Genomic DNA, 56,088 nt, shown 5'->3' with positions numbered 1-56,088 from the left:
ATCTTTACCAGCAACAAAAGTATTGATTAATGATCCAAGATCAATAGCGGATTCAGTATTTTCCAAAGCAATAATACTACCTTGATGGAGGTATAAATTTTGTGGCTTGACGGTTTTGTTACTTAATCCTGCTATGCTCATTATATCCTCTTTTGGAGGGCTAAGAGCAATATAGTTATCACCTAGGATACCCGACATTGCAATTGATGCTGAGTAGTTTACAGGGATCTTTTGGTTGCTGTTAATCGACATATCTACTACCGCCATAAAACCATTATATGTTTTATTTAAGGAAATATTTGTCACTCTACCAATTTCTACACCAGATATTTTTACAGCAGCGTTTGTACGTAAAGATCCAACATTTTTGAATTGTGCTTTGATATTGTATTCTTGGGCATTAAAAGATTTTAGAGAAGTTCCACTAACTTTGAATATTAAAAATATTAAGCATAAAACGCCTATAATTATAAATATACCAACCGAGGTTTCAAAATATTTGTTCCTCACTAAACTCCTCCAAACATGATTGATGTTAAAATAAGATCTGCACCTAAAACACTCATGCAACAATAAACTACAGTTTTTGTTGTGGCTTTGGCTATACCATTTGAGTCTGGAGTGCAGTAGTATCCTTGGTATAGTGCAATCCATGCAGTTACAAAAGCAAATACAATACTTTTGATAATACCATTTGAGATATCTGAGAGCATAACAGAAGATTGTATATTACTCCAGAATTCTCCATAACTAATTCCTAAAGCTGCTTCAGCTAATATAAAGCCAGCCAATATAGCAACGGTACAAAAAATAAGGGCTAAAATAGGACCGCTTATTATACATGCCCAAAACCTAGTTGATAGTATAAAGCTTATTGGATTTACATTCATGACTTTTAGGCTATTAATCTGATCTGTGGCTTTCATTAAGCCTATTTCAGAGGTTATAGAACTACAAGCCCGTCCAGCAAATAGCATTGCTGTTACAACTGGACCAAGTTCTCTAAGCACACCAAGAGCTACCATTACTCCAAGTAATGAATGAGCTCCAAATTTTGCTAAGGTATAGTATCCTTGAAGGCTTAGAACAAGGCCTATGAAAACTCCAGAAGTAACTATTATTACAATTGAATTGACACCGACAGATTTTATTTGGATTATACAGTCTTTTATATTTGGTTTGCTTATGACTATATTGAAAATTAATACTATAGCTTTCAAAAAGCTATAAATTATAGATATGCTTGTTTCGTATGTTCTAATAAATATAATCATTATAAATTAGCCCTTTAAAATTTCTTTTTTGAAAAAAATTATATTATCAGTAGCATTATCATCTAAATTAGCAGTTTCGATATGCTCACCAGCTAAAAATTTTTTGATATTTTTATCTGAACTTTTTTTGATATTATCAGGAGAATCATTGGCAATAATTCTTTTATCACCAACTATGATGATATGATCAGATATACTAAGGGATTCTTGGACATCGTGAGAAACAATTATAGATGTCATATCTAGAGAATTATTTAGTGTGTGGATGAGTTCTAGAAGCTTATTAAAAGATGCTGGGTCTTGTCCAGTAAAAGGCTCATCATACATCATTATATCTGGGTCCATTGCTATTGACCTTGCTAATGCAACTCTTCGAGCCATCCCACCTGAAAGCTCACTAGGCATCATATCAATAGTATGAGATAATCTAACCGCCTGTAGTTTCAAAAGGACAATATTTCTTATCAGGATTTCGTTTAAATCAGTATTTTTTCTTAGAGGGAATGCAATATTATCATATACGCTAAGATGGGTGAATAATGCCCCAGATTGGAAAAGAAAACCCATTTTGCAGCGTAGTTTTTCTAACTCTTTTTCTTTGGTATTTTTACTAATTGAAATTTTATTTATATAAATTTTTCCAGAAGTTGGTTTTATCAGTCCTGCAATCAACTGAAGAATGGTAGTTTTACCTGCGCCGGAAGGCCCAAGAATTGTAGTTATCTTGTTCGCAGGTATTGAGAAAGTAATATTATCATATATGCAGCGAGAATCTCTATAAAAAGAGACGTTTTGAAAGTTAATGTTGCTCATCACTAATATTAGTTAAAAGGTATATTAACTTCTATTGTGGAGTTTTTACTACTATCTTCAACTTTTAAATCTATATCTCTAATATTCTCTTCTGATAGAGCGACATATTTTTTTACAACTTCGATAATTTCATCTTTAAGTTCTGCAAGTAGATGGCTACTAATTCTTGATGATTTTGGATGTAATTCATTTCTTTGGTGAGCAACTATAATTTGTAGCCTTTCTTTTGCTAACGAAGCGCTTTGCTGTTTTCTACCTAATCTAAAAAGTTTAGCTAACATAATTATTATTTACCTATTAATTTTTTAAAGAAACTAGTTTTTTGCTCAGTGTATCTCATTGGTATGTCTTTACCAAGTATTCTATCAACAGCATCATAGTAAGCTTTAGATGCAATAGTATCGCTTAAATGTGTTACAGGATTACCACTGTTAGAGGCTTCTAAGATATCTCTAGACTCAGGGATTATGCCAACAATAGGGGTGTAAAGAATTTCACTGACATCTTCGGCTTTTAGCATAGCTCCAGCTCTTGCTCTGGATGCATCATATCTATTAAGAAGGAGATGCACTTCTTTAAATTCACCTTCTTTTTGGGCTTTGATGGTTTTACTAGAGAGCATGCCTAATATTCTATCAGAATCTCTTACAGATGAAACCTCTGGGTTTGTGACTATAATTGCTGCATCAGCACATCTCATTGCCATTAAAGAACCTTTTTCTATACCAGCAGGAGAGTCGCAAAGTATTATATCAAAGCCACCTTTTAGCTCTTCTATTACTCTATCAACACCTTCTTCAGTAAGAGCATCTTTATCTCTAGTTTGTGAAGCAGGGATAATATATAAATTATCAACTCTTTTATCTTTTATTATAGCTTGGTTGATTGTTGCTTCTTCTTTGACAACATTTACAAGATCGTAAACAACTCTTCTTTCACACCCCATGATAAGGTCTAGATTCCTTAAGCCGACATCAAAATCTATGACAACAGTTTTAAGGCCTCTTTTAGCAAAAGCATACGCAATGGCAGCACTTGAAGTAGTTTTGCCAACTCCACCTTTACCCGATGTAACAACAAATACTTTACCTTGTTTCTTCTCACTCATTTCAACTTAAGCCTCTTATTTAAAATTAAAAAATCAAAAACCCTCTATATGTATCTTATCATCTTGTAAATACACAATATACCCATTAGTGTTTTTATCATCTACAGGTATACTTTCATTGTTTAGGGTTACATACTTACCTGCGATTGAAACTAATTCAGCTCTCAAATCTTTACAAATAATTTTTGCATCTTTGTTACCTGAGCTACCAGCAATTACTCTTCCACCAATCCTACCATAAACTACGATACTACCGTCAGCAATAATTTCAGCACCATTATTAACATTAGCTGTAACAATGACGTCACTATCGCGGGCATTTATGGATTGACCAGTACGAACTGGTGATGTAATAATTTTTGCTGATGTATCTAACTTATAATCATCAGGTTGAGTTTCTTTGATTTTTCCACTTTTAAGAATGTTGTAGCCTGCTTTTGCAAGTTGAGTTTTAAGCTCTTTGTTATTAACAACAAAACCCACAGGAATCATTCCATTATTTTTGAAAGATTCAATAACTTTTTCTAAAAAGTTTAGTGAGCACTTTTCATTTTGATCTATATCACGAATATCTATAGCAAAAGGTGTATTATGAAAAAAAGATTTTGATTGAGAAAGCTTGGAATTTAATAAGCTCTCAATCTGAGAATACTCAGTTACATTGATATTAATGGCACTGATAGTATAGTTACCACCTTTAAAATGAAAAGCTTGTTTCATATTAGTAAGGCCTTAAATTAAGAATGTTGACTATTACTTGATTTTAGCTTCTTTGTACATTACGTGTTTACGAACTACAGGGTCAAACTTTTTGATTTCCATCTTGTTTGGCATTTCTCTTTTGTTTTTAGTAGTAGTATAGAAATGTCCTGTTTTTGCAGAAGAAACTAATCTAATTTTTTCTCTCATTTTATTATTCCTTTTAAAACTTTATTAAATTTTATGACCTTGAGTTCTTAAATCACTTAGAACTGTATCGATGCCTTTTTTATCGATAATTCTCATGCCTTTAGAACTAACTTTTAGTTTTACATACTTATTTTCACTTTCAACCCAAAATCTATGAGTATGAAGATTAGGTAAAAATCTTCTTCTAGTTTTGTTCTGAGCATGAGAAACATTATTGCCTGTAGTAGGTCTTTTACCTGTAACTATACAAACTTTAGACATTTAGAAACCCTCCCTGGGCATTTAATTTATTATTATTTAAATACAATATCTCGATGATTTTATTACTTTTAGCATGAAAAGTAAACTTAAAATTTATATTAAATGTTGTGTTAACTAGTAGTTTTGTATATATAACCTATATTTTTATAAGGTTGGTGTTCCGCCTGCCTGTGATGAATCCAAGATATTTTTATCATAGCTGAAATTATCATCATCTATTAGCTGACTAGATGTTGGATTATTGTCTTTAGATGGAGAGGTTGGGTCATCATCTACTTTTATGGACGATTTTGCTTTTTGTAGTATTTTAGTTCCAGAGTCTGTTTGTTTTTCTTTAGGCATGTATAAAGCACCTGATTGTCCACATGCAGATAATCCAATAATTATACTTGATATAAATAGTAAAGATAATATTTTCTTCATTGTTTAGATATTGTTAATTTTATTAAATTGAATTTATCAATAAAGAACTATTTTAGCAATTGAATTATCTATTTTAAGCTCAAAATGATAAAATTTTAAATAGTCAATTTGTTAGTCTATGTTCTATGAAATTTATTGATTTTGTTGGTGTTGGAGAGGCAACTGTAAAAGCGCTGGCTAAATATGATTTAAACCATCCTACAGACCTGTTGAGAATATTTCCGAAAGAATATAAAGACACTCGTTATGTTACAGCTATAAATAAACTAAAATTAGGCGAAAAATTTTTAATTGAAGGTCGAGTCAGCAATATCTCATTCAGAAAAAATGGTAAGAAATTTTTACGTTTTATAGTGAGTGATAAGTCAGGCTCATGTTCAATAATTTTGTTTAAATTTTACCCTAATCAAATAGTTATGTTGGAAAGAGCTGAGTACGTAAGATGCTATGGCAAAGTAGACTCATTTTTACAACCACAGATGACACATCCGGAATGGGCAGTTGTGAAAAATAATCAGAGTTCTTTAGAACTTGGTTTGTCAGCAATTTATAGACTCAAAAAAATATCAAATAAAATTATTACTCTAATAATATCAAGTCTTTTGCAAGATAAGAAAATAAATAATATTTTGCCAGAAGAATATTTGTCACAGTTTGGGTTGATGAGCTTTATAGACGCTTTGTATTATGTTCATGCTTTGGCAGGCTCTATAGAACATAGATATTTATCAAAAGCAAAAAGATCAATTAAATTTGAAGAGATGTTAGCATATAAGTTAGCAGAAGAGAGTGCTAGGAAAAATATAGTTAAGGCTGTAGCCCACGCTATTGTATTAAGCTTCCAACAAAAAGAGGAGTTTTATGCTAAATTGCCATATCAATTGACAAACTCTCAGCGTCATGCAATTGAGGAGATATTGTTGGATCTTGAAAAAACTAGTGCTATGGTGAGGCTTTTGCAGGGAGATGTTGGAGCTGGTAAAACTATTGTTGCAACTATGGCTTTGTATGCATGTGCTAAATCAGGATATCAGGCGGCAATAATGGCGCCTACAGAAATATTGGCAGAACAACATTATAAATTCTTATCTGATTATTTAGGTGGCTTTGATATAGATGTAATTCCTTTGTTGGGAAAGTTATCAGCTAAGCAAACAAGAGAAAGCTTGAATAAAATTAAAACAAAAGATAGGTGTGTGGTTGTGGGAACACATGCAATTTTTCAAGAAAGAGTAGAATATAATAATCTAGGGTTAGTGATTGTTGATGAGCAGCATAGATTTGGTGTTGAGCAGCGGTTAGCTTTGATAAATAAATCATCTGTGAATGACATCAAACAAGCTCCTCATCAGTTGATAATATCAGCCACTCCAATTCCTAGGACTTTAGCTATGACTTTATATGGGAATCTTAAATTATCTATACTTGATGAACTGCCTCCTAATCGTAAGCCAATTGTTACGACAGTATTAAATAGGGCTAAAAAAGAAGCGTTAATTGTTAAACTTAAGGCTGCAATAAGTAAGGGAGAGCAAATATATTGGGTGTGCCCTTTGGTTGAAGAGTCAGAAAGTATGGATTCTTTGCAAGATGTTAAGAGTTTATATGTTGAACTAAAGAGTTATCTCGGTGAGCATGTCGGACTTGTTTATGGAGCTATGAAATCTAAAGATAAAATTCAGGAGATGGATGCTTTTAAAGCTAAAAAATATAGCCTACTTGTGGCGACTACTGTCATAGAGGTTGGAGTTGATGTTCCAAATGCAAGTATTATTGTAATTGATAATGCTGAGAGGCTTGGAATATCACAGCTTCATCAGTTAAGAGGGCGCGTTGGTAGAGGAGCAAAAAATAGTTATTGCGTACTATTGTATAGTGATAAAATAAGTAATATTGGTAAGAAGCGATTATCTCTTCTTCGAGAGTCTCAGGATGGCTTTTTTTTGGCAGAAAAAGATTTAGAGATTCGTGGAGCAGGAGATGTATTAGGTAAAGAGCAATCAGGTGTGTCAACGTTTAGAACATTTGATATAAATGAATATTATGATAATTATGAAAAAGTTGTTGAATTAGCTAATATTATTGAAAATGAATATCCTAATTTAGTTAAAAAGCTGGTAAAGAAGTGGTTTGATAAAAGGATTAATTACATAGAGGTTTGATAATGTGATTTTAATAAGTATTTTGTCTATAGTTATAGCGCTTTTGCTTACTGTTGTGGTAGCAGTTTTACTTTATAAGCTAAGTTTAAGGAATTCTAGGCTAGGGTTGGCTAAGGATTTACTTATTAATGCATTAGTTATAATTTTTGTGTTTTTTTGTATTAGTAGTTTTGTCTATGTGCTTTTGATAAATATTTTATAATACATATTGTCAAGGAGCTTTAAAGGTATTAATATTCTCAAGCTATGTTTTTTTGAGGAATTTAAGATGTATTTTTGGGTTGTGTTATTCATTATTTTTTTGTCTATTTCATGTTTATTGTACATGTTTTATAAGCTCATTGCTGGGCAAGATAGATACTCTATAAAAGATAGAAATCAGAAGGTTATTCTTGCTTGTGCTGGAATAGTAGCATTTATCTCAGATACTATAGGTGTAGGAAGTTTTGCTATTAATATAGCAATTGCAAAAACCTTTAAAATTGTAAAAGATAAAGAATTGCCTGGTTTTGTAAATGGGGCCCAAGTTGTACCTGGCGCTATAGAAGCAATCTTTTTTCTAGGAGTTTTTGATGTGGATGTGATAACTTTGCTAGTCTTGGTTTTTGGAACCACTCTTGGAGGTTTTGTTGGGGCCATTCTTGCTTCTAAAATCAAAACTTCGACTATCAGAGTAATAATGATCTTTGCTTTTATGTTGGTTATCTTTTTGTTGATTGGTAAATTATTAAATATTTTACCAATAGGTGGTACTTTAATGAAGCTTGAGGGTTTACGGCTTTGGGTTGGCTTTGTTGGGATGTTTGTTGCGGGATTTTTGGTGTCTTTTGGTGTTGGTTTATTTGCTTTGGTTCAGGCAGTATTGTTTTTGCTTGGAATGTCACCTATAGTTGCTTTTCCTATTATGACAACCGCAGGGGCTATACAACAACCTATAACAACGTTTACTTTTCTATTTAACAATACGGTTCCTATTAAAAAGGTTTTGATAGTTGGTTGTTTTGGTGTTGTTGGGGTTTTTATTGGGTTTAATATCGTTACTTTACTTTCTCTAGATCAATTACAGTGGCTTTTAGTTATAGTTATTGGCTATAACATAGCATCACTACTAAAATCTTTTTTTAAAGCTAAAAAACCGGCATTTTAAAAAAGCTAATTTTATTGAGCTAATCTAACTTAAAAAATACTTTATTATTGTTATAATAGCCTTTAGATTTTAATTTTTTTGAATAAAAGGATGTCTCGAGATGGCACTTATAAGGGCCCAAGATTTAATCGATAGTGTGGCAGATGCACTACAGTATATTTCATACTATCATCCCAAAGATTTTGTAGATGCTATGTATAATGCCTATGAGCGTGAAAAATCAAAACCAGCTAAGGATGCAATGGCACAAATTCTTATAAACTCAAGAATGGCAGCTACAGGAAAGCGCCCAATATGCCAAGATACTGGTATGGTTTGTGCATTTGTTAAAGTCGGCATGGATGCTAAGCTTGATAATACTGATAAAACTATTACGGAACTTGTAAATGAAGGGGTGAAGAAAGGCTATGCAGATGAGCATAATCCTTTGAGAGCATCTATGGTGTTTCCACCAAATGGAGCTAGAAAAAATACTAAAGATAATACTCCTGCCATAGTGCATATTGATTTAGTACATGGCGATAAGATTGAGATTGATATTGCTGCAAAAGGTGGTGGCTCAGAATTTAAATCTAAATTTAAAGTATTAAATCCTAGCGATAGTATAGCCGACTGGGTTGAAGAAATGCTGCCTACTATGGGTGCTGGCTGGTGTCCTCCTGGAATTATAGGTATAGGTATAGGTGGGACTGCTGAGAAATCGATGCTTTTAGCTAAAGAATCTTTAGGTGACAAAATTGATATGCAAGATATTATCAAAAATGGCCCACAAACTCCGACAGAAGAATTGAGGTTGGAGATATTTAATCGTGTGAATGCTTTAGGGATTGGTGCGCAAGGCCTTGGCGGTCTAACGACAGTGTTAGATGTGAAAATAAATGAATATCCAACTCATGCTGCTTGTAAGCCTGTAGCATTAATTCCAAATTGTGCAGCTACGCGCCATGTACATTTTGTGTTAGATGGGTCAGGAGCTATTGATTTACCGGCACCAAAACTTGAAGATTGGCCAGTAATTGAGCAAGATCAAAATTCAGATGTTAAAAGAGTAAACCTAGATACTATAACTAAAGATGAGATAGAAGTTTTGCGTTCAGGAGATAATATTTTAATTAGTGGTAAAATTTTGACAGGTCGTGATGCTGCACATAAACGTTTACAAAACATGTATGAGAAAGGACAAAATTTCCCAGTAAATTTGAGGAATAAATTCATATATTATGTAGGTCCCGTTGATCCTGTTGGTGATGAGATTGTCGGTCCTGCTGGTCCAACAACTGCAACCCGTATGGATAAATTTACACCATTTATGTTGGAGAATGTTGGTGTGGCTGGGATGATAGGTAAATCAGAGCGAGGTCAAGCAACAATTGATTCTATCAAGAAGAATAAAGCTGTATACTTAATGGGTGTTGGTGGAGCAGCTTATTTGATTTCAAAGTCAATCAAGCAGGCTAAGGTTGTTGCTTTTGAAGATCTAGGTATGGAAGCAATCTATGAGTTTGAGGTTGAAGATATGCCAGTAACTGTTGCTGTAGATTCTTTAGGTGTTTCTGCTCATCAGCAAGGCCCTAAGCATTGGAAACAAAAAATAGCTGAAATTAAGAAGGTGTAATTATGCAACATGCGGTTTTCTTTTTCATCCAAATTTTCTTTGTGGTTTTGGCGGTGTCAGTCATTGGAATTGTCGTTTTCACTATCATAAAAAATAAAAGACGCGATCGCTTAGACGCTCTTGATAGTATTAAAAAAAATAATAGTGATGAATAATTCTATTTATATCTTCTTTTGGAATTGGCTGTAAAAAAAATTAGTAAAGTCATGGGCAGTTTCTAATTAAATCAATAGGTAATAGTAGATAGTTATGAAGCAAGATAAGATTTTTGAATTTATAAAAAAAGTTCAAGCAGTCTCACATACGGGTGTCGTTTATTCAAAGTGTGAGTATGCACTAGATAATTATCATGAGCTCTTAGAGTTAAGTGCTAAAATGCTACATGAGTATATTAAGTCTGAAGTACAACCATATGATATATATTTAGGCACGCATTATCCAACCCCACAGCCTAGTGTTAGAGTAGTTATTTTTAAAGATAACAAGCTTCTGATGGCTCAAGATGCTGATACTCCTGGAGATTGGACTATCCCAGGTGGTTGGTGTGATGTAGATCTTTCACCAGTTATGACATGTATCAAAGAGGTTAAGGAAGAAACTGGGTATGATATAAAAGTAACTAGGTTATTGGCACTTTTTGATAGAAATAATTATACACAAAGTGAAGTTTATAATGTTTATAGTTTGGTGTTTTTAGCCGAGATAATTGGAGGAAAAAATAATCCTAATTTTGAGGTGGAAGAAGTTGATTTTTTTGAGCTTAATGATATGCCTAAATTATCGCATAAAGTTACTAGAGAAGAGTTGGAAATTATTTTAGATGCATATACGAATGATAAAGTATATTTTGAATAAGGCTATTCGTAAGTTATACGGACAGATAGTATATGCTTTAAAGGTGATATTAAAATGATTGTATTCGGAGTTAAGTTAGTTATTGCTTTTAAGTTCATTCTTAGTTTGTTAGCTATTATAAATCCATTTTCAATAGCGAGTATTTATCTTAATGTAATCGAAAAATCAGATCAAAAAGAAAAAAATGTTGTTGTATGGATAATGATGTCAGCTTTTTTTGTTATTTTGAGTTTAATGGTATGGCTGGGAGATGATATTTTAGAAGCTTTAGGAATTAATCAAGATGCTTTTAGAGCCGGTGGAGGAGTAATAGTTTTATTTTTTGGTCTGAGGGTTTTAGGCGTTATTTCTAAAGCTTCTAGAGATACAAAAATTAAAACGACATCAGTACGCGATTTAGCTATAGTGCCATTAGCAATACCTTTAGTAGCTGGTCCTGGTACGATAGCGACAGTTATTACAGAATCACATAAATATTTTATTGGTTTTGATGCAAAGATTATAGCAACAGTTTGTTTGTTTATTATTACGATAATGTTATGGTTATTTTTTAGATTTTTACCTAAAATATCAGCATTCCTTGGTGAGCATGCAATAGATGTAATTTCAAAAATTATGGGTTTAATGCTTGTTGCAATTTCTGTAGAAATGATTTTTGATGGAATTAAAGGTTTCTTTTTTTAAATAAATAGGAGATAAAAATGATAAAAGTTTTTGGTATAAATAACTGTACGAGCGTACGTAATGCCCTCAAGTTCTTTGAAGATAAAGGTAAGCAGGTGAACTATGTAAACCTAAGAAAAAAAAGGCCAAGTTGGCAAGAAATGAAGCAAATTAAGCAGTTGGGTAATTTTGAAATTATAGATTTATTTAATTCAAACGGTAAGCTTTTTAGTGAAATGGGCTTAAAAAATACGTTTGATAGTTTGTCTGAGCAAGAAGCATTAGAGCTTCTTGTTACGGACGCTCTTCTTTTTAAAAGGCCGCTGGTTGTGGATGGTGATTATGCTAGGACAGGTTGGAATAAAAAGCAATACCAAGAGAAATGGGGATAATTAAATAAATTAATTTTATAGTTTAGCTAGCCGCAGATTTAGCTTCTTCTATCTGGGAATTTAAGCTAGCTGCTTTAGAAAGTTCCTGGTTTGCTTCAGATTGTAGTAACTTAGCTTTATTTTTTTCATATTCTGATTTGGAGCTATCATCTTTAGCTTTTTTACTTAAATTATCAGAGTCTGTACCTGCGGTTTCTGACTGTAGTTGATCAGTTTTTGCTTGTTGTGAGTATGAGCTTTGTTCTTGTTCTAATTGAGCTAAAGTTCTTTCTTTTTTGTTTGGCCCACAAGATGCTAGTAAAATTACACAAGCTATAGTAATCAATGATATCTTTTTCATAAAGCACTCCCTTTATATGTTTTTATCAAATTTTAAGCACTTTTGATAGGTGCTCATTAAAATCTTAGCAGAAGGGTGGGTAATAATCTATGGGACAACTAATTTTATTATAAGGTTTAAATCAATTAAAAATACTTTTTTATTTGTTAGCAAATCACAGTGATAATTTTTTGAGATAAGAAGCAGCAAGTTAGATAAATTAAAATAGATTAACGGCATGTAAAAACATAATAATACAGAAAAATGTAATAATTGTTGCCATTAGGTTTAGCTCATTTTTATTGCAAAATAATGATATAAAAAACCAAACTATAATACCTGAGGCAATTCCTGTAGATATAGATGATGCTAGAGTCATCATGATAATAGTAAAGAAAGCGGGTGTTGCTTGTATAAAGTCAGACCAGTTTACCTTTGAAACTTGTTGCATCATCATGATCCCAATTAATACAAGTGCTGGAGAAATTACCTCTATTGGTATTGAGCTTATGAGAGGTGATAAGAATAAGAATGGTAAGAACATTAATCCAGCAAAGATAGCAGCTAGTCCAGTTCTTCCTCCTTGAGAAATACCAACACCTGACTCGACTACTACTGTAGATGGACTTGAGCCAATTATTCCTGAAATAGTGGCTGTGATTGAATCTGCTAAAAATGTTCTTTTAAGCATTTTGTCATTTAGATTATGGGGTTTTTTCATTTCAGCATAAAGGCTTGATATGGATCCGGTGCCATCAAATAAACTAAGAAAGCAGAATGTAAAAATAGTTGGTAAGATACTAAATTTAAGCCCGCCAAAAAAGTCTATCTGCCCAAGCAGTGAAAAGTCAGGCATTGAAATAATATTGCTTGGTAACTTAATTACCGTATCAACTGATAGTAAATTAAGTGGGAAAGAAATAACGTAGCCAAAAATTATTACTATGATTACAGGCGCTGGGATTTTTTTGATAAATAAAACAATTAAAGAAATTAAGCAGATTAAGAATAAAGTATTGTGAATGTTTAGATGAGCAAGGCTTAACATCTCGGTATTTGTGGTTATTAAGCCGCCATTGATTAGTCCTATATAGGCAACAAATAAACCAATACCTGCACCGAGAGATTGTTTTATGGATTTGGGCAAGCTAAGCATTATTTTTGTTCGGATATTTAAAATTACCAAGAGGCTGAAAATGATTCCTGACCAAAAAGTTGAGCCTAAAACAGTTTGCCATGGGAGATGATAAATTTTAACTGCAGTGTATGAAAAAAATATGTTCATTCCCATTCCTGGAGCTATTATAAAAGGATTGCGAGCAAATAGGCCCATCATTAGTGTTCCTATAGCAGATATTAAAACCGTACTGGTTACTAGTGCATTACTGGGCATTCCAGCAGCAGCTAGAATTTTGGGATTTACAATTATAATGTATGAAATTGCTAAAAAAGAGGCAAATCCGGCAAGGAACTCTTTTCTTATTGATGAACTGTTTGCTTTTAAGTCAAAAAAGGTTTCTATTTGATTAAACATTTAGTTATATAGAAGTCACTGAAAAGTTATATTCTAGTTATAAGAGATTAAAAAGTCCATTTTATTTATTTTATTTTTATGCTGATATTTTTTGCTATGAAGACTATGTTTAATTATTTTTTGGTAAAATTGACGCTTTAATAGAGTTGATTAGGTTGATTACTTATATATTTTGGTTTTGAGTGTTTATATACCCTCCTGGGACTGATTTAACTAAAGATTTAAGTTCTAGTTCAAATAAAATTTCTGCTACTTTTGGGTATGCTAATTTTGATTCAAATATGATTTTATCTAGCGTGGTTAGTTCTTTTTTAATTAAGTTTAGAATTAATTGTTCGTTCTTATTGAGAAATAATGGTTGTTTGGTCTGTATATTAGTGTTACTAGTTATGGTTTGTTGTGAAGTTTTAATGTCTATTTCTTCAAGTATATCATCGATTCCATTAACAAGTTTAGCCCCTTGTTTTATTAATTCGTTACACCCTTGGCTAGTTTTACTAAAAATACTGCCAGGGATTGCAAAAACTTCTTTATTTTGCTCTAAAGCTAATTGAGCAGTTATTAATGAACCACTTTTGTTGGCAGCTTCAATGATAATTACACCTTTAGATAAGCCACTTATTATACGATTCCGTTGTGGGAAATTGTGCCTAAGAGGCTTGGTTCCTAAAGCTAATTCAGAGACTATTAAGCAGTTATTTTGTAATATTTTATTACAAAGTTCTCTATTTGAATCAGGATATATTATATCTACCCCAGTCCCGACAACAGCTATTGTTTTGAGGTTGTTTTCCAGTGCAAATTTATGAGCTAAAGTATCAATACCATAGGCAAGTCCACTTGTTATAACTAGATCATAGTTTTTGAGTTCTTTACATAATTTTTCAGTTGTATTTTTGCCGTAGGTAGAGTGATTGCGAGCACCAATGATAGCTAATTGAGATTTTTTAAGTAAATTAATATTGCCTGAGCAATATAATACAAAAGGAGGGTTAGAAAGTTGTTTTAAACTGTTAGGATAATCATGATCATAAAAAGTTACTATGTGATTTGTTGTTTGCTCTAGCCAATTATCGACTTTTTCTAAATAATTTGTATACTTTTTTTGTTTAAGGAATTCTATAGTTTCTTTACGTAGTGCGAGCGTCTGAATATATTTTTCAGGTGAGTTTACGATATCATTCAAACAAATATTATATTTGATTACTTTCAAAAAACGGCTATTAGCAAAATAAGGTGTACAAGATAGTATTATCAAATTTTTAGTTCTATTAGTCATTTTATATAAGAGTCGTTGCCATGGAGTTAGAGGTGATTTCTTGGAGTGAGTTCAAAATAAGTAATATTGAGTAATGGTCTGATAAACGGTAAACAAAACCATAACCTATAAATTTGGGAGGCACAGGAAAACCATCAACTCTTGATTCAGGCTCATATAAAATCATTTCAGCCCCTACTTTGAGGCCATCTGTAGTTCCTTTGTTTAACAAAATATTATCGTAAGTCGATGAGAATGAGTTTGTATTCATTACATCTTCAAGTACGTTTGCAGTTATTTTGCTTTTCATTATAAAGGTTTGTTCAGGTAGTTTCTGCAAGGCTATATCATTAGGTATAACATAGTCACCAACAGCAGCTTCACGGGACAAATTTACAATAGTTAGAGCTGTAATATCCTTGTATGAATACTCATATCTTGCGCTACCTAGTTTGTATAGTTTTTTATCTTCATTAAAAGAAGATATTTGCTGTGGTTCTGAAATAATGATGAAATTACTTTTATTTTCTTTAGGGGTGTAAGCTTTATTAGCAAAAATTTTAAAGTTAGAGGCAAGCACTGGTCTTTTTTCATTTGAATCATATATTCTAGCAATATCTTGGAGCTGATTGCTATTGAGCAGATAAACATTTGAAAAGAATTTAGTATAGTTGTTTGGGTTAACAGTTGATAACTCTTGCTTTATAGTATCAATTTGTTCTAATATCCTACTTTTTAGTGTTATTTCGACTCTTTGATTTAGGGCTCTATTAGTACTTGAATTATTTGGAGCAATTGGGTCCTGGTATCCTAAAGCTTGAATTGTAATGTTATCAGGTTCTATTCCTTTCTTTATCAAGTATTCTCTAACACTGATAGCCCTGTTTTTAGATAATCTAAGATCACTGTCGGTTAGTAGCGATTTATCTGAAATAAGCTTTGAATCTATTTTTCCAGCATAGCCTTTGATAGTGAAATCATTAGTATTACTTAATTTTAAATATGAATAAAGCTTATATAGTACTGCTTTTGCTTGATTGTTTAAAGTGAAGCTACCTGATTCGAATTTGATATTTGCTTCTATCAAATCTGGGCCCTCGTGTTCTTGTATGCAAATAAATGATTTGTCATTTTGGAGCAAGTTTGTAGAGCAAGGAGGTAGAGTAGGAAAAGATAATGGCTTTTCTCCTTTGTTATCTGAAGGATTAGAGTTTAATGTATCACATCCTGATATTAGTATTACTAGTGGCACTAGTAGAATAGATTGTAAAATTTTTTTCATAGTTATTTAGTGGGTTTGATACCTTAATCAAGATTTTACTACAAAGTTTTTATTGTGAATAGTGTTTGCATTGGCTAATCTTGATTTAGCATAAATAGCACAGCTCATTTTCATAAACAACAGATGATTAAAATCCTTAAATATGGTATCTTGGAAAACAAAATAGATACGAAGATAAAACATGAAAATTACATCAGATAGTTTTGTAAAAATGCACTTTAAGTTTAGACTTAAGGATGGCACTATTGCGGAAGATACAGAAAATTATAATAGGGCATTTATATTTCAAATGGGGCAGGGATGTTTTACAGATAAGGTTGAAGATGAGCTTATAGGTTCATCTGTCGGTGATAGCAAGAGGGTGGTTTTAATGCCAGAAGAAGCTTTTGGAGAAAAACATCCTGCAAGTATTTATTCTGTACCTAAATATAGATTTCCAAAAGATATGGAATTAGAAGAGGGCCTTATAGTTTCATTTAGTCAAAAAGACGGCTCTAAGCTTCCTGGACTTATCACTGAGATTAATGAGAAAGATGTGACAGTTGATTTTAATCACCCATTATCCGGTCAGATAATTGTTTTTGAAGCTAAAATAATGGATATTTCAGATCAAGAGGGTAAATTAAATGAAGATATTGCTAGCTAATCCAAGAGGTTTCTGTGCTGGAGTTAGTAGGGCTATTGAAACAGTAGAGAAAGTTTTGGAGGTTGAAAAATCTCCTGTGTATGTGCGGCATGAGGTGGTGCATAATAAAGTAGTAGTAGATTCTCTTAAGAAAAAAGGGGTAGTATTTGTAAAAGAGGTTGATGAAGTTCCTGATGATGCTGTATGTATTTTTAGTGCCCATGGAGTATCTTTAAAGGTTGAAGAAATAGCTGCTGATAAAAATCTTGTGTTATATGATGCTACATGCCCACTAGTTACAAAAGTTCATCGTGGTGTGAGATTGGCTAGTAATAATGATGCTGAATGTGTGCTTATAGGCCATAAAGGTCACCCTGAAGTGCAAGGGACTATGGGTCAATACCGTAGTGAAAAAGGTGCTATATATTTGGTTGAGAGTGAGAGTGATGTCGCTAATTTAAGGGTTAATTGCCCAGATAATTTTTATTATGCAACTCAGACAACCTTATCTGTAGATGAGACTCAAGGAATAATTACAGCATTAAAAGATAAATATCCTGCTATTAAAGGCCCTAAAAAAGAAGATATCTGCTATGCAACTCAAAATCGTCAAACAGCGATAAAGTCGATGCTTAATTATATTGATGTATTAGTTGTTGTCGGTTCACAAAATAGTTCTAATTCAAATAGACTGAAAGAGTTAGCGACTATAGCTGGTGTGGATTCATATTTGGTCGACAATATTTTAGATATAGATCAATCATGGTTTGAGAGTAAGAAAACTTGTGGAGTAAGTGCTGGAGCTTCTGCACCAGAATATCTTGTGCAACAAATAATAGCTAAAATATCTAAAGTTTGTGAAGAAGAAGTCTTTGTGGAGGAATTTGAGGGGATAAAAGAAGAAATCTATTTTCCCTTACCAAGACTTCTAAAACAAAAGATTATTAAAAAAAAGGTTAATTAAGTAATGCAAAGATCTATTCGTGGAGCTACAACTATTATAAGTGATACGCCAGAAAAGGTTATCAATGCAACAAAAGAGCTTATACAGCTGGTTTTGAAATACAATAATGTAAATGAGAATGATATTGTAAATATTATGTTTACAGTTACAGCAGATATTAAATCAGAGTTTCCGGCGGTGGCAGCTAGGGAGTTGGGTTTAATAGATGTTCCTTTGATAGATTGTCAACAGATGGTGTGTGACAGAGCTTTAAAACTTTGTATTAGAATGATGTTGACATATAATACTAGCAAAAGTCAAAAAGATATTAAACATGTGTATTTGCATGGTGCGAAGACATTAAGACCAGATTTAATAGAAAAATAAAAGGTGTGTTATGTGGTTATTAGAAAATATAGATATGAAAAAATCTAAATATATACTTCCTAGTTTGTTTACAAGTGCAAGCCTATTATTTGCGTTTTTAGCTATTATTGCTGCTTTTCAAAGTAACTTTGTATCTTGTGCTGTTTATATGCTGTTATCAGGATTTGCAGATGCTTTTGATGGGAAAGTTGCTAGGTACACACATACCCAAACTGAGTTTGGAGCAGCATTAGATAGTTTGGCGGATGTTGTATCTTTTGGAGCTACACCAGCTTTGGTGATGTATTTTTGGACATTGCATAATATTGGTGCTTTGGGGGCTGTAATATCTTTTTTATACTTACTTGCGGTGGCTTTAAGATTGGCTAAGTTTGATACTATGTCTTTAAAAGGTGATAGTGATTCCAAGATTAAAGAGCGAAGATTGTATTTTTATGGTATGCCATGCCCAGCTGGTGCAGTAGCCATTTCTGGCCTTATATGGTTAGGTCAGAAGACATTTGTTGGGAATTATGCTTTTATAACCGTAACATTAACAGCTTTTACTGCTTTATATTTAGCATTTATGATGGTTAGTGATATTAAATTTAGAAGCTTTAAAGATAGTGATGGGCAAGGTAATATTAGTAAATTATATGTAATCTGTTTTATGCTAATTATTTTGATGCTTTTTACAATGCCAGAAAAGTTACTTTATCTAATTATGATGGGATATGCACTATCAGGGCCAATCTCGCACTATAAATGTAAAAAAAATATTAAAAATAATGATTTGAATGGTAGCTCAAGTGTCGATGGAAAACATATTGTTGAAGCAGAAAAATAGCTTATAATTATTCTCGAATTGTAAAGGCGCTACTAGAAGGATTTCCTTGTTCAGCCTCTATTGCAGCGGCAACACCTCCAGGTTGTTGAAGTGGACCAGCTTCATTTGAATTTCTGGCTTGTGTTGGTGGCGGTGCGACATAACCAAAAGAATCTCCCTGAGAATTTGTACATGATATCAAAGCTGTAGCCACCATAGCTAAAATTAAAAAAAACATTTTTTTCATTTAGTTATACCTTATAAAAGTTACTCTATATTCTTAATAATAGCAGATTTCTAGCTAATTTAGAGCCAATAATGGTTTATAATTTTTAATTGTTTTAGTACAATGATTAGAGTATTCGTAGAAATAAAAAATATAAATTTTTTGGATTAATAATTATGGATAATTCTATTTCTTTAGTGCAGCTAATATGGCATGCTAATTTCATCGTTCAATTTATTATGTTAGCACTAGTTGCTATGTCAGTTTATTCTTGGGCTATTATGCTTGAAGTCAATGGACGTGTTAAAAAATATCGCAATGAACAAGCTCAGTTTGATAAATTATTTTGGGCAGGACATCATATACAAAAATTATATGATTATTATTTGCAGCATAAAGAAAATATATTTGGTAAATCAATAATATTCTGTTCTGCATTAAGAGAGTTTAATAATCTTAAAGATACAGGGATTTTAAAAGGAGAGACGATCTTGGAGGGTATGGAAAGAACAGTAAGCATTGCTATATCCCAAGAAGCAAAAGAGTTGGATAAAAAATTGCCTGCTTTAGGAACTATAGGTGCTGTTGCTCCATATATTGGACTTGTCGGAACTGTATGGGGTATTATGTCTTCTTTTAATACGCTTGGTGGAGTTGAGCAAGCAACTATTTCTGTTGTAGCTCCACATATTGCTGAAGCGTTAATCGCTACAGCATTAGGTCTTTTTGTTGCTATACCTGCAGTGATTGGGCATAGTAGATTATCCAATCAAGTTGATGATGTGTTATCAGGATATGAGTCTTTTCAAGATGATTTATGCATCTTATTATTAAAAGAAGCTCATAAAGATGAGATATCAAATCAAAACCAAGAAAACTTTTAGGAAAGGCTCTTGATATGAAGAGGAATAATAAAAGATTTTTTAGAAAAAAACGCCCAATGGTAGAGATCAACGTAGTGCCATATATTGATGTGATGCTTGTACTTTTGGTCATATTTATGATTACTACTCCAATTTTAACCCAAGGTGTTAAAGTAGATCTTCCTAAAGCACAGTCAGAAAAAATCCCGTCAAATGATAGTAAACCTATTGTTGTAACAGTTAATAAACAGGGTGAATACTTTGTTAACCAGGGAGTTAGTAATACTAAAGTAGCATTAAGCTCAGGAGCTCTAGCAAATGCAGTTGTAAATTTATCTCAACAAAACCCTGGGAAACCTGTTTATGTAAGAGGGGATAGTAGTGCTAGCTATGGTGAGGTGGTAAAAGCAATGGCTCTTATACAGAGGGCTGGGGTTGATAAAGTGGGGTTAGTCACAGAAGATGGCAAATCTTAATTATCAAAAGTATTTAAAATACTGTAAAAAGCAAATAGATCAAAATCCATTTGTAGTTAAAGCTATATTTATCCATATTGTTATCGTTGTAGTTTTATATATTTTGTCTATTATAAGTATTTCTAGGTTTGAATCTAGCCAAAATACTTTACATGCTCAAGTTTCAAATTTACCCAAAAAAATTCAAGTGATTCAGGCTACCTCTATAAGTAGTAGTAATTTAAATAAGCAGATTTCAGCTTATGAAAACCATCAACAAGAGTTGAAGCAAACTCAGCAAGATGTTAAAGAGGCTAAAGAGCGAGCATTTATAAAGCATAAGCAAATAATGAAGCAAAAAGCCAAAGCTGCACGAGAAGCAGAGATTGCGGCTAAGAAGAAAGCTGATCTTGAGGAAAAACTTATAGAGCAAGCAAAAGAGCGTAAAGCTGAGCAAGAAAAGCAAGCTAAGTTAGAACAGCAAAAAGCAGCAAAAGAAGAAGTTAAACGAAAGCTTGAAGCTGAACAAAAAGCTAAAAAAGAAGCTGAACAAAAAGCACGACGAGAAAGATTAGCTAAAGCAAAAGCTGAAGCTGAGGTAGCAGCTAGAAAACAAATAGAACAAAATCAGGCGCAGTCTGCAATTTCTAGTTATATCTCTGAATATCAGGATAGAGTTGGTGCAAATTGGATCAAAGATTCATGTCGAGGGATATATGATTTGCCCAGAGCTATTATTAGAGATGGGCAATTTATTAAGTTGACGGGAACATCTGGTAATTATAGATGCGATCAAGCTTTAATCGATGCAATCAAAAATACTACGCCACCAGTAATCTCAAATAATGTGGCCAAAAGAACGATACAAACAGAAAACGTGAGTTTTATTTTTAAACAAAGTTGATGAGGAATAATATGAAAAAAATTATAATGAGTTTTTCAGTGTTAATTTTTTTGGTATCTAATATTTATGCCGATCTAGTTGCAGAAGTTACTAAAGGTGTTATTCAAAAGCCTTTAGTATCAGTGATGAGTAATGATATAGTAGATGATTTTCCTCAAAATGTTGATTCTATAATAGTTGCAGACCTTAATCATAATGCCAGATTACAAGGTAATAATACTATAAAATATGAAGTTAATCAGAAGCAGAATATTCCATGGGAGAAACTAAAGGCTGACTATGTTGTTTTAACAAAATATACAAAAAATTCGTATAACAATTATAGTATAGAAGTTCAGTTACTTAAACGTAATGATACAGCCTATATTCAGTCTGTTACATATAAAAATATTAATATTTCTCTTATGAGAGCCCTCGGCCATAAAATTTCTGATTATATTTATACTAAGCTTACAGGAGAAAAGAGTTTCTTTTTATCAAAACTTGCATATGTGAAAGTAAGTAACCCATATGCAAGATATGGTAGAGTTTATCAACTGATCATTGCTGATTATGATGGATTTAATAAGCATGTGGTGCTTAGGCAGACAGATAATCCAATAGCGACTCCGTCATGGTCAAAAGATGGTAGATATATTGTTTATTCAAGCTATAGTGGTGGAGGTATGGGAGTATATGAGTTAGAAATAGGTACAGGTAAAGTTACACGTATTACTAACTATAAAGGCATAAATAGTTCTCCATCATTTTCACCTGATGGTAATGAAATAGCATTAGCTTTATCCAAAGGGTATTCTGACCAGACAAATATTTATATTATGAATTTGGTAACTAAAGCACTAAAAAGAATAACTATAAATGGTATAAATACCGCTCCGAGATTTTCGCCAAATGGTAATAGTGTTGTATTTACCTCTGATAGGGGTGGTAGGCCTAATATATATATTGCACCAGTTAATTCAAAATATCCCCAATCGTCTAGATTAAGTAGCAAAATTTATCAAGGATATGAGCCAAATTATACACCTGATGGCAAAGATATTGTATTTATGTATCAAGGGTCGCGTTCAAGTGGGATTCAAATAGCAGATTTTAATTTGTCTAACGGCGATATAACGATTCTGACAAAAGGTAAATCTGATAGTTCACCGACAGTATCACCTAATGGGAGTATGATAGCTTATATATCTACAAACTCTAGAGGTTATAGCTCGTTAGATATGATATCATTAAATGGTGATAATCATTTTAATATAGAGGCCGCTAATAATGGCAATATACTTATTCAATCGCCAAGCTGGTCTCCTAAAAACTTCTAAGGAGCTATTATGCAAGCTATGTTTAAGTTTTATATTATTGCTTTTGTTGTGCTATTTGTAACTGGCTGTGCATGGTATAAAGGACCTGATTTACAGTCAAATGCTAATGCTAGTTTAGATGGTAGTTCTCTTAATGAGACAAGTGGACCAGGGTTTGTTAGCACACTTAAATCTGGAGAAGACTATGGAAGTAGTTATACAGGTTATGCTGATAATGGCGGTAATTATGATGTTTCCGGTTTTGATAATGTTACTTAAATATAGTAGGAGTACAAATGATGAAAAAAAATCTTTTAGGATTAGCGATGCTAAGTTCTATGCTTATGTTGGCAAGCTGTTCTAGTACTAGACCAGATAATAGTGATCTAATTAAAGATAAATATGCCGGGGTTGATAGTTCACAAGCTTTGGAAATGTCATCTCAGATTTATGGATCAGATAACATGAGTTCAGATCAAGTTGAAAAGATGAAGAAGGAACTTATGAATGTTAATTGTAGGTCTGTATATTTTGGGTTTGATAGTGATAATATTACAGATGATGCTAAACAATGTCTTGATCAAACAGCTGATTATTTAATTGCTCATCCTGAGCAACCTATTAAACTATCTGGTAATACAGATCCTAGAGGTAGTGAGAAATATAACTTTAATCTTGGACAGAAGCGTGCAGAGGCTGTATATAATTATTTATTAGGAAAAGATGTTAAACAAGATCAGATATGTGTAGTTAGTTATGGTAAGTTGAAACCCGCTTCTGAGCCAACACAATTTTATGATGAATTTTGTACAGATGGTGTTAATGATGCATGTATGTATAAAGCATCAGAAAAAGCTTATTATTTAGATAGAAGAACAGATCTTGATTTTGGTGTTAAATGTGATGAAAGTGACTCTTCAGGTCAAATGTAATTTTATCTTTAGCTGTTTTTTCTTATTTAATTAATCTAAAATGATCGCATAATTTCTTATTTAAATTAAATAATATGGTTAAAATCCCCAAAATTGGTTTTGTGAGTCTTGGTTGTCCTAAAAATCTTGTTGATTCTGAACGTATAATAACTAAGCTAAAAGCCGAAGGTTATGATTTGGTTGATAGCTATAATAATGCTGATATGGTTATAGTTAACACTTGTGGCTTTCTAAATTCTGCAATAGAGGAGTCTTTACAAGCAATTGGTGAAGCTATTGCTGAGAACGGTAAGGTCTTGGTAACTGGTTGCTTGGGTAATAAAGTAGGCCTTATAAAAGAAAAGTATCCACAAGTATTAAGTATCACAGGGCCGCAAGATTATAAAAATTTAATTGAAGCTGTACACACACATGCTCCGATTTTTGCTAATGATTTTGTATCTTTAGTACCACCACAAGGAATCAAGCTTACTCCTAGACATTATTCATATCTAAAAATATCCGAAGGGTGTAATAACACTTGTACTTTTTGTATCATTCCTGACATACGTGGTAAATTGAAAAGTCGTTCAATTGATAATATAATGCGTGAAGCAGAAAAGCTTAAGGCTGCCGGGGTTAAAGAGTTACTTGTGATTTCTCAAGATACATCAGCTTATGGTGTTGATATTAAATATAAATCTGGAATCTGGAATGATAAGCAGTATCAAAGTAATATTTTAGATCTTTCCAGTGCTCTTGGTGATTTAGATATGTGGACAAGATTGCATTATGTATACCCATACCCACATGTTGATAAAATAGTTCCACTAATGGCCCAGGGTAAAATTTTGCCATACCTTGATGTGCCGTTGCAGCATTCGTCACCAGAGGTTTTAAAAAGAATGAAGCGTCCGGCTCATACTCAAAAAACTCTTGATAGAATAAATAAATGGCGTGATATATGTCCAGATATAGCTATTCGTAGTACTTTTATTGTTGGTTTTCCAGGTGAAACAGAAGAAGATTTTGAACATTTATTGGATTTTGCTGATAAGGCTAGGCTTGATAGAGTAGGATGTTTTAAATATTCTGAAGTAGAAGGAGCTAGGGCAAATGACTTTGATAGTTTAATTTCAGAAGAGATTAAACAACAAAGGCTTGATGAATTCATGGAGCTACAAGCTCAAATAAGTGCTGATAAGTTAGAAAGTTTTATAGGCACTAAACAACAGGTTATTATTGATTCTATTAATAATGATGAGAATTATGCCATTGGGCGTACCAGATATGATGCACCAGAGGTTGATGGTCAGGTGGTTATTGGAGATGCTCTTGAAAGAGGATTGCAAGTGGGTGAGTTTACTAATGTTGAGATCACAGACTCTACTGAATATGATCTTATAGCTGATTAGCTTTATTATTTTTGCTCAGCAAGTTTTGCGTTGATCTTATTGAGTATTATAGTTGCATTAGCTTTGCTATCATCTTTAATATAGATTGCGGATTCATTACTATTATTTTTAGCAGATTGCACTACTATATTTATAGACTGGCCATTTATAGACGTTGCTTTTATTTCAGATTTTTCTTGATCAACTGTTTGCTCAGTAGTTGCGTACTTATTTTCTTTTAAAACTTCTTGAGCAGCTGAAAATACGGCATCTCTTGTCTTTGAATAAGCATTATAGGCATCAGGCTCTTTCATCCACTTATATGCTAGAGTACCAACAGCGACACTGGCTAATGCTAACCCAGTTACAGCAACGGCCTCAGCTGTACATGAAGAGATCGCTAAAGAGCTGGCTAGTAATGTAGCAATGGTTAGAATTTTCTTTTTTTTCATAGCTTTATCCTTGTTATATATTAAAAATAAACAATTAGAACATAAATTCATTATATCAAGCTAAAATAATAATCCTAGTTAAATTATACTTTTTTATTGACAAAAAGGTATAATTTAGAATATAATGTCTAAAAAATAGAATTAAATAAAAAATATGAGGTTTGAATTAGAGGCTTATGTTGGTGTGGCTGAAGCTATAAGTAAGCTCTTAAGTCCTTTTGCTGAGGTTGTTATTCATGATCTAAATAAAAATAAAATAGAAATGATAATTAATTCATTATCTAAAAGAGAAGCTGGCGATTCATCATATTTAGATCATATTGATACAATAATATATGATGAGGTTTCTAACGTAATAGGGCCTTATGATAAATTGAATTATGATGGTCGAAAAATGAAATGTATTATCACTGTAATTAGAGATAATGATAATAATGCAATAGGTGGCTTATGTATAAATTTAGATGTATCTGTATTTGATAAATATCAAAACCTAATAAATATATTTCTAACAAATAATGATCTCAAGATGTCAGAGCAGAAGCAAAGTTTGTTTAGAGATACTTTGTATGAAAAAATAAATAAATTTGTACAAAAATATTGTATAAAGATGAGTTTGTCTGTAGATCATTTAACACGAGATCAGAAGAAAAATTTGATTCTGGAGCTAAAAAAAGAAGGGGCTTTGGATGGTAAAAATGCTAGTCAATATATTGCCAGAGCGCTAGGTATTAGTCGAGCTACTGTCTATAACTATCTTAAATAAATCTAATAAAAGGAAAAAATATGTTATTAATATTAGGAGCCATTGTGGGCTTTTTTGCTAGTTTTATCTCTACACTTTTAGGAGGTGGGGCTGGGCTGATAGCGACCCCTGCTTTTTATTATATTATACTGCATGTGTATGGGGTAAATTCTGCAATGCAAATAGCATTAGCTACATGTTGTGGTATGTCTATATGTTTGAGTATAATTGCAACATATAAGCATTATCGAAAGGGTAATATCCAATTTGGGGAACTAAAATATTACTTAATTATCTTGGCTGTAGGAGCTATCATAGGTGGCTTGATCGTTAAGCATATAGATGCAGTATTATTAAAACACATATTTTCAATAATACTGGTATTAAGTGGTATCTGGATGATCTTACATAATGATAGTAAAATCGTTAAGTTATCAAGAAAAGTGGCGTATCCAATATGTGGAGCTTGCGGGGTTTTAAGCATATTAGCAACTTCAACAACATTCGTGACAATGTTTTTTATAAAAACAGGTGTTGATATAAAAAAGGCTATTTCAATAGCTAGTGTATGTGTGGTAATTAGCTCAAGTATTGCTACGGTGATGTTAGTGTATGGAATAAGTATTGATGTACCAAATACATATGGTTATTTAAGTATGCCATTACTCTTATCAGCTATACCATTTTCAGTTATTGGTAGTTTGTTAGCAGTTAAATACCTCGGAATAATATCTCCTAGATTACTAAAGCTTTTATTTATAGCATTAATGTTTATATCTGCAGTGGTAATGTTTCTATAAGTTTTGCAAAATTTTTTTTATAAAATAATAGTTGAATATAGTTAATCCGATAGTTATTTGACAATAATGTTATAATATTTAGAAAAAATGTCATCATATAGCCAAGATTTCAGAGATATCGTAATAACTAAATATAAAGAAGGCCTAACAGACAAAGAGCTAAGTAATTTTTTTAATATAGATATCCGTACTACTAGATCTTGGATAAACTTATACGAGACAACTGGTGATTATAAATCTAAGCAAGGCTTGGGTTGCGGTAGAGTAGCAACCTTTACAGATAAGGAAGCGATAGAAAGCTACTTAAGAACATATCCAGATGCAATGGCTTTAGATATTAGAGAAGCATTAGCTCCTGAAATACCTAGAAGCACATTTTATGATTGTCTTACCAGACTTGGTTTTAGTTTTAAAAAAAGACACCTAAATATAAGCAAAGAAAAGAACAAGATAGGCAAAGTTTTATAGAGGTTGTTGAGACTATTGAACCTAACAAACTTGTATATTTAGATGAAATGGGTATGGATAATAAACAGTCTGTACTAAGAGGATGGTCTCTTGTTGGTAAACCTAGCTATGGTGAAGTTATTGCTTATCAAACTCAGAGAAAAAGTATAGTTGCTGGTTATAACTATTTAGAAAAGAAGATTATAGCACCGCTAGAGTATACTGGATATACAGATACTCAAATTTTTAATCAGTGGTTTGAAGAGCATTTATGTCCTGAGTTAATTCCAAAGACTACTGTTGTTATGGATAATGCTAGTTTTCATAAGTCTCCTAAATTGGCTAAAATAGCAGAGAAGTTTGATATACAGATACTATACCTTCCTGCTTATTCTCCTGATTTAAATCCTATAGAAAAAATTTGGGCCAATTTTAAAAGAATTTTAAGAAAAGTAAATAATTCTTTTGATAATTTATCTGATGCTATTACTCACGTCTTTAGCACAATATTATCAGATTAACTATAACTAAGTATAGCTGGAATAAGCTATCTAGAAGTTATAATAATTTAAAGTGTTATATCTGTAAAAAAATGATTTTTTAATGTATACTTTGTATTTCTTTGGAGAGGTGGCCGAGTGGTTGAAGGCGCACGCCTGGAAAGCGTGTATAGCTTAACAGCTATCGAGAGTTCGAATCTCTTCCTCTCCGCCAGTTTTTAATTCTCGAAAAATTTTGAGCTAATTGAAAAAAATAGGGTCTATTTCAGAACTTTTACCATTATTAATCATGAAAAAATAGACTACTTTTTTCTTTAATTGTTTTGCTAAACCTCTATGAACTCTAATCCTATTTTTAAGGTCAGAAAATTTACTACCATCAAGATGGTTTGTAGTATTTGTGATAGATAAACTAGGAAGATTTTTATAAGTAAATAAGTAGTCCAAATTAGAGCATAAACTAGCATAAGCAGCTCTCAGTTTGTAGTGAGTATAAATAGCTTCTCCAGTATCATAATTTATAGTCATTTCATTTAAGAAATCTTCATATTCTGTATACCATTCTTGCAGTTTATTTTTAAATCTAGTTTCTGTTGTTTTGGTAAGTCTATCAAGTATTTTTGTAATTCTATGCTAGCTTCTAACTTTGGATTTTTAGTAATGTATCTATCTACTATTTTCTTTTGATGAAAATAACGCATTTGTATTGGATAGCCTTTAAACACTGTATTTAAGCCTCTCTTGCCATCAATAGCTACTGCATTAACTGTGTAGCCTAATTGATATAGTTAATCTGATAATATTGTGCTAAAGACGTGAGTAATAGCATCAGATAAATTATCAAAAGAATTATTTACTTTTCTTAAAATTCTTTTAAAATTGGCCCAAATTTTTTCTATAGGATTTAAATCAGGAGAATAAGCAGGAAGGTATAGTATCTGTATATCAAACTTCTCTGCTATTTTAGCCAATTTAGGAGACTTATGAAAACTAGCATTATCCATAACAACAGTAGTCTTTGGAATTAACTCAGGACATAAATGCTCTTCAAACCACTGATTAAAAATTTGAGTATCTGTATATCCAGTATACTCTAGCGGTGCTATAATCTTCTTTTCTAAATAGTTATAACCAGCAACTATACTTTTTCTCTGAGTTTGATAAGCAATAACTTCACCATAGCTAGGTTTACCAACAAGAGACCATCCTCTTAGTACAGACTGTTTATTATCCATACCCATTTCATCTAAATATACAAGTTTGTTAGGTTCAATAGTCTCAACAACCTCTATAAAACTTTGCCTATCTTGTTCTTTTCTTTGCTTATATTTAGGTGTCTTTTTTTAAAACTAAAACCAAGTCTGGTAAGACAATCATAAAATGTGCTTCTAGGTATTTCAGGAGCTAATGCTTCTCTAATATCTAAAGCCATTGCATCTGGATATGTTCTTAAGTAGCTTTCTATCGCTTCCTTATCTGTAAAGGTTGCTACTCTACCGCAACCCAAGCCTTGCTTAGATTTATAATCACCAGTTGTCTCGTATAAGTTTATCCAAGATCTAGTAGTACGGATATCTATATTAAAAAAATTACTTAGCTCTTTGTCTGTTAGGCCTTCTTTATATTTAGTTATTACGATATCTCTGAAATCTTGGCTATATGATGACATTTTTTCTAAATATTATAACATTATTGTCAAATAACTATCGGATTAACTATAACAACTCTTGCAACATTTTCTTGTAGTATTTAGATTTCTCTGAGTCTAAATGCCTCCACAGTAAAACTTCATTTTCTATTGAATCAACTTTTATATATAGCAATTTTATATTCTCTTTAGAATTACTCACATTAATTTCGAACTTATTACTACTAAAATCAATCTTTCTAACTTCTAAAAACATCTAACTTTGCTAATCCATAAATACCTAGATAACCATTGCCTAGCCTTGCTGGTGCGAGGAGTAAAATAAGCTCATTGTTGATATTTTATCTTTGATACCTTTTGCAACTGATTACACCAAAACAGTTTGCCAATAACCATATAAAATCAAGGTTTTGCCTATGAGTTCCACCGTGATTTGATATGTTTTGTAATTGGCGTCCTTCAAGTTGTTGTAACAGTAAAACAAAAGGAAGATAAAATGACTAACAACTACGAGCCTAAAATTTATATCGCATGTCTAGCAAGCTATAACAATGGTATCTTATACGATAAATGGATTGACGCAAACCAAGATGCTAGTGATTTAGAAGAAGAAATCTCAGAGATTTTAGCTGGTTCACCAATGGCTGATGCAGAAGAATGGGTTATACATGACTATGATGATTTTGATGACTTGAGATTATCAGAGTATGAAAGCTTAGAGATTATTTCTCAAGTAGCTGAAAATATAGTAGAACATGGTGAGCTTTTCATAGAAACTTATAACTATACAAATAGCATTGATGAAACTATAGAGATGCTAAATGATCGTTTCATTGGCTACTATGACTCAATTGTAGACTATGCAGAAGAAACTACTGATATTTCAACAGTACCGCAACATTTACAATACTATATCGACTTTGAATCTCTAGCTCGTGATATTGAGCTATCAGGCAAAATCAACACTTTTAAAGTTGATAATCAAACTGCTGTATTTATATAAAAAACTTTTCTTTCTTCATTTTTAAAACGTACATTCTTTTACTTACTTTTTTTGGTAAAATTTAACTATAAATATTTAATTTTTTATCCTAATGGCAAAAGCACCGAAAACAACTACACAATCTATAGAAGTTACTTTATGGAAAGCAGCAGATAAGCTTAGAAAAAACATTGATGCAGCAGAATATAAACATGTGGTACTTGGCTTAGTATTTTTAAAATATATATCTGATAGCTTTGAAGAGAGATATGAGCAACTTCAATCAGAAGAGTGGGCAGATCCAGAAGATAAAGATGAATACCTAGAAGATAATATATTCTTTGTGCCACAAACCGCGAGATGGTCTAGTTTGCTAGCTAATGCAAAACTACCAAATATCGGTAAGTTAGTAGATGATGCTATGGAAGAAATAGAGCGAGAGAATCCATCTCTAAAAGGTGTGCTACCAAAGGTTTATTCAAAGGATAATTTAGGTTCTGCAATACTTGGTGAGCTTATAGATGAGATTGGTAATATATCAATCGGTGATGCAAAAAGTCGTAGTGCGGATGTGTTAGGTCATGTGTTTGAGTATTTCTTGGGTGAGTTTGCACTAGCAGAGGGTAAACAGGGTGGACAGTTCTATACGCCAAAGTCAGTAGTTGAACTGATGGTCAGGATGCTTGAACCATACAAGGGTAGGGTATTTGATCCGTGTTGTGGTAGTGGAGGTATGTTTGTCCAGTCTGAGAAATTTATCACAGAGCATCAGGGTAAAATCAACGATATTTCTATATATGGTCAGGAGTCAAACCAAACTACTTGGCGACTATGTAAGATGAACCTTGCTATTCGTGGTATAGATAGTTCTCAAGTGAAATGGAATTCAGAGGGTTCTTTTTTAAACAATGCTCATAAAGATTTAAAAGCAGATTATATAATCGCAAACCCACCGTTTAATGTCAGTGATTGGAGTGGTGAGCTTCTTAGGAATGATGCTAGGTGGCAATACGGCACACCTCCAGTAGGTAATGCAAATTATGGTTGGATACAGCATTTCTTGTATCACTTAGCACCGACAGGCACAGCAGGGTTTGTATTAGCAAAGGGTGCTTTGACTTCTAACACTTCTGGTGAGGGTGATATTCGTAAGGCTCTTATAGATACTAATCTTGTTGATTGTGTGGTGAATCTACCAGCAAAATTATTTTTAAATACACAGATACCAGCTAGTATTTGGTTTATGAAGCGAGGTCGTACTACAAAAGATATACTCTTTATAGATGCTAGAAATAAAGGTCATCTAATAAACCGTAGAACAAAAGAGTTTAGTGAAGAAGAAAATCAAGAAATAGCTAATACTTATCATAATTGGAAAACAAAATCTCCTAAATATGAAGACATCAAAGGCTTCTGTAAATCTGCAAGTTATGATGAAGTAGCAGAGCTAAACTATGTACTAACACCTGGTAGATATGTTGGTTTAGAAGAGGTGGAAGATGATTTTGACTTTACAGAAAGATTTACTAGCTTAAAAACTCAATTAGCAGAGCAAATGGCTCAAGAAGAAGAGCTAAACAAGCGAATAATGGATAATCTGGCTAATATAAAAATGGATAGTCATTCTGAACTTGATTCAGAATCTCTTGATTAACATGAGATTTGATTTATGAGTGATATAGTTATTTATGAAGATGGAAATATAGAGTTAAAAACTACTGTAGAAAATGAAAGTATTTGGCTGAGTCAAAAACAGATAGCAGAGCTTTTTGATGTTCAAAGACCAGCAATTACAAAGCATCTAAGTAATATATTTAAAAGTAATGAGCTTGATGAAAATGTGGTATGTTCCATTTTGGAACACACCACCAAACATGGTGCAATACAGGGCAAACAGCAATCTCAAAAAACAAAGATTTACAACCTTGATGCGATTATATCTATTGGCTATAGAGTAAATAGTAAAAAAGCTACACAGTTTCGTATATGGGCAACTAAAGTTTTAAAAGAGTATTTAATACAAGGCTATGCACTCAACAAAGACAAACTACAACATAAAAAACTAGCAGAGTTAGACCAAACTATACAGCTTATAAGACAAAGTTTAGATAATAGAGAGCTAAGCACCGTCGAGGCAAAAGGTTTTGTTGAGATAATCAGTAGCTATGCTAAAAGTTGGGCACTACTGCAAGGGTATGATGACCAAAGCTTAGAAGAGATAACTCAAACTAAAGAATCAAAATTCATTCTTGATTATGATGAGGCGAAAGAGGCTATAGCAGAGCTAAAAAATACTCTAATTGACAAAGGTGAAGCAACAGAACTTTTTGGGCAAGAAAAAGCAGGCGAGCTAAAGGGAAATCTACGCAATATCTACCAAAGTTTTGGAGGTGTCGATTTGTTACCATCACTTGAGAGTAAGGCTGCTAATCTACTATACTACATCATCAAAGGACATCCGTTTAATGATGGTAATAAGCGAATAGGTGCATATCTGTTTGTATTGTTTTTACATAAAAATGGCATACTCAATAAACCAAATGGAGAAGCTAAAATAAACGACAATACGCTAGTATCTGTAGCTCTACTTGTAGCACAATCAAACCCAGATCAAAAAGAAATAATAATTAAATTGGTGATGAATATGTTATATGAGGGCAATGCTAATGAGTAATACAGAATTACCAGAAGGCTGGAAAGAATTAGAAATTAATGAAATCGTTGATATAGCTAATACTCGGCTTGATGCCATTAAAAGAGCACCAATTGTAGAATTGGATACTGGTATTAAGTGCATTAGAATCCAAGATATATCACAAAATAAAAAGTTTAAAGATTGGGGATTTACACAGGTTGAAGCAAAGAATTTTAACAAATTTCAGCTTAAAAAAAACGATATTGTAATTGCCAGAACAGGAGCAACAATTGGTGTAAATAGGTTTATTTATTCAGATTTAAGGTCTGTATTTAATAATGGATTAATTAGGATTAGAACTAATCGTGATTATTCTATACCTAAATTCCTATATTATTCTTTTAGAACAGATAATTTCAAAAGCTTTATAGAGTCAATTTCTGGAGGAACTTCATCTCAACCCAATATGCAAATTAAGGTCTTATTAAGCTATGCAATAAACCTCCCACCACTAGCCGAACAGAAAGCCATAGCCGAAGTGCTATCTAGCCTTGATGACAAAATCAACCTTTTACACCAACAAAACCAAACCCTGGAAGATATGGCTCAAACTCTATTTAGAGAGTGGTTTATTGAAAAGGCTGATGAGGGATGGGAGGAAGTTAAGCTTGGAAATTTAATAGAGCCAAAAAAAGGTAAAAATATAACTAAAAAGCAAGCAAAAGGTGGTGATTATCCAGTTGTGGCTGGTGGTTTAGAGCCATCTTGCTATCATGATGACTTTAACACTAAAAGTCCTGTTGTAACTATTAGTGCATCAGGTGCTAATGCTGGATATGTAAGATTATATTTGTCAGAAGTTTGGTCTTCTGACTCATCTTTTATTGATAGTACGATTACAGATTATGTTTACTTTTTTTATATTTTTTTGAAAATTAATCAACAAATCTTATTTGATAATCAAACAGGTAGTGCTCAACCTCATATTTACCCAGCTCAAATTATGGATTTAGATTTATTGAAACCACCTAAAAATTTAATGCTAAAATTTGAAAATATTGTAAAAGATATATTTTCTAAAATAGATACAAACCAAAAACAAATAAAATCACTAGAACAGACTAGAGATACTTTGTTGCCTAAGTTGATGAGCGGTGAGGTTAGGGTGTGAAGTTTAAAAAAATAAAAATACGGCTACGACCGTAGTATCCATAGACAGGTTATTAAATAATAGAAATAAGAAGGTATTGAGCATGTTAGATGTATTAATAGTGTTGTTAAATTTAATTACAAACGGCACAAAAGAGCAAGAAATGTATGATATAGTTAATCCGATAGTTATTTGACAATAATGTTATAATATTTAGAAAAAATGTCATCATATAGCCAAGATTTCAGAGATATCGTAATAACTAAATATAAAGAAGGCCTAACAGACAAAGAGCTAAGTAATTTTTTTAATATAGATATCCGTACTACTAGATCTTGGATAAACTTATACGAGACAACTGGTGATTATAAATCTAAGCAAGGCTTGGGTTGCGGTAGAGTAGCAACCTTTACAGATAAGGAAGCGATAGAAAGCTACTTAAGAACATATCCAGATGCAATGGCTTTAGATATTAGAGAAGCATTAGCTCCTGAAATACCTAGAAGCACATTTTATGATTGTCTTACCAGACTTGGTTTTAGTTTTAAAAAAAGACACCTAAATATAAGCAAAGAAAAGAACAAGATAGGCAAAGTTTTATAGAGGTTGTTGAGACTATTGAACCTAACAAACTTGTATATTTAGATGAAATGGGTATGGATAATAAACAGTCTGTACTAAGAGGATGGTCTCTTGTTGGTAAACCTAGCTATGGTGAAGTTATTGCTTATCAAACTCAGAGAAAAAGTATAGTTGCTGGTTATAACTATTTAGAAAAGAAGATTATAGCACCGCTAGAGTATACTGGATATACAGATACTCAAATTTTTAATCAGTGGTTTGAAGAGCATTTATGTCCTGAGTTAATTCCAAAGACTACTGTTGTTATGGATAATGCTAGTTTTCATAAGTCTCCTAAATTGGCTAAAATAGCAGAGAAGTTTGATATACAGATACTATACCTTCCTGCTTATTCTCCTGATTTAAATCCTATAGAAAAAATTTGGGCCAATTTTAAAAGAATTTTAAGAAAAGTAAATAATTCTTTTGATAATTTATCTGATGCTATTACTCACGTCTTTAGCACAATATTATCAGATTAACTATATTTTGGCTCTATTAGACTAATTACACATACATAGTTTAAATATTATAGTAATTTGTTAGAGAAATAGCATTTAAAAAATGTACAAAAAATAAAACTTTTTGTTACCTATGTGTTACCTGAGTAAGTTTTAAGGGTAAATTTTATTGTGAATATAATCTTCTGTAAAGTATTATATTTAAAGGGAAATCTTTGTGGTAGCTATGAGTGGACTTGAACCACCGACCCCAGCATTATGAATGCTGTGCTCTAACCAACTGAGCTACATAGCCACAAGAATGTAGAATATTATATTTAAATTATACTTTTTGTCAATGTTATTTATCTAAGATATTAAAAAAATATATCGATAAACTTTATTGCTTGCTAAAAGGGTTGATTTTGTAGTACGATAGTAGCTAAATATATAAATAGCTAAAAGCTTTATAAACAAATATATAAAAAATGTCTGACGGTAGAAACAAATTAAATGACTTTTCCTTGTTGCAGTCTCTATTAGGTGGCTCCTCTAAGATCGAAGAAAAAACTTCTAGAATGAAGCAAGCTAGGGATAAAAATATCACTAGAAATAAATCTAATCCTAATCCAAGCAGGGCGCCATCTCAAGCTAAGGTTGAAGATAGAGATACGTCTTTTATCCGCATCCCTCAGTATGGACATAGGATAAATAACAAGATTGTTGATGAGTTGCAAAACCCTCAATTAGAAGCCACCCAAGAAATTGTAGTTAATGTGGATGTTGAAAAAGAGAGACAAAAAGAAGAAGCTAAATTATTTAAATGGTTGTGTAAACGTTTCCCTAGATGTTTTGATCCAATGAATAAGAAACCTCTTAAAGTAGGCATAAGTGAAGAGATAGAAATCATATATCAAAATGAACATTTTGCTCCTGCAGATAAGCAAATACTTAGAAATGTATTACGTCGTTATGTTGGAGATACTCGTTACCATAAGGCGGTGTTTGAGCTTAAACAGCGTTTTAATCTTCAAGGACAACCGGTTGAAGACTATGCTCCTGAGCATATCGATTATTCTAAGAGACGTTTAGATGAGATAGCAGAAAAGGCTGAGTTTAGGGCTAAAGGACTTACAATGAAAGATTATTATGACTATAAAAAGCAGCAAGCAGAGGAAAAAGTCGATACTGAAGAATAAATCTGTTTATTTATAGCTAATTTTAGCCATTAAATATCTTACTATAAATTATTGCGTATTATAGTCTTAAGGTTTATTCTTTTGGTATGATATGGAGCATCTATCCTTATAATATGAATTTTCAAATAAAAAAAATATTACTTCTTATATTTAGTACTTTAGTACTAGCTAGCTGTGCGACACAACCACAAACAGCTCAAAATTTACCTTTGATTGAGCATAGCTATTCAAAATCAAAAAAAATAGCATATAACCGTTTTGGTTTTGATTTTGATAATACTCCAGTTGGGCTATTAAATATTTTAAGTAAAGAGCCGACAAAATTTAAAGTTAATATATATATTGGCGATAACCAAAATTGTAAGTTTAGCTATACAAAAGATCCTCATGGTACAAAAGCTGAATTAACAAAAACTGGATCTTTTACTGCATATTTGTCAGGTAGAAATATTTTATTAAACCTTGGTTGTCAAGGAGCTAAATCTAATATTGATTATAAAATCATAGCTTATGCTAATGGTATAGAATATGACCGAATCGGTAATTTATCATATTTAGTTGCTAGAGGATTGCTCTAAGGTTATTTTCTCCAGAACTCTGGCATAAAGATTACTAGAAGGGTAAATATTTCTAAACGGCCAGCTACCATGGCAAAATTGCATATCCACAACGCTTCATTTGGAAGGTTTTTAAAGTTTGAGCCTATAGCACCTAGTCCTGGCCCAACATTGGACAAGGTTGTTGTAATAGTAGAAAAAGCTGTAGGAATATCTAAACCACATCCAAGTAAAGCTAGCCAACCAATAGCAAATATTATGATATAAACAGAAATAAATCCAGACACTCGATTAAGGGCTTGTTCTGAAATGTGGACATCACCAAGCTTAACAGTAAATATACCTTGAGGATGGATAACTCTTTTGGCTTCTAGCATAGCTTTTTCTTTAAATAAAATTGCTCGAATCATTTTTAAGCCACCTGCTGTAGAGCCACCACAACCACCAATAATTGCTATAAACATCAGCATTATAGGTAAAAAACTTGGCCATAGATAGTAGTTATTATCAGAAATGAAACCCGCACTAGAGCTAATAGATACTACTTGAAAAATGCTATTTGAAACTATAGAGAATACATTTGTAAGATCGTCTGTATGAGCAATTATGGTGATACTAACAATCATTGATGTAAAAAAAAGAAAGTAAAAGTATGCTTTAAATTCAACATTTTTTAAGTAATGACTAATTTTGAGTTTTGATAAAGCTATGTAGTGGGCTTTAAAACTAGTTGCTCCTAAGAATAAAAATATTCCGCAGACCAAGAGCACGCCAAAAGATTTATCAGACATGCTGGCATCAGAAGGGGCAAAGCCTCCAGTTGAAACAGTTGAAAAGGTATAGCATATGGCATCAAAAGGTCCCATTCCGACAAGTAAATATGATATAAAGCATAAAAACGTAAGTAGGAGGTATACCATCCATAGGGCTTTTGCAGTACTTGATATTTTTGGTGCTATCTTATCATCTTTCAATTGACCTGATACTTCAGCTTTATATAATTGCATACCACCTACTCCTAATAGAGGGAGGATAGCTACAGATAATACGATAATACCCATACCACCAAAAAATTGTGTCTGTTGGCGATAGAATAGGATACTGTTAGGTAGTTTATCGAGCCCTTCGATGACAGTACCACCGGTTGTGGTAAATCCAGATATTGATTCAAACACAGCATGCGTAAAAGATAAGTTTAATCCTGGGAATGTCATATATGGTATAGCCCCAAATATAGTTACAAAAGCCCAAACCAATGTAACTATGAGAAAACCATCTCTATTAGATAGTTTTTTGTCAGATTTTCGTGCGATAAACCATAATAAAAATCCAGATGCAAATGTTACTCCGAAACTTAGTATAAAAGGATATGTGTTAGTTCCATCATAAACATAATTTATGATTAAAGGAGTAAGCATAGTTAGGCTTAAAAACATTAAAAAAACACCAATTATTTTTGGCTTCTGGCTTAACCTCATTTGCTAATACTTAAAAGCTTTATTTTTATGGGTGACTTTGATTTCTAGTTTAGTATAATTACTCTCAAGCTACAAGATAAATTATTAATATCTAAAGGAGGTTAGTATTATGATGAAACTTATACTAAGATTAGCTCACCTATTTGATAATAAGAAAGATAGAGCATATGTAAGTGAGGCAGATAGGTTTTTGCAAGATTTTGATAAGGCTAATCCTCAGAAATCTGAATCACAAAAAAAAGAAATTTTAAAACATAGAAATCTTTTTAAAAGAGAGTCAAAGAAAGAGACAAGCTTTTTAGATGGAATGTAATATTAATTGTTTGTTATGTTTTTTATTTTAGCTATCAAGTAAAATCAAAAACTTCTTTATATTATTTTTTGAAATATTGATGCTGTCTGTTGTATATATTTTTAATATATTTTCATCTAGCATATTGCGGAAAGAACTATTTAAAAATGGTATTATGATTCATGGCTTGTAGATAATAAATATTATGAATTATATAAAAAAAATAATGAGGTTCTTTACTCTTGGATTGTTGGTTGTTAATTTAAATGGTTGCGTCTGGCTTGCTGTAGCTGGTATAGGCGCAGCAGGCGGTGCAGCAGGGGCTTATATGGTAGATAAAGATAAATAAGTTATAAAGAAGGTTTTGACTCGTCAATTACATCTGTATCTTTTGGAGTTTTGAAATCAAAATCATTATTATCGATTTTGATATTTGTTTTTATGTTTGAAAATTCAATTTTGGTAAACTGATTTAAAGAAGTTGAAATCTCAAGTGATTTAAGCTCGCCATCTTTTGTAAAATTAATAGTTATATTATTAATCATTTGGTCATTTTTTGGTATCAGAGTATAGCTATTATTATCTTTCTCTTTAACTGTAAATAATTTATCAATATTATTGGCATTTTTAGATAGAAGAATAAGATACGGAAATTGAGCTATATTGTTTGAAACTTTTTTTATTATAAGTTGTTCAAGATCTCCATCATATATCCATAGTTTTTGTCCATTAGAGTCTATTAGTTGGTTGTTAGGTGATGTGGTTGTCCATTTAAAGAAATGTGGTTTTTTAAGACTCATACTGCCTTTTGAATTAATATTGTTGTCATTCTGGCTATCAATTAATTTTTGATTAAAATTAGCAGTCATAGACTGAATGTTTTTAATTTTCTGGACAAGCTCTTGAGCTGAGTTAGCTAAGCCTAAATTTAAGTTTAGTATTAGAATTACAAAAAATATTATTTTTTTCATTTAAGTCTCTCTCTTTATTAAGACATCGCGCATGCCATTTTGATTCATTTCTGAAACAATACCATTTTCTTCCATTTCTTCCATTAGCCTTGCTGAACGGTTATAGCCTATTTTTAGTTTGCGCTGAACAGCAGAAATTGAAGCTTTTTGTGTTTTGATAACTATTTCAACAGCATCATTGTATAGCGGATCCTCACTATTTCCATCAGCATTAGATGATCCATTTTCTGATTCTTCTGAAGACTCTAATATATCTTCTATATATTCTGGTTCACCATATTTTTTCCATGATTCAACAACTCTATGGACTTCATCATCATCTACAAATGCACCGTGGATACGTATTGGAGCACCAAATCCAGGTTTTAAATAGAGCATGTCTCCTTGTCCAAGCAATTGTTCAGCTCCTTGCTGATCTAGGATTGTTCTAGAGTCTATTCTTGAAGATACTTGAAATGACATTCTTGTAGGGATATTTGCTTTAATTAGTCCTGTTACAACATCAACAGATGGTCTCTGTGTAGCTAATATTATATGAATGCCTGCAGCTCTGGCTTTTTGAGCTAGTCTTGCGATTAACTCTTCGACTTTTTTACCAACAACCATGATCATATCCGCAAATTCATCAGCAACTACAACTATGTATGGCATTTTTGTTAGGGTTGGAGCTTCATGAGCTCTTTCGGGATTCATTTTGATAAACATAGTATCTTTTAACGGGGTGCCAACTTTCTCAGCTTGTTCGATTTTATCGTTTAATAAAGCAATGTTTCTGACCCCAGCAGCAGACATAAGAGCATAACGACGTTCCATTTCTTTAACACACCAGCGCAAAGAATTAGCTGCTTCTGTCATATCTGTCACAACCGGTGTCAGTAAGTGAGGAATGCCATCATAAATTGATAATTCAAGCATCTTAGGATCAATCATTATAAATTTAAGTTGATCGGGAGTGCATTTATAGAGCATACTAAGGATCATTGCATTTACACCGACAGATTTACCTGATCCTGTAGTACCTGCTACTAATAAGTGAGGCATTTTTGCAAGTTCTGCAAAGGTCGGCTTACCAGAGATATCTACGCCAATACCCATTAAGGTAGAAGCTTTTGATTTCATAAACTCAGGACATGATAATACTTCTGAGATACGCACCATTTGTCTAGTTGGGTTTGGAAGCTCTAGACCAACATATGGTTTGCCAGGAATAACTTCTACGACTCTTACTGCTGTTGTTGATAAAGCGCGAGCTAAATCTTGAGCTATATTTGTTAGCTTGCTTACTTTTGTCCCTCTGGCTAGATCTATTTCATATCTAGTGATAACAGGACCAGGGTATGCAGCGACTACTTTTGCATTTATGTTAAAATCATTTAATGTTTGTTCTAGTAGGGAGGAAGTCTCATCAAGCAGAGATTGAGGTATAATTGTTTTTTTAGCGTCAGGTTTTGCTAATAGCTCAAGAGATGGGAGGTTTTCTCTGTTAAAATTATTTATACTAGAAGTCTTAGTTGATAAGTTTTCATGGGTGTCGACAGGCTTAGTTGTTATTTCTAACTTATCATTATCAGATTCTGTGATTGCTTTTTTTGAATCTTTAAATAATAACTCATTATTACTTTTTGTTTTATCTAATATTTTTCTAAAAGTATCCTCTTTGGGTGCTTCATTACTTTTTTCGAGTGTTATGGCTGTTGAAGAAGGATCTTTTTTACTAAAGTTTTTAGTGTGTGAGTTATTTTCAAAATCATCAAAGTCATTAATATTTGTTATATCTTTGTTTTTATCTTTTTTAGGTTTTGCTTTTGCTATATAGCTTAGGATTTTACCAAATAACATTAAAATGCTTTTAGATAAATATATCCAAGTGGTACCTGAGTATAGGGTTAAACCTACAAGTAATGAAATCAATAAGGAAAATGCTCCACCAACTGAACCGAGATATTTTATTGTCAGTTTGGTAGTTTCATAGCCGATAATGCCACCAGAACGTTGAGGCATCCAGTAGTTGGCAAAACTCAGGTAAAGTTCAGAGAGTCCACAGCATCCTAGAATAAAAATAATGATACCTATGGCTTTTAGAGTAAACATTATATAGCCTAAATTTCGCTCTTTTCTTTTGATAAGTAATACTCTGACAAAATCTATAAGTAAGAAAGGCATCAGGAATCCTACCACACCAAAGATTGAAAACATAAAGCTGGATATATAAGATCCTACGGGCCCAGCATAGTTTTTTATAGTGGTTTCAGATGACACACTACTCCAGCCAGGATCATTGATGTTGAAGCTAAAGAGAGCTATAAAAAGATATATTATGGTAGCAGTTAGAATAAAAACTAATGTAATTTTTAATCTACCAACTGCATGATTCTTTCTGTCTATATTTTTTTCTGTCATAATATCTTAGTCTAAAAGTATTAAAATTAATGTATAAAACCAATTGATAATTCTAACAAAAAAAAGTCTAAAAATGTTAGACTATACTACTAATTTATTAAGCTATAAGCATATAGAGGTAAGTTTTGGCTAAATTTCATATTATATTAGGATTTGTTATCTGTTTTTTGGCATGGATTTTTTTTCTAATTTTTCCACATCTTGATATTCAGCTAGCTAGCTATTTTTATAATTCTTCAACCCATAAGTTTATAGGTGGTTATGATGGTTTTCTAGGTTTTTTACACTGGTTAGCTAGATTTTTGCCGATCATTTTCTCTGTAGTAGTTATTTTATTTTTACTTGGATCACTTTTTATTGATAAGCTTAAAATTAAATATAGGAAAGCAATATTTTTTGTAGCTGTATGTCTATGGGTAGGTCCTGGTCTAGTTGTTAATTATGTGTTTAAAGACCATTGGGGTAGACCAAGACCTGTCATGGTAGAGCAGTTTGAAGGCGATAAAATATTTCAGCCACCTTTTGTAATATCTTCACAATGTGGTAAGAACTGTTCATTTGTTTGTGGAGATGCTTCTATGGGATTCTGGCTGTTCGCTTTTATACCTCTTGTTGCAACCCGTAAGAAAAAAATACTAGCTTTTTCAGCGGCGATATTTGCAGGTGGTGAATTAGGGTTGATGAGAATGGCTCAGGGAGGTCATTTTTTTAGTGATGTTGTTTTCTGTGGGATATTTGTCTATATTTGTACCTGGATGATTTATTGGGTAATGTATGACAAGAAGAAATAATAGAAGAATATTAGAATGACAATACAAATTAGTACACGTGTTAGCAATATTAAACCATCAGCAACTGCTCTGATGTCTTCAAAAATTCAGGAATTAAAAGATCAAGGAAAGGAAATTCTTTCCTTAAATGTGGGCGAGCCAGGTTTTAATACTCCCCAAGTAGTAAAGCAGGCTGGTATAGAGGCTATAGAAAAAAACTTTACACAATATACAACGGTAGATGGTTATAAATTACTAAGACAAGCTATAGCTAAGCGTTATAAGCTAGACTATGGGGTTGAATATAGGGTTGATGAAATCTGTGTAACGACAGGTGCAAAACATAGTTTACATAATATTTTTAATTGCATACTGAATGAGAGTGACGAAGTGGTTTTTATCGCTCCATACTGGGCATCATACCCTGATATGATTAAATTAGCTGGTGGTGTCCCTGTAGTATTTGAGACTAGTATTGAAAAAAACTTTGAACCAGATGTTAAAGAACTAGAAAAGTTGATAAATTCCAAAACTAAAGCTATTTTGGTTAACATACCTAATAACCCCTGTGGAGCTATTTATTCAAAAGACACAATGCAGGCATTAGGTAGATTACTTCACCGGTATCCTAATATAGTACTAATTAGTGATGAAATATATGATCAAATTCATTGGCAAATGACACCAATAGTTATTCCACAGCTTTTCCCAGAATTAAAAGATCGTATTATAGTAGCCAGTGGGGTATCTAAAAATTATGCAATGACGGGATGGAGAATCGGTCATATTTTGGCACCTCAAGGGTTTATAGAGGCAATTAAGAAATTTCAATCGCAATCTTTATCGTGTGCTTGCTCAATATCACAATTGGCGGCAATCAAAGCTTTAGAGATGAATACTCATGAGCTCCAATATATGGTTCAGGCTTATTATAGTAGAGTAAGTTATGTTTTTGAAAGTTTAAAAGAAGTTGAAAGTATCAAAATTTTTATGCCTCAAGGAGGTTTTTATATTTTTTTGGATATTAGTCAACTTCTGGCTAAATTAGAGCTTACAGATGAAGAATTTTGTATCAAGCTCTTAGAGCAGACATGTGTTGGAATTATCCATGGCAGTGCTTTTGGCCTAGCTGGACATGTTCGTATTAGTGCGGCAGCTGAAGAAGATGTACTTAAGCAGGCAATTGCTCGTTTTAAAACTTTTATTCTGTCGATTTAATTTTTCTAATAAAAGCTTTTCTCATTTGAATTTATCTGTCAATATATATTTATTATAAATTTAATGAAAGTTTTAATGAGTAAAAAAACAGTAGGTTTTGTTGGCTGGCGTGGGATGGTTGGTTCAGTATTAATGGATAGAATGATTGGTTCTAATGACTTCTCTAAATTTGATGCAGTATTTTTTACAACCTCTCAATTTGGGCAGATAGCTACGATAAATAGTCAAGAGTATTTTCTTAAAGATGCTTTAAATCTTGATGAACTTACTAAGCTGGATATTTTGGTTACATGCCAAGGTAGTGAATATAGTCAAGAAATATTACCTAAGCTTAGAGCGAAAGGTTGGCAAGGTTTTTGGATAGATGCAGCATCTAAATATCGTATGGCAGATGATAGTGTTATTGTATTAGATCCAATAAATATGGAAAATATTCAGCAAGCAATATCTAGAGGTATTAAAAATTTTATTGGTGGTAATTGTACGGTTAGCCTGATGATGTTAGCTATAGATGGACTTTTAAAGGCGGAGCTTGTTGAAAATATTTCTGTTATGAGTTATCAAGCAGTTTCAGGTGCTGGTGCTAGAGCAATGAATGAGTTGTTGGAGCAAAGCTGTATGATGGCTAAAGTAGAAGCAGAGGATAGTTTATCTCTTGAAGAGAAGCTTCGTTCACAAACTCAAGCTGATGACTTCCCTTGTTCTCAATTTGCTGCGCCAATGGCGTTTAACTTATTACCCTTTATAGATACTCTATTGGAGAATGGTCAAAGCAGAGAAGAATATAAAGCTCAGGCAGAACTTAATAAGATTTTAGCAAATAAGCAGGAAGAAATCATTGCTGTTGATGGTATTTGTGTGCGAGTACCAGTGTTAAGGGCACATAGCCAAGCTTTAACTATAAAGCTTAGAAAGCAGAGCTCTTTAATTGAATTGGAAAAAATGATAACTTCTGCAAACCCTTATGTAAAATTTGTAGCAAATAATCCACAAGACACAGCTAAAAATCTAACACCATTATCAGTAACTGGAAGTCTAGATATAGCTGTGGGGCGTCTTAAATTAACAAATATTTCCAAAGAGCACATACAGCTTTTCACTGTAGGTGATCAGCTACTGTGGGGAGCAGCTGAACCTATTAGAAGAATGTTGAATATTTGTTTAGAGGCTAACGATTAATAATTATAAAATTATAATTGACAGCTTTAAATTTGTTGTGTTAAACTCGAGTCTAGTAAGTTTTTTCTTACTGTAAATATTTTAAAAGAAGAGGAGCATGGTCTATAGATCTAATCTGAAAGTCATAACACTTGAAGACGATTAGAACTCTAGAGATTGTGCCGAAAAAATACAAAAGTTATGAGTTGTGTTTTTGGTTCTGGTGTTGAAAGGCAACAGAACTGTCACGTTAAACATAGACGTGGGGCGCTTCAGTCTTAGCATTATTTTGCAAAGCTTTGGTTCCTCATGTTAATGAAGACTTGGAGAGCTTTGTGGAAAATCAAATCAGTGTTGCAAAATTTGGCGGTACAAGTGTCGCAAATATAGAATCAATAAGGCGTTGTATAGAAATTGTCAAAACTACACCAGCTATAAAAGTGGTTGTAGTAAGTGCTCAATCTGGGGTTACTAACCTTTTGGTGAAATTAGTAACTAAATGCAATACTAAAAAATCTATAGATGATATTATGAGCGAGATTATGAAAATAATTAAGCCTACTCTAGCAGCTATAGATGATATTAAAATTAATATAAAAATTAATGAAATACTTGCGGATTTAAAGTTAGTTGCAGAAATGTCTTTGCGTTTGAAAACTCCACAAATCTGTGATGAAATACTTTCGTTTGGGGAGTTGATTTCAGCAAATATAGTCACACAATTATTGATAGAGTCAGGTTGTCAAGCAAGTTATCTCAGTGCTAAAAAGTTAATTAAGACAGATAATCATTACGGTCAGGCAAAACCGTTAATAAATGATATTTGTTTAAATGTCGAACAGCAACTAATTCCTTTAGTTAATAGTGAGATCGTTGTAATCGAGGGCTTTATTGGAGCAGATGAGAATGGTCTTACAACGACTTTAGGGCGTGGTGGCAGTGATTATTCAGCTGCTTTAATAGCAGAAGCATTAAAAGCAAAAGATTTACAGATTTGGACAGATGTCGCTGGGATTTATCAGGCAGATCCACGAGTTATATCACAGGCACAGACAATTACTCAAATGACTTTTAACGAAGCTGCAGAATTAGCAACTTTTGGAGCAAAAGTACTCCATCCTAGTACTTTATGGCCAGCTATACGTAGTAATATAAATGTTTTTATTGGCTCAAGTTTTGCAAAAGAAGCTGGTGGTACATGGATAACTAAAAAGACTCAACAAGATTTGCCAATAATTAGAGCTGTAGCTGAGCGTAAGCAACAGGTGCTATTAACGTTAAAAAGCTATGATATGGTTCATGCACAAGGTTTTTTGGCAAAAGTTTTTCAAATTCTTGCTGAGCATAAGGTTAGTGTTGATTTGGTGACTACAAGTGAGGTTAGTATAGCTTTAACATTAGATCATACTGGTAGTCAATCAATTGGTAATACAGTGCTAACTGAAAGTTTATTATATCAACTTAATCAGCTTGGTAGTGTTGAGATCAGTATTGATGAAAATCTATCATTGATAGCTATTGTTGGTAATGATATTCACCTAACTAGAAATATTAGCTCGAGAATCTTCTCCAAATTAGCCGATTATAATATCCGTTTGTTTAGCCATGGTGCTAGCGGACATAATATGTGTTTACTTGTTGATCAACAAGATTCCCAACAAGTTGTACAAAAAATTTATAAAGAGTTTTTTTAGATAAGGGGGAGGAATGAAAGTTGCAATTATAGGTAAAGGTAATACTGGTCAAGCAGTTATAGAGTTATTAAAAAAAGATAATATTCATGCTATTTTTGATTCAAGTAATATTGTTACCGCAGAGAAACTTAAAGGAGCAGACGTTATAATTGTATTTGTTTCTGCTGAAGTTTTAGATCAGATTTTAGAGATATTGTTGGTTGTAAATATTCCTGTAATCTGTGGAACAACGGGGTTTGTTTATACTCAACAAATAATTAAAACTATTGATGCGAGACAAAAAACTTGGATAGTTGCTAATAATTTTAGTTTATCAATGGTATTTATTAAAGAAGCTATATTCAATTTAGGCAAATTAAAGGTTTTAATACCACAGGCAAGGTACTCAATAGAGGAAACACATCACACTAAAAAACTTGATGCTCCTAGTGGTACAGCTTTAGCCTGGCAGCAGTGGCATGGTATTAAAGACTGCCAGATTTCATCTGAACGTTTGGGTGATGTGAAAGGTATTCATAGTTTACATATTGATTATGATTATGAAAGTATTGAGTTAAAACACATAGCTCATGATCGTAAGTTATTTGCTGAGGGAGCAATTTGGGCAGCTAAATATGTTATGGATAATTATAGCAGGGGATTTTGCCAGTTTGAAACACTTGTTAAGGAGCAGATCGATGGAGTTAAATAATAACCTTTATACAGCGATAATAACACCAATGCAAACTGACGGTAAGGTAGACTATATTAGTTTTGAAAAAATATTAAAGTATCAAGCAGCTTCTGGATCTGGAGTGCTTATTTTAGGAAGCACAGGAGAGGCATTATCATTAAGTTTTGAAGAGCAGTGTGAAGTAGTTAAGTTTACATGTTCATTACAATTAGATACTCAAATAATGGTGGGAGTAGGTGGTTATCAGCTAGAGCAGCAGGTTCATTGGATTGAGTTTTGCAATAAGCAAAAAATCGATAGTTTGTTGTTAGTAACACCACTATATGCTAAGCCTGGTACGTTAGGACAAATTAATTGGTTTAATACACTTTTAGATGCAGCTGAAAAACCATGTATTTTATATAATGTTCCTTCTAGAACAGGTATCAATTTATGTTACGTTGCTTTAGAAAGTATTAAGGAGCATAAAAATGTTTGGGCTATTAAAGAAGCTTCAGGAGATAGTCAGCGTTTTGCAAAATATGCAAGTATTGCTCCGGGTTTGAAGATGTATAGTGGAGAAGACGGTATGTTGCCAGCTTTAGTTAGTTGTGGGGCTACTGGATTAATATCAGTCATGTCTAATATTTGGCCAAAGCAGGTGAAAGAATATGTTAAAGATTCTGTAAAAGGTAGTTTAGATAATGATGCTAAACAATTATGGCAGCAAGCAGCAGATGCCTGTTTTGAGGTTGCTAATCCTATACCAGTTAAGGTTTGGCTTGCAGAAAAAGATATTATAACAAACGATACTCTGAGAGCCCCTCTTATAGCAGCTGAACTAATAAATACAATGAATCTAGAAAAAGTGGATTATTTAATAAAAGAAAATTATAAATACATCAATTAAATTTAAAGGAATATTTTATGAGTTATCAACAAACTTTAGAGAAGTTACAATTAGGAGAAATAAGAGCAGCTGAGCAGTTAGGTGATGGCACGTGGCAAGTAAACACTAGTGTTAAACAGGCTATTTTAGATGCTTTTAAGGCTGGAGTTAATCAGGAATATGGCGATAATTATATAGGTTTTGTGGATAAGCATAATCTTTTACCCCGTAAATTCAGCGTTGGTGATGGTGTACGTATGGTACCAGGTGGATCATCAGTGAGAGCTGGAGCATATGTTGCGCCATCTGTTATTATTATGCCACCATCTTATATTAATACAGGTGCATATGTGGATGAAGGCACAATGGTTGATAGTAATGCGCTAGTTGGTTCATGTGCGCAAATAGGGAAAAATGTTCATTTGTCAGCTGGAGTGCAAATAGGAGGTGTTTTAGAGCCTATAGGAATGAGTCCTGTAATAATAGAGGATGATGTTTTTGTTAGTGCTGGTGCCGTAATTGTCGAGGGAATTATAGTTGGTAAAAGAGCTGTGATAGCTCCAAATGTAGCATTATCAAGAGGGGTTCGGGTTTATGATAGTGTGAATCAAAGAGTTCTTGAAAAAGGTGAGAAAATCCCTGAGGGAGCTATTGTGGTTCCTGGGTCACGTCCATTAACTTCAGATTGGTCAGTACAGCAGGGGATACAAACCTATTGTCCAGTAATTATTAAATATCGAGATGATAAAAGTGATAAAGCTCTAAGTTTAGAAGAGGCGTTGCGTTAATGTTTAATTTGGATTTCCATCGTGATAATTTAGTTAATTTATCAAATGAATTAGATAGTCCTTTTTTCTTTTATGATCTGGATGCTTTAACAGATAACTTAACTAAACTCAAAAAACTACCAGTGAAATTATGGTATGCAGTTAAAGCAAACCCTTTATCAAGCATATTACAAAGTGTAGCAAACCAAGAAATATCCTTTGATGTAGCTAGTATTGGTGAATTAGACCAAGTCTTAAATCAGGGAGTAGATCCTAGTAATATTTTAAATACAGGGCCAGCTAAATCATATAAGCAAATTTGTTATTTTTTAGAGAAAGGTGTGCGTATTTTTGTGCTTGAGAGTACGCAGCAATATCAAGATTTGTTAAGAGCGACTAGGAAATACCAAATCCGAGTTACTGTATTGTTGCGAGTACAGATAAATTGGGAAAAATCATCTAAAAGAAACGTTTTAGGTGGTGATAGTATAACTCCGTTTGGTTTGCCACCACAGCAATGGCTAGATTATTTCAAGGTAGAATCAGTAGACAGTGAATATGTAAATGTTATTGGTCTACATTGTTTTCAGTGGGGCAATATAACCAGTGTAGCTGAACTTAGTAAGTTATGGCAAAAAATTACTCGAGAGTTAATTAGTTTAGCAACAAGGCTTAAAATTGATTTAAAAGTGATTGATCTTGGTGGAGGGTTAGGCATTCCATACAATAATGAATCTCAAAAATTAGATGCTGTAGCTGTAGCTGAGATAGTCGCTCAATTGAAACATATGTATCAAGGTATAGAATTTTGGTTGGAATTGGGGAGATATGCTGTTGGTGAATGTGGGGTATATATAACCAAAGTAATAGATAAAAAAAAGATCTATGATAAGACTTTACTTGTTTTAGAAGGTGGTAGCCAGCATTTAAGTCGGCCATTTATTACGAATCAAGCATTTCCTGTATTTAATCTTTTAAGTGGAAACTTTCAAAAAAGTGCTACTATGGAGCTGCATGGACCATTGTGCACAAGTATTGATCATTTAGGAAGTGTAATTTTAGATGATGATACTAGTTCAGGAGATAGCTTAATATTTATGCAAACAGGGGCTTATGGTTTTACTGAAAGTATGCCTTTTTTTCTTTGCCATACTTTACCTGCAGAAGTTATCTATACAAAGCAGCAAACAAAACTTATTAGAAAAGCTGCTAATCCATTAACATGGTTACTATAATATATTGCTAACATAGCAATAGTAGATTAATTTATATATTAATAGCAAAATGATTTATCAAAGCTGGTGTGATTGCACATAATTTTTAACATTTTGTTTTATATTTAAAATTAAATACTAAAATGTTCAGTTTTTTAAAAAAAATAATAATAGAGGAATACAATTTAATGTCACAAAAACTTAAACGTAGTTTACAAAGTCGTCATATGTCAATGATAGCATTAGGCGGTTGTATAGGCACGGGTTTATTTGTAGCACTTGGTGGAGCAATAGCAGATGCAGGACCTGGAGGAACAGTTCTTGCTTATGTGATTATTGCTATTATGGTGTATTTTTTGATGGCTAGCCTTGGTGAAATGTCGTCTCATAGTCCTGTTAGTGGAACTTTTTGTGAATATGCAACTCGTTATGTAGACCCTGCCTTGGGATTTAGTACAGGTTGGAGCTATTGGTTTAATTGGGCAATTACTGTTGCAACTGAAGTGATTGCTGCAGCATTAATTATGCAGTATTGGTTTCCAGGAAGCTCAATACTTATGTGGAGTGGTTTTTTCTTTGTGCTGGTATTTGCTTTAAATATATTTTCAGTAAGAGTGTATGGAGAAGTTGAGTATTGGTTATCTTTTATAAAAGTTTCAACAGTAATTATATTTATAGTTGTAGGTTTCTTATCAATACTTGGGATGGTTGGTAATCACACAAGTGTAGGCTTTCATAATTGGAATATTGGTGATGCTCCTTTTCATAATGGTTGGTGGGGTTTTATATCTGTATTTATGATTGCGGGTTTTTCTTTTCAAGGTAGTGAGTTGATAGGTGTAACAGCTGGTGAAGCAAAAGATCCTAGCACATCTATACCAAAAGCTATTAAGCAAACATTTTGGCGTTTGTTTATATTTTATATTTTAGCAGTTGTTATTATTAGTTTTTTAATTCCATATAATAATCCATCTTTAATAAAGGCTGGAGCAAATACGGATATTTCAGTCAGTCCTTTTACTATAGTTTTTGAAAACGTGGGTTTAAGTTCAGCTGCTACAATTATGAATGTAATAATTTTAACAGCAATAATATCTGCGTGTAATGCAAGTATGTATAGTGCAACTAGAATACTATGGCATTTAGGTAAGATTAGGCAAGCACCAAAAGTTTTTGCAACTACAAATTCAAATGGAACACCAATAATTGCTCTTTTAATAACTTGCTTAATCGGAAGTTCATTCTTTTTTGTGTCATTTGTTGGTAGTGGTCAAATATTTACATGGTTGGTTAATATTTCTAGCTTGGCTGGCTTTATAGCTTGGTTTACAATTGCTCTTAGTCATTATAGGTTTAGAAGGGCTTATATAAAACAAGGTAAAGATTTAAAAGATTTACCTTTTGTAGCTAAATTTTTTCCTTGGGCACCAATAATTGCTTTGACTTTAGTTAGTATAGTTATTGTAGGACAAGGAATAAATATTTTAACAGAAGATGGGAGAAGCTGGTCAAGTGTCATATTTGAATTCTTATCAACTTATGTGGGTTTTTTTGCCTTTGTAGTGTTATACTTTGTCTATAAATTTGTGAAAAAAACTAAACTAATAAAGTTAGAGGATTGTGATTTGACAATAAAGTCATAATTTATATTATTATGGATACTTTTTTTATTCAAGGAAGGGCTGGACTTATAGAAGCCGCCCACGATAAAGTGAAAAATGCTAATCAAGAAGTTACGGCGGTTATTTGTCACCCTCATCCATTATATGATGGTAGTATGCACAATAAGGTTGTTACTACTATTTCCAGGGCTGTAAAAACTTTTAATATTGAATCTTATAGGTTTAATTATAGAGGTGTTGGCCAAAGTCAGGGCGAATATGGTAAAGGTGAGGGAGAGTTAGAAGATTTGCTTTTTGTCTGTGATTGGATTAAGAAGAATACTTCTATAAAAAAAATAATCTTGTGTGGTTTCTCTTTTGGAGGCGCAATAGCGTATAAAGGGATTTCAACTTTAGATAATACGGTAACACTTATTACCGTAGCACCAGCAGTAGACAGATTTGATCTAAGTAATTCAGATGAACCAAAAGGCTTCCCGTGGCTTGTGGTGCAAGGTATAGATGATGATACAGTTAATCCATGTTCGGTTTTTGATTTCACCCTTAAAACAATTAGATCAGATTTAACTTTGGTTAAAATGGATCATGTTGGACATTTTTTCCATGGTAAATTAATACAGTTAAAAACTGTAATAGAAAATTTTTTAACACCTATAGTTGACAAACTTTAAAATAAAAAAGGATCATATAGAATGAACAGAAAAGTAGCACTTGAAGCAGTCAGAGTAACAGAGCTAGCAGCATTAGCATCTTGGAGTCAAATGGGAAGAGGTGATAAGATTGCAGCAGATCAAGCAGCTGTAGATGCGATGAGGAATGCTTTTAATGATGTTGATATAGATGGAACAGTTGTGATTGGAGAAGGTGAGCTTGATGAAGCGCCAATGCTTTATATTGGTGAAAAAGTTGGAACTGGTGGTTGTGAAGTCGATATAGCTTTAGATCCATTGGAAGGTACAACGATCACATCCAAAGGTGGAGCTAATGCTTTGACGGTACTAGCTATGGCTGATAAAGGTGGTTTTTTGAATGCACCTGATGTATATATGCAAAAAATAGCTGTTGGTGGTATCAATGCACCTAAGGGAATAGTAGATTTAGATGATTCTGTGACTGATAATCTAAAGAGGATTGCAGAATATAAAGGTGTCCATATGTCAGCTTTGGTTGTATGTACCATGGATAGACCAAGACATGAGAGCATTATTAAAGAGGCTCGTGAATGTGGTGCTAGAGTCATACTTATAGATGATGGTGATGTATCAGGTGTAATATCTACAGCAACAGAAGGTTCTGGTATAGATGTATTTATAGGAACAGGTGGTGCTCCAGAAGGAGTGCTAGCAGCGGCTGCACTTAAATGTTTAGGCGGACAAATGCAGGCAAGATTGGTGTTTCATAATGACGATGAAATTAAAAGAGCGCATAAATGGGGTATCACTGACTTAGACAGAAAGTATGACCTTGAAGATTTGGCATCAGGTGATGTGATATTTGCTGCAACAGGTGTAACAGATGGTAATATGTTAAAAGGTGTAAAAAGAATAAATAGCTCATGTAGAGGATCATTTGCAGTAACTCATAGCGTAGTTATGCGTTCTACTACTAAGACTGTCCGTCATATAACTGCCGAACATAGTTTTGATTTCAAAGAAGGTGTTGAAAAATTCATGTCTTAAATTAACAATAGTTAATTTTTCTAAATTAGTTAGTAATGTTTTGAGTTTAAAATTATTCTAGATATCATCAAGCTTTATTTCTATAAAAAAATAGGTTTTAAATAATTAGTGAAAAATCTAACATTATTAATATTCTTATTATGTCCAATTTTGGTTTTTAGTATGCAAAAATCAGATTTGAATATATTTAATGAAAATATGCAATCGGTCGTTGAACATGCTAGGTTGAAATATAAGTTACCTGCGGTATCAATAAGTGTACATATACCAGAAGAATCTTTTATTCACGATTATGTAAGTGGGAAATATTCACTTCTAAAACAACGTAAAATTACTACAAATACTTTATTTCAAATTGGTAGTATAACAAAAACATATATTGCTGTTTTAATATTAAAGCTAGTAGAGGATGGTAAATTATCCTTGAGCGATAAGTTAAATACTCTATTACCTAAATATAAGAAATGGAATGATATATCGGTAGAGAATTTACTTTATCATAATAGCGGAGTATTTAATTATATAGATGCTAATAATTTTTGGAAAAATTTTAAAGAACATCCAGAAAAAACCTGGAGCTTGGAAAAACTTGCTGATCTTGCCTATAAGTATCCAAATCAGTTTAAGCCAGAAAAAGGGTATCAATATACAAATACTGACTATATATTGTTAGGATTGATTATTGAGAAAGTCACACATGAAAATATTGGGAAAGTACTGGATGATTATTTATTAACTTCCAAGAACTATAATTTAACTAATATAGTTAATCTGATAATATTGTGCTAAAGACGTGAGTAATAGCATCAGATAAATTATCAAAAGAATTATTTACTTTTCTTAAAATTCTTTTAAAATTGGCCCAAATTTTTTCTATAGGATTTAAATCAGGAGAATAAGCAGGAAGGTATAGTATCTGTATATCAAACTTCTCTGCTATTTTAGCCAATTTAGGAGACTTATGAAAACTAGCATTATCCATAACAACAGTAGTCTTTGGAATTAACTCAGGACATAAATGCTCTTCAAACCACTGATTAAGAATTTGAGTATCTGTATATCCAGTATACTCTAGCGGTGCTATAATCTTCTTTTCTAAATAGTTATAACCAGCAACTATACTTTTTCTCTGAGTTTGATAAGCAATAACTTCACCATAGCTAGGTTTACCAACAAGAGACCATCCTCTTAGTACAGACTGTTTATTATCCATACCCATTTCATCTAAATATACAAGTTTGTTAGGTTCAATAGTCTCAACAACCTCTATAAAACTTTGCCTATCTTGTTCTTTTCTTTGCTTATATTTAGGTGTCTTTTTTTAAAACTAAAACCAAGTCTGGTAAGACAATCATAAAATGTGCTTCTAGGTATTTCAGGAGCTAATGCTTCTCTAATATCTAAAGCCATTGCATCTGGATATGTTCTTAAGTAGCTTTCTATCGCTTCCTTATCTGTAAAGGTTGCTACTCTACCGCAACCCAAGCCTTGCTTAGATTTATAATCACCAGTTGTCTCGTATAAGTTTATCCAAGATCTAGTAGTACGGATATCTATATTAAAAAAATTACTTAGCTCTTTGTCTGTTAGGCCTTCTTTATATTTAGTTATTACGATATCTCTGAAATCTTGGCTATATGATGACATTTTTTCTAAATATTATAACATTATTGTCAAATAACTATCGGATTAACTATACATATTATGTTCCATTAAATTATCCAAGTGATGTTTATTCGCATCTTGCTAGGGGTTATGATAATGAAGGTACGTTTGGATATAATAAAGATATAACAGATTATAGCTTGTCTTTTGCGGCTTCAGCAGGAGCTATGATTTCATCACCTAATGATGTTGTAAAGTTTTTATTACAGCTGTTTTCTGCAAAAATTTTTTCAAAAAAATTATTAGATAGGATGAAGATATTAGTCTTACCAAATGGTAAAAAAATTTTAAATATAAAAAAACTATCAACAGAAATAAATTCTTCAAAGAAATCCTGGACTCAACTAGGTCAGGGTATAGGTTTTGGACTGGTTTACTTTAAAACTATAGGTTTTGTATGGATGCATGCGGGAGGGGTTAATGGTTATCAATCTTTATATGGTTATAGCCCTTGTAATGGAGTTATAGTAGCTTTAGCTTATAGTAAGCAACCTAAAGATAAATATGTCTTTTTGAAGATATACGAGGAGGTGATGCAAAAAGTTAATTCATTAAAATATTCAAAAAATTTAATAAATAACTATAAAGTTAAGCTTAGTCATCCTAATTACTGTAAA

64 protein-coding genes, 2 tRNA genes and 1 riboswitch (2 of these 67 only partly in view) are annotated in these 56,088 nt (G+C 32.6%); of the genes, 44 read left to right on the top strand and 22 right to left on the bottom strand.

Annotation, left to right across the window (positions count from 1 at the left end; translation table 11 throughout):
- From mlaD to lptM, 9 genes are all read right to left on the bottom strand, one after another.
- A protein-coding gene (gene mlaD, locus ACR0PV_RS09315; protein ID WP_488172814.1) for an outer membrane lipid asymmetry maintenance protein MlaD crosses the window boundary here: on the bottom strand, positions 1–510 show its 5' portion. Its footprint begins 21 nt before the window's first position; only the first 510 of its 531 coding nucleotides appear in the window; it begins with the start codon at positions 508–510; its stop codon lies off the left edge, out of view.
- Entirely contained in the window at positions 510–1,274 is a 765-nt protein-coding gene (locus ACR0PV_RS09310) for an MlaE family lipid ABC transporter permease subunit (protein ID WP_488172813.1), read from the bottom strand. The genes mlaD and ACR0PV_RS09310 overlap by 1 nt, the downstream gene beginning before the upstream one ends.
- Positions 1,275–1,280: 6 nt before the next feature.
- A complete protein-coding gene (locus ACR0PV_RS09305; protein ID WP_488172812.1) occupies positions 1,281–2,087 on the bottom strand; it encodes an ABC transporter ATP-binding protein in 807 nt (268 codons plus the stop codon).
- Positions 2,088–2,095: 8 nt separating this feature from the next.
- A complete protein-coding gene (gene minE / locus ACR0PV_RS09300) occupies positions 2,096–2,368 on the bottom strand; it encodes a cell division topological specificity factor MinE (RefSeq protein ID WP_488172811.1) in 273 nt (90 codons plus the stop codon).
- A 5-nt stretch (positions 2,369–2,373) separates the two neighbouring features.
- On the bottom strand, positions 2,374–3,195 hold the full coding sequence (gene minD / locus ACR0PV_RS09295; protein ID WP_488172810.1) for a septum site-determining protein MinD: 822 nt from the start codon (positions 3,193–3,195) through the stop codon (positions 2,374–2,376).
- Positions 3,196–3,228: 33 nt separating this feature from the next.
- Complete coding sequence (minC, locus tag ACR0PV_RS09290; protein WP_488172809.1) at positions 3,229–3,915, bottom strand: septum site-determining protein MinC; 687 nt, start codon at positions 3,913–3,915, stop codon at positions 3,229–3,231.
- A gap of 33 nt (positions 3,916–3,948) precedes the next feature.
- Positions 3,949–4,104, bottom strand: coding sequence for a 50S ribosomal protein L33 (gene rpmG, locus ACR0PV_RS09285; protein WP_004286519.1), 156 nt, complete (start codon positions 4,102–4,104; stop codon positions 3,949–3,951).
- A 24-nt stretch (positions 4,105–4,128) separates the two neighbouring features.
- Positions 4,129–4,365 (bottom strand): 50S ribosomal protein L28, encoded by a 237-nt coding sequence (gene rpmB / locus ACR0PV_RS09280; protein ID WP_488172808.1) that lies wholly within the window; start codon positions 4,363–4,365, stop codon positions 4,129–4,131.
- Positions 4,366–4,509: 144 nt separating this feature from the next.
- Positions 4,510–4,788: an LPS translocon maturation chaperone LptM gene (gene lptM / locus ACR0PV_RS09275; RefSeq protein ID WP_488172807.1), complete on the bottom strand. Its 279-nt coding sequence runs from the start codon at positions 4,786–4,788 to the stop codon at positions 4,510–4,512.
- 125 nt (positions 4,789–4,913) lie between these two features.
- On the opposite strand from lptM, the gene ACR0PV_RS09270 reads away from it, so the two are divergent.
- The 7 genes from ACR0PV_RS09270 (at position 4,914) to ACR0PV_RS09240 (ending at position 11,622) form a co-directional block, all read left to right on the top strand.
- The gene (locus ACR0PV_RS09270; protein ID WP_488172806.1) at positions 4,914–6,950 is read left to right on the top strand and encodes an ATP-dependent DNA helicase RecG; all 2,037 of its coding nucleotides are present in this window, start codon (positions 4,914–4,916) and stop codon (positions 6,948–6,950) included.
- Positions 6,951–7,218: 268 nt separating this feature from the next.
- Positions 7,219–8,097, top strand: coding sequence for a hypothetical protein (locus ACR0PV_RS09265; RefSeq protein WP_488172805.1), 879 nt, complete (start codon positions 7,219–7,221; stop codon positions 8,095–8,097).
- A gap of 100 nt (positions 8,098–8,197) precedes the next feature.
- Positions 8,198–9,712 (top strand): fumarate hydratase, encoded by a 1,515-nt coding sequence (locus ACR0PV_RS09260; protein ID WP_488172804.1) that lies wholly within the window; start codon positions 8,198–8,200, stop codon positions 9,710–9,712.
- A gap of 2 nt (positions 9,713–9,714) precedes the next feature.
- Positions 9,715–9,867, top strand: coding sequence for a hypothetical protein (locus ACR0PV_RS09255; protein ID WP_488172803.1), 153 nt, complete (start codon positions 9,715–9,717; stop codon positions 9,865–9,867).
- Positions 9,868–9,961: 94 nt separating this feature from the next.
- Entirely contained in the window at positions 9,962–10,567 is a 606-nt protein-coding gene (locus tag ACR0PV_RS09250) for an NUDIX hydrolase N-terminal domain-containing protein (protein ID WP_488172802.1), read from the top strand.
- A 54-nt stretch (positions 10,568–10,621) separates the two neighbouring features.
- A complete protein-coding gene (locus ACR0PV_RS09245) occupies positions 10,622–11,251 on the top strand; it encodes a MarC family protein (protein WP_488172801.1) in 630 nt (209 codons plus the stop codon).
- A 17-nt stretch (positions 11,252–11,268) separates the two neighbouring features.
- Positions 11,269–11,622 (top strand): arsenate reductase family protein, encoded by a 354-nt coding sequence (locus tag ACR0PV_RS09240; RefSeq protein WP_488172800.1) that lies wholly within the window; start codon positions 11,269–11,271, stop codon positions 11,620–11,622.
- A gap of 22 nt (positions 11,623–11,644) precedes the next feature.
- On the opposite strand, the gene ACR0PV_RS09235 is transcribed toward ACR0PV_RS09240, so the two are convergent.
- The 4 genes from ACR0PV_RS09235 to ACR0PV_RS09220 all read right to left on the bottom strand — a co-directional run bounded on the left by ACR0PV_RS09235 (position 11,645) and on the right by ACR0PV_RS09220 (position 16,015).
- Positions 11,645–11,962, bottom strand: a complete 318-nt coding sequence (locus ACR0PV_RS09235; RefSeq protein ID WP_488172799.1) for a hypothetical protein — start codon at positions 11,960–11,962, stop codon at positions 11,645–11,647.
- A 199-nt stretch (positions 11,963–12,161) separates the two neighbouring features.
- On the bottom strand, positions 12,162–13,475 hold the full coding sequence (locus ACR0PV_RS09230; RefSeq protein ID WP_488172798.1) for an NCS2 family permease: 1,314 nt from the start codon (positions 13,473–13,475) through the stop codon (positions 12,162–12,164).
- A gap of 163 nt (positions 13,476–13,638) precedes the next feature.
- On the bottom strand, positions 13,639–14,688 hold the full coding sequence (gene dprA, locus ACR0PV_RS09225) for a DNA-processing protein DprA (RefSeq protein ID WP_488172797.1): 1,050 nt from the start codon (positions 14,686–14,688) through the stop codon (positions 13,639–13,641).
- Positions 14,689–14,755: 67 nt separating this feature from the next.
- Positions 14,756–16,015: an OmpA family protein gene (locus tag ACR0PV_RS09220; protein ID WP_488172796.1), complete on the bottom strand. Its 1,260-nt coding sequence runs from the start codon at positions 16,013–16,015 to the stop codon at positions 14,756–14,758.
- Between the two features lie 181 nt (positions 16,016–16,196).
- Between ACR0PV_RS09220 and fkpB the strand changes: the two genes are divergently transcribed.
- The 4 genes from fkpB to ACR0PV_RS09200 are packed head-to-tail and all read left to right on the top strand — an operon-like array spanning position 16,197 to position 18,796.
- Positions 16,197–16,661 carry an FKBP-type peptidyl-prolyl cis-trans isomerase gene (gene fkpB / locus ACR0PV_RS09215; RefSeq protein WP_488172795.1) on the top strand — a complete coding sequence of 155 codons (465 nt, stop codon included), beginning with the start codon at positions 16,197–16,199 and terminating at the stop codon, positions 16,659–16,661.
- Positions 16,642–17,604: a 4-hydroxy-3-methylbut-2-enyl diphosphate reductase gene (ispH, locus tag ACR0PV_RS09210; protein WP_488172794.1), complete on the top strand. Its 963-nt coding sequence runs from the start codon at positions 16,642–16,644 to the stop codon at positions 17,602–17,604. The genes fkpB and ispH overlap by 20 nt, the downstream gene beginning before the upstream one ends.
- A 3-nt stretch (positions 17,605–17,607) precedes the next feature.
- Positions 17,608–17,970 carry a chorismate mutase gene (gene aroH, locus ACR0PV_RS09205; RefSeq protein ID WP_488172793.1) on the top strand — a complete coding sequence of 121 codons (363 nt, stop codon included), beginning with the start codon at positions 17,608–17,610 and terminating at the stop codon, positions 17,968–17,970.
- A gap of 10 nt (positions 17,971–17,980) precedes the next feature.
- The gene (locus ACR0PV_RS09200; protein ID WP_488172792.1) at positions 17,981–18,796 is read left to right on the top strand and encodes a CDP-alcohol phosphatidyltransferase family protein; all 816 of its coding nucleotides are present in this window, start codon (positions 17,981–17,983) and stop codon (positions 18,794–18,796) included.
- A 7-nt stretch (positions 18,797–18,803) separates the two neighbouring features.
- Here ACR0PV_RS09200 and ACR0PV_RS09195 read toward each other — a convergent pair whose 3' ends face one another.
- Complete coding sequence (locus ACR0PV_RS09195; RefSeq protein WP_488172791.1) at positions 18,804–19,022, bottom strand: hypothetical protein; 219 nt, start codon at positions 19,020–19,022, stop codon at positions 18,804–18,806.
- A gap of 155 nt (positions 19,023–19,177) precedes the next feature.
- On the opposite strand from ACR0PV_RS09195, the gene tolQ reads away from it, so the two are divergent.
- From tolQ to rimO, 7 genes are all read left to right on the top strand, one after another.
- Positions 19,178–19,885, top strand: a complete 708-nt coding sequence (tolQ, locus tag ACR0PV_RS09190; protein ID WP_488172790.1) for a protein TolQ — start codon at positions 19,178–19,180, stop codon at positions 19,883–19,885.
- 14 nt (positions 19,886–19,899) lie between these two features.
- The gene (gene tolR, locus ACR0PV_RS09185; protein ID WP_488172789.1) at positions 19,900–20,340 is read left to right on the top strand and encodes a protein TolR; all 441 of its coding nucleotides are present in this window, start codon (positions 19,900–19,902) and stop codon (positions 20,338–20,340) included.
- Positions 20,327–21,223 (top strand): cell envelope integrity TolA family protein, encoded by an 897-nt coding sequence (locus ACR0PV_RS09180; protein WP_488172788.1) that lies wholly within the window; start codon positions 20,327–20,329, stop codon positions 21,221–21,223. Before tolR ends, ACR0PV_RS09180 begins: the two co-directional genes overlap by 14 nt.
- 11 nt (positions 21,224–21,234) lie before the next feature.
- Positions 21,235–22,542, top strand: a complete 1,308-nt coding sequence (locus ACR0PV_RS09175; RefSeq protein WP_488172787.1) for a translocation protein TolB — start codon at positions 21,235–21,237, stop codon at positions 22,540–22,542.
- Positions 22,543–22,551: 9 nt separating this feature from the next.
- Positions 22,552–22,800, top strand: coding sequence for a hypothetical protein (locus ACR0PV_RS09170; RefSeq protein ID WP_488172786.1), 249 nt, complete (start codon positions 22,552–22,554; stop codon positions 22,798–22,800).
- Positions 22,801–22,817: 17 nt separating this feature from the next.
- The gene (locus ACR0PV_RS09165) at positions 22,818–23,453 is read left to right on the top strand and encodes an OmpA family protein (RefSeq protein WP_488172785.1); all 636 of its coding nucleotides are present in this window, start codon (positions 22,818–22,820) and stop codon (positions 23,451–23,453) included.
- A gap of 74 nt (positions 23,454–23,527) precedes the next feature.
- Complete coding sequence (rimO, locus tag ACR0PV_RS09160; RefSeq protein ID WP_488172784.1) at positions 23,528–24,847, top strand: 30S ribosomal protein S12 methylthiotransferase RimO; 1,320 nt, start codon at positions 23,528–23,530, stop codon at positions 24,845–24,847.
- 5 nt (positions 24,848–24,852) lie between these two features.
- On the opposite strand, the gene ACR0PV_RS09155 is transcribed toward rimO, so the two are convergent.
- Entirely contained in the window at positions 24,853–25,278 is a 426-nt protein-coding gene (locus tag ACR0PV_RS09155; protein WP_488172783.1) for a DUF3568 family protein, read from the bottom strand.
- Between the two features lie 154 nt (positions 25,279–25,432).
- Here ACR0PV_RS09155 and ACR0PV_RS09150 point away from each other — a divergent pair, with 154 nt between their 5' ends.
- The 4 genes from ACR0PV_RS09150 to ACR0PV_RS09135 all read left to right on the top strand — a co-directional run bounded on the left by ACR0PV_RS09150 (position 25,433) and on the right by ACR0PV_RS09135 (position 27,984).
- The gene (locus ACR0PV_RS09150; protein ID WP_488172782.1) at positions 25,433–26,044 is read left to right on the top strand and encodes a helix-turn-helix transcriptional regulator; all 612 of its coding nucleotides are present in this window, start codon (positions 25,433–25,435) and stop codon (positions 26,042–26,044) included.
- 20 nt (positions 26,045–26,064) lie between these two features.
- The gene (locus ACR0PV_RS09145; RefSeq protein ID WP_488172781.1) at positions 26,065–26,823 is read left to right on the top strand and encodes a sulfite exporter TauE/SafE family protein; all 759 of its coding nucleotides are present in this window, start codon (positions 26,065–26,067) and stop codon (positions 26,821–26,823) included.
- 87 nt (positions 26,824–26,910) lie between these two features.
- Positions 26,911–27,791, top strand: a protein-coding gene (locus tag ACR0PV_RS09140; protein WP_488172194.1) for an IS630 family transposase whose coding sequence is annotated in 2 segments (ribosomal slippage) — positions 26,911–27,235 and positions 27,235–27,791 — 882 coding nt in all. Because the reading frame shifts where the segments join, the coding sequence is not laid out codon by codon here.
- Positions 27,792–27,894: 103 nt separating this feature from the next.
- Positions 27,895–27,984: transfer RNA gene (locus tag ACR0PV_RS09135), tRNA-Ser, on the top strand.
- A gap of 26 nt (positions 27,985–28,010) precedes the next feature.
- Here the strand turns inward: ACR0PV_RS09135 and ACR0PV_RS09130 are convergent.
- Together ACR0PV_RS09130 and ACR0PV_RS09125 are read right to left on the bottom strand one after the other, a co-directional pair.
- Positions 28,011–28,298 carry a hypothetical protein gene (locus ACR0PV_RS09130; RefSeq protein WP_488172780.1) on the bottom strand — a complete coding sequence of 96 codons (288 nt, stop codon included), beginning with the start codon at positions 28,296–28,298 and terminating at the stop codon, positions 28,011–28,013.
- Between the two features lie 260 nt (positions 28,299–28,558).
- Positions 28,559–29,439, bottom strand: a protein-coding gene (locus ACR0PV_RS09125) for an IS630 family transposase (RefSeq protein WP_488172194.1) whose coding sequence is annotated in 2 segments (ribosomal slippage) — positions 28,559–29,115 and positions 29,115–29,439 — 882 coding nt in all. Because the reading frame shifts where the segments join, the coding sequence is not laid out codon by codon here.
- 475 nt (positions 29,440–29,914) lie between these two features.
- On the opposite strand from ACR0PV_RS09125, the gene ACR0PV_RS09120 reads away from it, so the two are divergent.
- The 5 genes from ACR0PV_RS09120 (at position 29,915) to ACR0PV_RS09100 (ending at position 35,288) form a co-directional block, all read left to right on the top strand.
- Positions 29,915–30,421, top strand: coding sequence for an antirestriction protein ArdA (locus ACR0PV_RS09120; protein ID WP_488172779.1), 507 nt, complete (start codon positions 29,915–29,917; stop codon positions 30,419–30,421).
- A 91-nt stretch (positions 30,422–30,512) separates the two neighbouring features.
- Positions 30,513–32,054: a type I restriction-modification system subunit M gene (locus ACR0PV_RS09115; RefSeq protein WP_488172778.1), complete on the top strand. Its 1,542-nt coding sequence runs from the start codon at positions 30,513–30,515 to the stop codon at positions 32,052–32,054.
- A gap of 15 nt (positions 32,055–32,069) precedes the next feature.
- Entirely contained in the window at positions 32,070–33,074 is a 1,005-nt protein-coding gene (locus ACR0PV_RS09110; protein ID WP_488172777.1) for a virulence RhuM family protein/type II toxin-antitoxin system death-on-curing family toxin, read from the top strand.
- Entirely contained in the window at positions 33,067–34,206 is a 1,140-nt protein-coding gene (locus tag ACR0PV_RS09105; protein WP_488172776.1) for a restriction endonuclease subunit S, read from the top strand. The genes ACR0PV_RS09110 and ACR0PV_RS09105 overlap by 8 nt, the downstream gene beginning before the upstream one ends.
- Positions 34,207–34,407: 201 nt before the next feature.
- Positions 34,408–35,288, top strand: a protein-coding gene (locus ACR0PV_RS09100) for an IS630 family transposase (protein WP_488172194.1) whose coding sequence is annotated in 2 segments (ribosomal slippage) — positions 34,408–34,732 and positions 34,732–35,288 — 882 coding nt in all. Because the reading frame shifts where the segments join, the coding sequence is not laid out codon by codon here.
- A gap of 197 nt (positions 35,289–35,485) precedes the next feature.
- Here the strand turns inward: ACR0PV_RS09100 and ACR0PV_RS09095 are convergent.
- Positions 35,486–35,562: transfer RNA gene (locus tag ACR0PV_RS09095), tRNA-Met, on the bottom strand.
- Positions 35,563–35,734: 172 nt separating this feature from the next.
- Between ACR0PV_RS09095 and ACR0PV_RS09090 the strand changes: the two genes are divergently transcribed.
- Both ACR0PV_RS09090 and ACR0PV_RS09085 read left to right on the top strand, forming a co-directional pair.
- Entirely contained in the window at positions 35,735–36,445 is a 711-nt protein-coding gene (locus ACR0PV_RS09090; RefSeq protein ID WP_488172775.1) for a ProQ/FINO family protein, read from the top strand.
- Between the two features lie 113 nt (positions 36,446–36,558).
- Positions 36,559–37,023, top strand: coding sequence for an FTL_1709 family lipoprotein (locus ACR0PV_RS09085; RefSeq protein WP_488172774.1), 465 nt, complete (start codon positions 36,559–36,561; stop codon positions 37,021–37,023).
- A gap of 2 nt (positions 37,024–37,025) precedes the next feature.
- On the opposite strand, the gene ACR0PV_RS09080 is transcribed toward ACR0PV_RS09085, so the two are convergent.
- Entirely contained in the window at positions 37,026–38,480 is a 1,455-nt protein-coding gene (locus ACR0PV_RS09080) for a potassium transporter TrkG (RefSeq protein WP_488172773.1), read from the bottom strand.
- Positions 38,481–38,589: 109 nt separating this feature from the next.
- Here ACR0PV_RS09080 and ACR0PV_RS09075 point away from each other — a divergent pair, with 109 nt between their 5' ends.
- Both ACR0PV_RS09075 and ACR0PV_RS09070 read left to right on the top strand, forming a co-directional pair.
- Positions 38,590–38,793: a CBU_0585 family protein gene (locus ACR0PV_RS09075; protein WP_488172772.1), complete on the top strand. Its 204-nt coding sequence runs from the start codon at positions 38,590–38,592 to the stop codon at positions 38,791–38,793.
- Positions 38,794–38,977: 184 nt separating this feature from the next.
- The gene (locus ACR0PV_RS09070; protein WP_488172771.1) at positions 38,978–39,121 is read left to right on the top strand and encodes a hypothetical protein; all 144 of its coding nucleotides are present in this window, start codon (positions 38,978–38,980) and stop codon (positions 39,119–39,121) included.
- Between the two features lies 1 nt (position 39,122).
- Here the strand turns inward: ACR0PV_RS09070 and lolA are convergent, their stop codons facing one another.
- Together lolA and ACR0PV_RS09060 are read right to left on the bottom strand one after the other, a co-directional pair.
- Positions 39,123–39,743: an outer membrane lipoprotein periplasmic chaperone LolA gene (gene lolA / locus ACR0PV_RS09065; RefSeq protein WP_488172770.1), complete on the bottom strand. Its 621-nt coding sequence runs from the start codon at positions 39,741–39,743 to the stop codon at positions 39,123–39,125.
- The gene (locus ACR0PV_RS09060; RefSeq protein ID WP_488172769.1) at positions 39,744–42,143 is read right to left on the bottom strand and encodes a DNA translocase FtsK; all 2,400 of its coding nucleotides are present in this window, start codon (positions 42,141–42,143) and stop codon (positions 39,744–39,746) included.
- A gap of 125 nt (positions 42,144–42,268) precedes the next feature.
- Between ACR0PV_RS09060 and lpxF the strand changes: the two genes are divergently transcribed.
- The 12 genes from lpxF to ACR0PV_RS09000 all read left to right on the top strand — a co-directional run bounded on the left by lpxF (position 42,269) and on the right by ACR0PV_RS09000 (position 54,595).
- The gene (gene lpxF, locus ACR0PV_RS09055) at positions 42,269–42,934 is read left to right on the top strand and encodes a lipid A 4'-phosphatase LpxF (RefSeq protein ID WP_488172768.1); all 666 of its coding nucleotides are present in this window, start codon (positions 42,269–42,271) and stop codon (positions 42,932–42,934) included.
- Positions 42,935–42,949: 15 nt separating this feature from the next.
- On the top strand, positions 42,950–44,131 hold the full coding sequence (locus tag ACR0PV_RS09050) for a pyridoxal phosphate-dependent aminotransferase (protein ID WP_488172767.1): 1,182 nt from the start codon (positions 42,950–42,952) through the stop codon (positions 44,129–44,131).
- A gap of 75 nt (positions 44,132–44,206) precedes the next feature.
- Positions 44,207–45,310 (top strand): aspartate-semialdehyde dehydrogenase, encoded by a 1,104-nt coding sequence (gene asd / locus ACR0PV_RS09045; RefSeq protein WP_488172766.1) that lies wholly within the window; start codon positions 44,207–44,209, stop codon positions 45,308–45,310.
- 80 nt (positions 45,311–45,390) lie between these two features.
- Positions 45,391–45,570, top strand: a riboswitch (Lysine riboswitch).
- A 54-nt stretch (positions 45,571–45,624) separates the two neighbouring features.
- A complete protein-coding gene (gene lysC, locus ACR0PV_RS09040; protein ID WP_488172765.1) occupies positions 45,625–46,983 on the top strand; it encodes a lysine-sensitive aspartokinase 3 in 1,359 nt (452 codons plus the stop codon).
- A 13-nt stretch (positions 46,984–46,996) separates the two neighbouring features.
- A complete protein-coding gene (locus tag ACR0PV_RS09035; protein WP_488172764.1) occupies positions 46,997–47,674 on the top strand; it encodes a 4-hydroxy-tetrahydrodipicolinate reductase in 678 nt (225 codons plus the stop codon).
- Positions 47,661–48,545, top strand: coding sequence for a 4-hydroxy-tetrahydrodipicolinate synthase (gene dapA, locus ACR0PV_RS09030; protein WP_488172763.1), 885 nt, complete (start codon positions 47,661–47,663; stop codon positions 48,543–48,545). The genes ACR0PV_RS09035 and dapA overlap by 14 nt, the downstream gene beginning before the upstream one ends.
- Positions 48,546–48,562: 17 nt before the next feature.
- The gene (locus tag ACR0PV_RS09025; protein WP_488172762.1) at positions 48,563–49,312 is read left to right on the top strand and encodes a 2,3,4,5-tetrahydropyridine-2,6-dicarboxylate N-succinyltransferase; all 750 of its coding nucleotides are present in this window, start codon (positions 48,563–48,565) and stop codon (positions 49,310–49,312) included.
- Complete coding sequence (locus tag ACR0PV_RS09020; RefSeq protein WP_488172761.1) at positions 49,312–50,526, top strand: PLP-dependent decarboxylase; 1,215 nt, start codon at positions 49,312–49,314, stop codon at positions 50,524–50,526. Before ACR0PV_RS09025 ends, ACR0PV_RS09020 begins: the two co-directional genes overlap by 1 nt.
- Before the next feature lie 167 nt (positions 50,527–50,693).
- Positions 50,694–52,148 (top strand): amino acid permease, encoded by a 1,455-nt coding sequence (locus ACR0PV_RS09015; protein ID WP_488172760.1) that lies wholly within the window; start codon positions 50,694–50,696, stop codon positions 52,146–52,148.
- 11 nt (positions 52,149–52,159) lie between these two features.
- On the top strand, positions 52,160–52,798 hold the full coding sequence (locus ACR0PV_RS09010; protein WP_488172759.1) for an alpha/beta hydrolase: 639 nt from the start codon (positions 52,160–52,162) through the stop codon (positions 52,796–52,798).
- Between the two features lie 21 nt (positions 52,799–52,819).
- Positions 52,820–53,806 carry a class II fructose-bisphosphatase gene (glpX, locus tag ACR0PV_RS09005; protein ID WP_488172758.1) on the top strand — a complete coding sequence of 329 codons (987 nt, stop codon included), beginning with the start codon at positions 52,820–52,822 and terminating at the stop codon, positions 53,804–53,806.
- A 162-nt stretch (positions 53,807–53,968) separates the two neighbouring features.
- Entirely contained in the window at positions 53,969–54,595 is a 627-nt protein-coding gene (locus tag ACR0PV_RS09000) for a serine hydrolase domain-containing protein (protein WP_488172757.1), read from the top strand.
- Here the strand turns inward: ACR0PV_RS09000 and ACR0PV_RS08995 are convergent.
- Positions 54,573–55,453, bottom strand: a protein-coding gene (locus ACR0PV_RS08995; RefSeq protein WP_488172178.1) for an IS630 family transposase whose coding sequence is annotated in 2 segments (ribosomal slippage) — positions 54,573–55,129 and positions 55,129–55,453 — 882 coding nt in all. Because the reading frame shifts where the segments join, the coding sequence is not laid out codon by codon here. The genes ACR0PV_RS09000 and ACR0PV_RS08995 overlap by 23 nt on opposite strands.
- On the opposite strand from ACR0PV_RS08995, the gene ACR0PV_RS08990 reads away from it, so the two are divergent.
- Positions 55,444–56,088, top strand: the 5' portion of a protein-coding gene (locus tag ACR0PV_RS08990) for a serine hydrolase (RefSeq protein ID WP_488172756.1). It continues 6 nt past the right edge of the window; 645 of the gene's 651 nt are visible here — the first part of the coding sequence; the start codon lies at positions 55,444–55,446; the stop codon falls past the right edge of the window. The genes ACR0PV_RS08995 and ACR0PV_RS08990 overlap by 10 nt on opposite strands.

Source organism: Francisella sp. AG1, from assembly GCF_057683165.1.
This window is presented reverse-complemented; position numbering and strand designations above follow the sequence as displayed.

Excerpts from the sequence above, each read along its gene's own strand:
- rimO (WP_488172784.1), top strand. The coding sequence starts at position 23,528 with ATGGTTAAAATCCCCAAAATTGGTTTTGTGAGTCTTGGTTGTCCTAAA.
- ACR0PV_RS09020 (WP_488172761.1), top strand. The coding sequence starts at position 49,312 with ATGTTTAATTTGGATTTCCATCGTGATAATTTAGTTAATTTATCAAAT.
- ACR0PV_RS09250 (WP_488172802.1), top strand. The coding sequence starts at position 9,962 with ATGAAGCAAGATAAGATTTTTGAATTTATAAAAAAAGTTCAAGCAGTC.
- ACR0PV_RS09130 (WP_488172780.1), bottom strand. The coding sequence starts at position 28,298 with ATGACTATAAATTATGATACTGGAGAAGCTATTTATACTCACTACAAA.
- ACR0PV_RS09245 (WP_488172801.1), top strand. The coding sequence starts at position 10,622 with ATGATTGTATTCGGAGTTAAGTTAGTTATTGCTTTTAAGTTCATTCTT.
- rpmG (WP_004286519.1), bottom strand. The coding sequence starts at position 4,104 with ATGAGAGAAAAAATTAGATTAGTTTCTTCTGCAAAAACAGGACATTTC.
- ACR0PV_RS09075 (WP_488172772.1), top strand. The coding sequence starts at position 38,590 with ATGATGAAACTTATACTAAGATTAGCTCACCTATTTGATAATAAGAAA.
- ACR0PV_RS09240 (WP_488172800.1), top strand. The coding sequence starts at position 11,269 with ATGATAAAAGTTTTTGGTATAAATAACTGTACGAGCGTACGTAATGCC.
- ACR0PV_RS09310 (WP_488172813.1), bottom strand. The coding sequence starts at position 1,274 with ATGATTATATTTATTAGAACATACGAAACAAGCATATCTATAATTTAT.
- ACR0PV_RS09255 (WP_488172803.1), top strand. The coding sequence starts at position 9,715 with ATGCAACATGCGGTTTTCTTTTTCATCCAAATTTTCTTTGTGGTTTTG.
- rpmB (WP_488172808.1), bottom strand. The coding sequence starts at position 4,365 with ATGTCTAAAGTTTGTATAGTTACAGGTAAAAGACCTACTACAGGCAAT.
- ACR0PV_RS09010 (WP_488172759.1), top strand. The coding sequence starts at position 52,160 with ATGGATACTTTTTTTATTCAAGGAAGGGCTGGACTTATAGAAGCCGCC.
- ACR0PV_RS09105 (WP_488172776.1), top strand. The coding sequence starts at position 33,067 with ATGAGTAATACAGAATTACCAGAAGGCTGGAAAGAATTAGAAATTAAT.
- asd (WP_488172766.1), top strand. The coding sequence starts at position 44,207 with ATGAGTAAAAAAACAGTAGGTTTTGTTGGCTGGCGTGGGATGGTTGGT.
- ispH (WP_488172794.1), top strand. The coding sequence starts at position 16,642 with ATGAAGATATTGCTAGCTAATCCAAGAGGTTTCTGTGCTGGAGTTAGT.
- lolA (WP_488172770.1), bottom strand. The coding sequence starts at position 39,743 with ATGAAAAAAATAATATTTTTTGTAATTCTAATACTAAACTTAAATTTA.
- ACR0PV_RS09150 (WP_488172782.1), top strand. The coding sequence starts at position 25,433 with ATGAGGTTTGAATTAGAGGCTTATGTTGGTGTGGCTGAAGCTATAAGT.
- glpX (WP_488172758.1), top strand. The coding sequence starts at position 52,820 with ATGAACAGAAAAGTAGCACTTGAAGCAGTCAGAGTAACAGAGCTAGCA.
- minE (WP_488172811.1), bottom strand. The coding sequence starts at position 2,368 with ATGTTAGCTAAACTTTTTAGATTAGGTAGAAAACAGCAAAGCGCTTCG.
- ACR0PV_RS09015 (WP_488172760.1), top strand. The coding sequence starts at position 50,694 with ATGTCACAAAAACTTAAACGTAGTTTACAAAGTCGTCATATGTCAATG.
- aroH (WP_488172793.1), top strand. The coding sequence starts at position 17,608 with ATGCAAAGATCTATTCGTGGAGCTACAACTATTATAAGTGATACGCCA.
- ACR0PV_RS09265 (WP_488172805.1), top strand. The coding sequence starts at position 7,219 with ATGTATTTTTGGGTTGTGTTATTCATTATTTTTTTGTCTATTTCATGT.
- ACR0PV_RS09200 (WP_488172792.1), top strand. The coding sequence starts at position 17,981 with ATGTGGTTATTAGAAAATATAGATATGAAAAAATCTAAATATATACTT.
- ACR0PV_RS09175 (WP_488172787.1), top strand. The coding sequence starts at position 21,235 with ATGAAAAAAATTATAATGAGTTTTTCAGTGTTAATTTTTTTGGTATCT.
- ACR0PV_RS09060 (WP_488172769.1), bottom strand. The coding sequence starts at position 42,143 with ATGACAGAAAAAAATATAGACAGAAAGAATCATGCAGTTGGTAGATTA.
- ACR0PV_RS09080 (WP_488172773.1), bottom strand. The coding sequence starts at position 38,480 with ATGAGGTTAAGCCAGAAGCCAAAAATAATTGGTGTTTTTTTAATGTTT.
- ACR0PV_RS09195 (WP_488172791.1), bottom strand. The coding sequence starts at position 19,022 with ATGAAAAAAATGTTTTTTTTAATTTTAGCTATGGTGGCTACAGCTTTG.
- ACR0PV_RS09025 (WP_488172762.1), top strand. The coding sequence starts at position 48,563 with ATGAGTTATCAACAAACTTTAGAGAAGTTACAATTAGGAGAAATAAGA.
- tolQ (WP_488172790.1), top strand. The coding sequence starts at position 19,178 with ATGGATAATTCTATTTCTTTAGTGCAGCTAATATGGCATGCTAATTTC.
- ACR0PV_RS09000 (WP_488172757.1), top strand. The coding sequence starts at position 53,969 with ATGCAAAAATCAGATTTGAATATATTTAATGAAAATATGCAATCGGTC.
- ACR0PV_RS09145 (WP_488172781.1), top strand. The coding sequence starts at position 26,065 with ATGTTATTAATATTAGGAGCCATTGTGGGCTTTTTTGCTAGTTTTATC.
- ACR0PV_RS09120 (WP_488172779.1), top strand. The coding sequence starts at position 29,915 with ATGACTAACAACTACGAGCCTAAAATTTATATCGCATGTCTAGCAAGC.
- ACR0PV_RS09220 (WP_488172796.1), bottom strand. The coding sequence starts at position 16,015 with ATGAAAAAAATTTTACAATCTATTCTACTAGTGCCACTAGTAATACTA.
- ACR0PV_RS09165 (WP_488172785.1), top strand. The coding sequence starts at position 22,818 with ATGATGAAAAAAAATCTTTTAGGATTAGCGATGCTAAGTTCTATGCTT.
- ACR0PV_RS09035 (WP_488172764.1), top strand. The coding sequence starts at position 46,997 with ATGAAAGTTGCAATTATAGGTAAAGGTAATACTGGTCAAGCAGTTATA.
- ACR0PV_RS09115 (WP_488172778.1), top strand. The coding sequence starts at position 30,513 with ATGGCAAAAGCACCGAAAACAACTACACAATCTATAGAAGTTACTTTA.
- ACR0PV_RS09090 (WP_488172775.1), top strand. The coding sequence starts at position 35,735 with ATGTCTGACGGTAGAAACAAATTAAATGACTTTTCCTTGTTGCAGTCT.
- ACR0PV_RS09155 (WP_488172783.1), bottom strand. The coding sequence starts at position 25,278 with ATGAAAAAAAAGAAAATTCTAACCATTGCTACATTACTAGCCAGCTCT.
- ACR0PV_RS09050 (WP_488172767.1), top strand. The coding sequence starts at position 42,950 with ATGACAATACAAATTAGTACACGTGTTAGCAATATTAAACCATCAGCA.
- minC (WP_488172809.1), bottom strand. The coding sequence starts at position 3,915 with ATGAAACAAGCTTTTCATTTTAAAGGTGGTAACTATACTATCAGTGCC.
- ACR0PV_RS09270 (WP_488172806.1), top strand. The coding sequence starts at position 4,914 with ATGAAATTTATTGATTTTGTTGGTGTTGGAGAGGCAACTGTAAAAGCG.
- tolR (WP_488172789.1), top strand. The coding sequence starts at position 19,900 with ATGAAGAGGAATAATAAAAGATTTTTTAGAAAAAAACGCCCAATGGTA.
- ACR0PV_RS09170 (WP_488172786.1), top strand. The coding sequence starts at position 22,552 with ATGCAAGCTATGTTTAAGTTTTATATTATTGCTTTTGTTGTGCTATTT.
- ACR0PV_RS09085 (WP_488172774.1), top strand. The coding sequence starts at position 36,559 with ATGAATTTTCAAATAAAAAAAATATTACTTCTTATATTTAGTACTTTA.
- ACR0PV_RS09070 (WP_488172771.1), top strand. The coding sequence starts at position 38,978 with ATGAATTATATAAAAAAAATAATGAGGTTCTTTACTCTTGGATTGTTG.
- fkpB (WP_488172795.1), top strand. The coding sequence starts at position 16,197 with ATGAAAATTACATCAGATAGTTTTGTAAAAATGCACTTTAAGTTTAGA.
- dapA (WP_488172763.1), top strand. The coding sequence starts at position 47,661 with ATGGAGTTAAATAATAACCTTTATACAGCGATAATAACACCAATGCAA.
- ACR0PV_RS09260 (WP_488172804.1), top strand. The coding sequence starts at position 8,198 with ATGGCACTTATAAGGGCCCAAGATTTAATCGATAGTGTGGCAGATGCA.
- minD (WP_488172810.1), bottom strand. The coding sequence starts at position 3,195 with ATGAGTGAGAAGAAACAAGGTAAAGTATTTGTTGTTACATCGGGTAAA.
- ACR0PV_RS09230 (WP_488172798.1), bottom strand. The coding sequence starts at position 13,475 with ATGTTTAATCAAATAGAAACCTTTTTTGACTTAAAAGCAAACAGTTCA.
- ACR0PV_RS09305 (WP_488172812.1), bottom strand. The coding sequence starts at position 2,087 with ATGAGCAACATTAACTTTCAAAACGTCTCTTTTTATAGAGATTCTCGC.
- ACR0PV_RS09110 (WP_488172777.1), top strand. The coding sequence starts at position 32,070 with ATGAGTGATATAGTTATTTATGAAGATGGAAATATAGAGTTAAAAACT.
- ACR0PV_RS09235 (WP_488172799.1), bottom strand. The coding sequence starts at position 11,962 with ATGAAAAAGATATCATTGATTACTATAGCTTGTGTAATTTTACTAGCA.
- lptM (WP_488172807.1), bottom strand. The coding sequence starts at position 4,788 with ATGAAGAAAATATTATCTTTACTATTTATATCAAGTATAATTATTGGA.
- ACR0PV_RS09180 (WP_488172788.1), top strand. The coding sequence starts at position 20,327 with ATGGCAAATCTTAATTATCAAAAGTATTTAAAATACTGTAAAAAGCAA.